The sequence below is a fragment of the Serratia sp. EWG9 genome, assembly GCF_019913725.1.
Classification (GTDB): Bacteria; Pseudomonadota; Gammaproteobacteria; order Enterobacterales; family Enterobacteriaceae; genus Serratia; species Serratia ureilytica.
Window position 1 is genome coordinate 171338 of record NZ_JADNRO010000008.1, and the last position, 55698, is coordinate 227035.

Below are 55698 nucleotides of genomic sequence, written 5' to 3' on the forward strand. Positions count from 1 at the left end.
GGCCGAGGCTTGGCTGCAGTGGGTGTTTCTGCCACGCATGTATGCGCTGTTGGACGCCGAAGCGCCGCTGCCGACGCGTTTTGCCATCACGCCTTACTTCGAGGAGGCGTTGAAGGAGCGTGAGCCGAGCAGTCTGCCGCTGTTGGTGCTGCTGCAGCAGTTGGATTTGATGTTGAATAAAGAGCCGTAATTCGCCGGCGGCGCGCAGATTTTTGCCGCCCGGCAGTGTAGAGTACTCGCGCGGATGCCGGGCAGGAGAGCCGACGGCGTCTTTCGGCTCGGTTAAACCGCGGCGGTTGACCGGGGGCTGCATTAGGATGATGAGGTGCTGCAATAATGGATTTATTAAGGTTTATCCTTCGTTTGCCTTTTACCCTGGTTAAGGGCGTTTGCCGCCTGTTGGGTGGGGTCTTGTCGCTGTTGGGGCGGTTGCTGAGACCGCTGGTCGGCAACCTCAGCTGGCGCGCGCCGGCCTGGTGGGCTGCGCTGCCGCGCGGTTTTCTGCGGCTGGAAAGCGGCGTGGATAAACATCCGAAAGCGATCGGTCTGGGCCTGCTGCTGCTGGCAGGCGCCGCGGGCGGCGCGTTTTACGGTTGGCACTGGTGGCAAAATCGGCCTCAGCCGATCGAACCGGCGCCGATGGTGGTTCAGGAGGTCAGCGCATCGCTGGCTAACCCCGCGCCGATAGATTACACCGCCGCCCGGCAAGCGCCACAAACGGTGAGTCTGGCCTTCAGCGGCTCGGTCGCGCCGATCGCCGCGGTGGGCAAAACCGTGAGCGCCGGCATCACCCTCAAACCGACGGCGGAAGGGCAGTGGGCGTGGAACAATGAATCGACGCTGGTGTTCACGCCGAAAAAGCCGCTGCCGATGGGCGCGAAATATGACGTGACCCTCGAGCCCGCTACCTTGCTGGCGCCGCAGGTCAAACTCGCCAAAACCCGCTATGCCTTCACCGTGCCTGCGTTCGGCTACCGTCTGGGGCAGGCCGAGTACTACCGCGATCCGCAGAATGCGCAGAAACGCAGCGCGATTTTCAATCTGCAGTTCAACGCGCCGGTCGACGTCGCCAGCTTTGAAAAACAGATTTCGCTGGGATTGAAAGAAGGCAGCGCCACCTCCGAGAAGAAGCTGAATTTCTCTCTGGTCTATGACGAGAAAAAACTGAACGCCTGGGTGCATTCCGAGCCGCTGCAGGCGCTGGATCAGGGCGGCGCGGTACATCTGACCGTCGGCAAGGGCGTTAAATCGACGGCGGCCGGCAACGCGGTCGAAGAGGCGAAAAGCAACTGGGTCAAGGTTCCTACCCTCTACAGCCTGGCGCTGAGCGACGCCAGCGCCCAGGTGGTGGACACCGACGGCGGCAAAGGGCAGCGTGCGCTGGTGGTTGGTTTCAGCGATGCGGTGAAGGATAAAGAGCTGGCGCGGGCCGCGAAAGCCTGGCTGCTGCCGCAGCACGATCCGAGCGATGCCGAGGCCGCCAATGATGCTGAAGACTTTTACCCATGGACGGTAGACAGCGTCGGCAAGAACGTGCTGGCGCAGGCGACGCCGCTGCCGTTGACGCTTAACGAGGCGGAAGAGGCCTATCAGCCGCAGTTCAGCTTCCGTTTTGACGCCCCGGCGCACCGCTTTATGCTGCTCGAGATCGATAACCAGCTGGTCTCCGCCGGCGGTTACAAAATGCCGAAGAAGGTTTATCGGGTGGTCGAAGTGCCGGAGTTCCCGAAATCGCTGCAGTTCATGTCGCAGGGCTCGCTGCTGTCGGTCAACGGCGACAAGCAGATCAGCGTGGCGGCGCGCAACGTGGCGGGCCTGCGGCTGGACATCAAGCGGGTGATCCCGAGTCAGCTGCAGCACATTGTTTCCTTCAAAAGCCGGGAATACTCGTCCACGGAATTCAACCGGCTCAACGATGAGTATTTCACCGAGCATTTCAAATACCAGACGGCGCTCAACAACGAGCGGCCGGGGGAAGTGAACTATCAGGGCATCGATCTTTCCCGCTATCTCTCCACCAACGCCAGTTCCCATCGCGGGGTGTTTCTGTTGACGCTGTCGGAATGGCAGCCGAATCGCAAACCGGCGGCGGAAGAGGCGGGCGCCGAGCAGGAGCAGGAACAGGACGAGAGCGCAGGGGAAGAACAGCCCGACGTCGGCGATTCGCGTTTTGTGGTGGTGACCGATCTGGGCATCGTCGCCAAGAGCTCGCAGGATAAGACGCGCGACGTCTTCGTGCAGTCGATCCAAAGCGGTGCGCCGGTCAGCGGCGCCAACGTATCTGTGGTGGCCAAAAACGGCGTGACGCTGCTCAGCCAAACCACCGGCGCCGACGGCCACGTGCGTTTCCCGGCGCTGGATGTGTACACCAACGAGCGCCAGCCGGTGATGTTCCTGGTGGAGAAAGAAGGGGATGTCTCCTTCCTGCCGACCGGCAGCTATAACGATCGCGGGCTGGATTTCTCGCGCTTCGACGTTGCCGGTGAACAAACGCCGACCGATCCGCGCACGCTCAGCAGCTACCTGTTCTCCGACCGCGGCGTGTATCGGCCGGGAGATACCTTCAATATCGGCCTGATCACTCGCGCCGCCGACTGGCGCGTTGGCCTCGCCGGCGTGCCGGTGCGCGCCGAAATTCGCGATCCGCGCGACAAGCTGATGTCCACCGTGCCACTGACGCTGGGCGCCAGCGGTTTCAACGAACTGAGCTATACCACCGATGAAAACTCGCCCACCGGCGAGTGGAACGTTTATCTGTATCTGATCGGCAAAAACAACGACACCTCCACGCTGCTCGGCCATACCGCAGTCAATGTGAAGGAGTTCGAGCCGGATCAACTGAAAGTGAAGCTGGCGTTGACGCCGGACCGCCAGCAAGGCTGGGTCAAACCGTCTGAGCTGAAGGCCAGCATCGATGTGCAGAACCTGTTCGGCACCCCGGCGCAAGATCGCCGTGTGACCACCAGGCTGACGCTGCGGCCAATGTATCCGAGCTTCGATCGCTTCCCGGATTATGCGTTCTACGAAAACCGACAAAACAGCGACGGGTTCGAAACCGAGCTGGAAGATCGCACCACCGATGAACACGGCGCGGCTGATATTCCGCTCGATCTGAAATCTTACGCCGACGCCACTTATCAGCTGCAGCTGTTGTCGGAGGCGTTCGTTGCCGGCGGCGGTCGCTCGGTGGCGGCTACCGCCCGTACGCTGGTTTCGCCTTACGATTACCTGATTGGGGTGAAGGCCGACGGCGATCTGGGCTACATCAATCGCGATGCGGAGCGGCATCTGAACGTGATCGCCATCGATCAGGCCTTGAAACAGATCGCCATGCCGAACCTGAAGCAGGTGCTGATCGAACAGAAATACATTTCGGTGCTGACCAAACAGGATTCGGGCGTTTACAAATATCAGTCGAAGATGAAGGAAGTGCAGCTCTCGGAACAGCCGCTGGCGCTGGGCGATCAGGGCGCGGATCTGCGGCTGGCGACCGATAAGCCGGGCGACTTCGTGCTGGTGATCGAAGATGCGCAGGGCAAGACGCTCAACCGCGTCGCCTACAGCGTGGCCGGCAACGCCAACCTGAGCCGTTCGCTGGATCGCAACGCCGAACTGAAGCTAAAACTCAACCAGGCGGAATATCAGCCCGGCGAAGAGATCGAGGTGGCGATCAACGCGCCTTATACCGGCAGTGGCTTGATCACCATCGAGAAGGACAAGGTTTACGCCTGGCAGTGGTTCCACACCGACACCACCAGCTCGGTGCAGACGATCCGCGTGCCGGCCGGCATGGAGGGCAACGGCTACATCAACGTGCAGTTCGTGCGCGACATCAACTCCAGCGAGATCTTCATGAGCCCGCTGAGCTATGGCGTGATGCCGTTCAAGATCAGTACCAGGGCGCGCCAAAACAGCCTTGAGGTGACGGCACCGGAGGTCATCAAACCGGGTGAAAACCTGACGATGACTGTCAAGACCGATGCGCCGCAGCAGGTGGCGCTGTTCGCCGTCGATGAGGGCATTTTGCAGGTGGCGCGTTATCGCCTGAAGGATCCGCTGGAGTTCTTCTTCAGCAAGCGCGAACTGAACGTGAGCAGCTCGCAGATCCTCGATCTGATCCTGCCGGAATTCAGCAAGCTGATGGCGCTGACCGCGGCGCCGGGCGGCGATGCGGGCGAAGGGCTGGATCTCAACCTCAACCCGTTCAAGCGCAAGCGCGATAAGCCGGTGGCCTATTGGTCCGGCATAACCGAAGTCAGCGGCGAGAAGCAGTTCGTCTACCCGGTGCCGGATTACTTCAACGGCAAGATCCGCGTCATGGCGATTTCGGTGACGCCGGAGAAAATCGGCAAGGCGCAAACCGCCGCTACGGTGCGCGACAGCTTCATCATGACGCCGAACGTGCCGGCGATGGTGGCGCCGGGCGATGAGTTCGACGTCAGCGTGGGCGTCAGCAACAACCTCGAAGGGCTGAACGGCCAGTCGGCAGCCATCAACGTCCTGCTGACGCCGCCGCCGCAATTGGAGGTGGTGGGCAACGCGACGCAAAGCCTGACGCTGGCGGAAAAACGCGAGGGCGTGATCGCCTTCCGTCTGCGCGCCAAAGCCGTTTTGGGCGATGCGCCGCTGGTGTTCGACGCCCGTTACGGCGACCAGGCCAGCCGTCGCACCGTCAGCACCTCGGTGCGGCCGGCGGCGCCGTACCGTACTCAATCGGTGATGGGGCGCATGAGCGGCGGCAGCCAGAACGTCGATGGCCTGCGCCAGATGTTCGACGCCTTCGCGCAGCGCCGGGCGGCGGTGTCGAATTCGCCGCTGGTGCTGACCAGCGGGTTGGCGCAATACCTGGCGGATTATCCGTATTACTGTTCCGAGCAGATCGTCAGCCGTTCCATTCCGCTGATGTTGCAGAGCCGCCATCCAGAGATGAAAGGCAGCCTGAGCCAGGCGGAAGTCAGCAAGCAGCTGAGCAACCTGCTGGGCGTGCTGCGCGCCCGTCAGAACGACAGCGGGGCGATCGGCGCCTGGCGTTCGTCGCCGGATGCCGATCCTTTCGTCACGCCTTATGTGGTGCAATATCTGCTCGAGGCCAAAGCGGCGGGTTACGCCCTGCCGGAAGGCATGCTGGACGAAGCCAACGGCGCGTTGCGTGAGCTGGCGGCCAGCGGATTCGACGATCTGTATCTGCTGCGCCTGCGCAGCTGGGCGGTTTACCTGCTGACGCTGCAGGGCGAAGTGACCACCAACTCGCTGGCGGCGGTGCAGGATACGCTGCAAAAACGCTATGGCGAGGGCTGGAAAACCGATCTGAGCGCACTCTATCTGGCCTCTTCCTATCGCCTGTTGAAGATGGACGACGAAGCCGCCGCGCTGTTGCAACCGAGCTGGCAGCAACTGAGCAAAGCCTATGACAGCGCCTGGTGGACGCAGAACTATTTCGATCCGCTGGTGCAGGATGCGACGCGGCTGTATTTGATTACCCGTCACTTCCCTGAGAAGGTGGCGTCGATTCCGCCGCAGGTGCTGGAGAATATGGTCAAGGCACTGAAGGAAGAGCGTTATACCACCTACTCCTCTGCAATGAGCATCCTGGCGCTGGAAAGCTATTCGGCCCAGGTGGCGGCGCAATCCGCCAATGCGGACGCGTTAGGCATCGTGCAGGTAGATAAAGCCGGCGGTGAGCCACAGCGCATCAGTGAGCTGCAGGGGCTGTTCGTTCAGGGGCAGTTCAACGCCGATGCCACCGCCGTGCGCTTCACCAACGGCGGCAGCGCGCCGGCCTGGTATGTGGTGACGCAGGCCGGTTACGATCTGAACGCGCCGCAAAAAGCGCTGTCGCGCGGGATTGAGATCGTCCGCGAGTACACCGACGAACAGGGCAAACCGGTGACGCAGGTGACGCTGGGGCAGAAGATCAACGTCCATCTGAAGGTGCGCGCCAACTCGAAAGAGGGGCAGAGCAACCTGGCGATTGTCGATCTGCTGCCGGGCGGGTTCGAAGTGGTGCAGCAGACGCCGCCGGAACCGGCCGATGCCGGTGAGGAGAGCGACGATCGCGGCGGCTGGCAGTCGCCGCTGGCCGCCACCGGCTCCACCTGGGCGCCGGATTACAGCGACATCCGTGAAGATCGGGTGATTATCTACGGCAGCGCCGGCACCGAGGTGCAGGAGTTCGTCTATCAGATCAAGGCCACCAATACCGGCAGCTTTATTATTCCACCGGCCTACGGCGAAGCCATGTATGACCGAGAAGTGCAGGCCATGTCGGCCGGCGGCGGCAAGCTGGTGGTGGTGCCGGCGGGCAACGACTAGGCCGTATCCGGCGCCAGGCCAGCGTCTGGCGCCGGAATGCTGAGAACGTATGAAGATCCTGACCGGGCGCGTGCTGCAAAACGGCTTGATGGCGGTGTTTTTACTGGCGCTGCTGTTGACCGCAATTCGGCTGTGGCCGCATCCGCCCCTGTGGCAGGGGCTGCCGCAGTCTTCCGTTTATTACGACAGGCACGGCGCGCTGCTGCGCATTACGCTGGCCAACGACGATCGCTACCGGCTGTGGACCCCGCTGGAGCAAGTGTCGCCGCTGGCGGTGCGCGGGTTGCTGCTGCACGAAGATCGTTGGTTCTACTATAACCCCGGCTTTAACCCTGTCAGCCTGATGCGCGGTTTCTGGCGCAGCTATGTCGCCGGCGGCAAAATGCAGGGCGGTTCGACCATCAGCATGCAGCTGGCGCGGATGCGCTGGCATCTCAATACCCGTACGCCGGGCGGCAAGGTGTTGCAGGTGCTGCGTGCGGTGCAGCTGGAACTGAGCTACTCCAAGCGCGATATCCTGGAAGCCTATTTGAATTACGCGCCCTACGGCCGCAATATTGAAAGCATCGGCGCCGCCAGCCTGATCTATTTCGCCAAGTCGCCGCGGGAGTTGACTCTGCCGGAGGCGCTGACGCTGGCGGTCTTGCCGCAGTCGCCCAGCTACCGTCTGGAGCCGAAAACCGGCGTGCTCGGCGCGGCGTTGACGCAGGCGCGCAATCGTCTGTTCCAGCGTTGGCAGCGGGTTTACCCCACCGACGCCAGCCAGCAAACGCTGTTCCGCCTGCCGTTGGCGCTGCGGCAGCCTGAACAAGTGCCTTATATCGCACCGCACTTTATCGAACAGCTGCGCCTGCAGACGCAGCAACTGGTGCAGCGCGATACCCGCGTAGACACGACGCTGGACGCCGGGCTGCAGCGGCTGGTCGAACGGCAGGTCAACGCTTTTATCGCCCGCAACCGCAGCCGCGGCATCCAAAACGCCGCGGTGCTGCTGGTGGACAGCCGCGATATGGGGGTGCGCGCGCTGGTGGGCTCGGCGGACTATTACAATCGGCCGATCCAGGGGCAGGTGAACGGCACCAACGCCAAACGTTCGCCGGGCTCGACGCTGAAGCCGTTCATCTACGCGCTGGGCATGGAGCAGGGCGTGTTGCATCCGATGACCATCCTGAAAGACGTGCCTTCGTCGTTCGGTGCCTATGCGCCGGAAAATTTCGACCGGCGTTTTCTCGGCCCGGTGACCGCCACCGACGCGCTGAATTTCAGCCGTAACATCCCGGCGGTATATGTCGCCTCGCAGCTGCGCCAGCCGACTTTTTATCAGTTCTTACGCCTGACCGGCGTCGCCAATATGGCCAATGAGAGCCACTACGGACTGTCGCTGGTGCTGGGCGGCGGCGAGGTGACGGCGCAGGAGCTGGCGAAGCTGTACGCGTTGCTGGCGAACCGCGGCGAGCTGCGGCCGCTGCGATTGCGGCTGAACGAGGGTGAACCGAGGCCGGTGCGGCTGTTGAGCGAGGAGGCCAGCTTCATCACGCTGGATATGCTGCGCCAGCACCGGCGGCCGGGCGATACGCTGGCGCAGCGTTCTTCGTCGCTGCCGGTGTACTGGAAGACTGGCACCTCATGGGGCTTTCGCGACGCCTGGAGCGTCGGGATTTTCGGCCCTTACGTGCTGGTGGTGTGGGAAGGCAACTTCGATGGGCGCGGCAACAATGCGTTGGTCGGTGCCGAGGCGGCCGCGCCGCTGTTTTTCAATATCATCGACAGCGTCAACGCCAGCTATCCCGCCCTGCGGGAACCGAAACATCCGTTCCCCAAGCGGCTGCGGCGGGTAGACATCTGTCTCGCCAGCGGCGATCTGCCGACGCCGTGGTGCCAGCAAAAGGGCAAGACCTGGTTCATTCCCGGCAAGTCGCCGATCAAGGTAGACAGCGTCTACCGGCCGGTGGTGCTGGATATTCATAGCGGCGAGGTTGTTTGCCCGCCGTATGACGCGGCGCAGACCCGCACCGAAATTTTTGAATTCTGGCCTTCCGATTTGGCCAACGTGTTCGCCCAGGCCGGGCTGCCGAAGCGGGCGCCGCCGGTCAATCGCTGCAAGGACAACGGCATCGCCGTCGGCGGCAACGCGCCGCGCATCACCTCGCCGTTGAAAAACACCACTTATACCCTGCGCCAGTCGCAACAGGGACGGGACAAAATCGCCTTCAATGCGGTGACGGACGCCGACAGCAAGACGGTGTACTGGTTCGTTGACGATATCTATCTCGGCAGCAGCGCCAGCAAAAAACCGATCGACTGGCGGCCGATCAATAACGGGCGCTACCGCATTCGGGCGGTGGACGATCGCGGCCGCGCCGATACGCGCCTGGTGACCATCGAATGGGTGAACTAGCGTTGCGTCCCATGCCTGTTATACTCGCGCCCGAAACGGCTATTGACCTGGGAATGCGATGTGATTGAGATTTTGTATCAGGATGAACACCTGGTGGCGGTGAACAAACCGTCGGGCTGGTTGGTGCACCGCAGTTGGCTGGACCGTCATGAAACTCGCTTTATGATGCAGACGGTGCGCGATCAGCTCGGGAAGCACGTCTTTACCGTGCACCGTCTCGATCGTCCGACGTCCGGCGTGCTGCTGATGGCGCTCTCCAGCGAGGTGGCGCGCCTGCTGTCGCAGCAGTTCGAGCAGCATCAGGTGCAGAAAACCTACCATGCGGTGGTGCGCGGTTACGTGCAGGAGGAGGCGACCCTCGACTACCCGCTGACGGCGGAGCTGGATAAAATCGCCGATAAACATGCCGATGCCGACAAGGGGCCGCAGCCGGCCGTGACGCACTACCGGCCGTTGGCGCAGGTAGAGATGCCGGTGGCCGTCGGCCGCTACGACAGCGCGCGTTACAGTCTGGTGGAACTGCAGCCGGAAACCGGCCGCAAACATCAGCTGCGGCGCCATATGGCGCACCTGCGCCACCCGATCATCGGCGACAGCAAGCACGGCGATCTGCGGCAGAATCGCGGGATGGCGCAGCATTTCGGTTGCCCGCGCCTGATGCTGCACGCCAGCCATCTGCAGCTGACGCACCCGGTGACCGGCGAGCCGCTGCAGGTAACGGCGCGCTGGGACGAGGCCTGGCAAGGGGTGATGGCGCAGTTCGGCTGGGCGGGGGTATTCCCTGAACTTGCCGGGGTTGAGTTTAGCGCGGCTAACGGTCAGGATAGCTGACAATTTTTAAAGGTAATGAAGGGAGTAGGAGCCATGGCTCAGGTTGGTATCTTCGTGGGAACGGTCTACGGCAATTCGCTGCTGGTGGCGGAAGAGGCGCAAAACATCCTCAGCGAGCAGGGCCATGAGGTCAAACTGTTTGAAGAGGGCACGCTGGAGGCCTGGCAGTTTTATCGTCAGCACTACGCGCTGGTGATCACCTCCACCACCGGGCAGGGCGATCTGCCGGACAGCATCGCGCCGCTGTTCCACGCTATCCGCGATCAGGTTGGCTATCAGCCGGAGCTGCGCTATGGGCTGATCGCCCTCGGCGACAGCAGCTATGACCACTTCTGCGGCGCCGGGCGCACGTTCGATGCGCTGCTGCAGGAACAGGGCGCCACCCGCGTTGGCGAAGTGCTGGAAATCGATGCGATGGAACAGCCGGAGCCGGAAGTGGCCGCCTGCCCGTGGGTCGAGCAGTGGGGCACGCTGCTGCAGTCATAACGTAAAAAGGCGCCGCAAAAGGGCGCCTTAACGATGATGCGGGTCAGCCGATCCGCATTATTTGCCGCGGGTGAGTTTTTCCAGATCGGCTTCGATCTCGGCAATCTTGTGCGACACCACGCCTTCGAGATGGCGCAGGTCGTCGAGGATTTTACGCTTCAGATCCACTTCCACCTGATCGCGCTGGCACAGCTGATCCAGCTCGTCGATCACGTAACGCAGGTTCGGGTTGATCTCGTGAATTTCCTTGTAGCCCTGGCCGGCGTTGTCCGCCACCACGGTTTTACGCTGGCGCGGATACTTGAACTTCACGCTCTTGGCGAAGAACTCGCCCTTGTCCTTGCGGAAATAGATCTTGAGGATGTCGTTGTTGGCCTCTTGACGCAGGCTATAGCGATCGACGTCTTCCGGTTGATTGATGCCCAAACTCTTCAAGTTATCGTACATACTGCGCCCTCTTTAGATGTGATCGTTATATTCCACGACTGCGATTATGGCGGAAAGCGAGATCTGCGACTGTGACTGCCAGCGAAACGCAGACAAAAAAATAGCGGGTGAATCACCCGCTATTTCAATTTAGTCGATAGTACGCAATAACTCATTAATGCCGACTTTACCGCGCGTTTTGGCGTCGACTTTCTTGACGATCACCGCGCAGTACAGGCTGTAAGAACCGTCTTTCGACGGCAGGTTGCCGGAAACCACCACCGAGCCCGCCGGCACGCGGCCGTAATGGATTTCGCCGGTCTCGCGGTCATAGATGCGGGTGCTCTGGCCGAGGTAGACGCCCATCGAAATCACCGAGCCTTCTTCCACGATCACGCCTTCCACCACTTCGGAACGCGCGCCGATGAAGCAGTTGTCTTCGATGATGGTCGGGTTGGCCTGCAGCGGCTCCAGCACACCGCCGATGCCGACGCCGCCGGACAGGTGAACGTTTTTGCCGATCTGCGCGCAAGAACCGACGGTGGCCCAGGTGTCGACCATGGTGCCTTCGTCGACGTAGGCGCCGATGTTAACGTAAGACGGCATCAGCACGGTGTTGCGAGCGATGAACGCGCCCTGGCGCACGGTGGCTGGCGGCACGACGCGGAAGCCTTCCTTCTGGAAGCGCGCTTCGTCGTAGTCGGCGAATTTCATCGGCACTTTGTCGTAGTAGCGGGTTTCCGCGCCGTCCATCACCTTGTTGTCGTTGATGCGGAAAGAGAGCAGCACGGCTTTCTTCAGCCACTGGTGGGTGACCCATTGACCGTCGATCTTCTCGGCGACGCGCAGGGCGCCGCTGTCCAGCAGGCCGATCACCTGGTTTACCGCTTCGCGCGTTACGGTGTCTACGTTCGCCGGGGTGATGTCCGCACGGCGTTCGAAGGCGCTTTCAATAACGTTCTGTAATTGCTGCATGCTGTTCTCTTTCCTGATGTTGTCGGTAAAAAGTTACTTGTATCACATTTTATCGTTTGGGGTGAGGGCCTCTGTCAACCGTTGCTCCAACTTTCTGCGCGTTTCTTGGTCGAGCGCGCGCCGCTCGCCGTCGGCCAGGATAAACAAATCCTCGACCCGCTCGCCGATGGTGGAAATGCGCGCGCCATGCAGCGACAGCCCCAGATCGGCGAACACTTCGCCCACCCGCGCCAGCAGGCCGGGTTGGTCGAGCGCGGTCAGCTCCAGGTAGCTGCGGCGATCGGTGTGGGTCGGCAGGAAGGTGACCTCGGTCGGCACGCTGAAGTGGCGCAGCTTGGAAGAGGGGCGGCGCACGCGCGGCGGCTGGTACTCACGCTGGGTGATGGCCTGCAGCAGCGCCTGGCGGATCGCCGCGTGGCGATCCTGCGCCAGCGGGCTGCCGTCCGGCTCCAGCACGATAAAGGTGTCCATCGCCATACCGTCGCGGTTGGTGAAGATCTGGGCGTCGTGCACGCTCAGGTTGCGGCGATCCATCTCCCCGGCAACGGCGGCGAACAGATAAGGACGATCCGGGCTCCAGATGAAGATCTCGGTGCCGCCGCGCGTCGCCTGGCGGCTGACCAGCACCAGCGGCTGGGTGGAATCGTGGGCCAGCAGATGGCGGGCGTGCCAGGCCAGCTGATTCGGCGAGTGGCGCAGGAAATAGTCGGCGCGGCAGCGGCTCCAGATGCGGTGCAGCGCCTCTTCGTCGATGTTGTCCATGCGCAGCAGCGCCAGCGCCTGCAGCCGGTGGTGGCGCACGCGTTCGCGCAGATCCGGGCTGTTTTGCATGCCGCGGCGCAGCTGTTTCTCGGTGGCGAAATACAGCTCGCGCAACAGGCTCTGCTTCCAGCTGTTCCACAGGGTTTCGTTGGTGGCGCAGATATCCGCCACCGTCAGGCATACCAGGTAGCGCAGACGAGTTTCGCTCTGCACTTCGCTGCTGAACTGCTGGATCACCGTCGGATCCTGGATATCGCGGCGCTGCGCGGTGACCGACATCAGCAGGTGGCAGCGCACCAGCCAGGCCACCAGTTGGGTTTCTCGCGAGTTGAGGCCGTGCAGCTCGGCGAACTCCACCACGTCCTCCGCGCCGAGGATCGAGTGATCGCCGCCGCGCCCTTTGGCGATATCGTGGAACAAGGCCGCCAGCAGCAGCAGTTCCGGGTGCGGCAGGCGCGGATACAGCTCCACGCACAGCGGATGGCGCGGCCGGGTTTGCGGATCGGCGAAGCTCTCCAGCTTCTGCAGCACCCGGATAGTGTGTTCGTCGACAGTATAGGCGTGGAACAGATCGAACTGCATCTGCCCGACGATCTTGCCCCACTGCGGCATATAGGCCCACAGCACGCTGTGACGGTGCATCGGCACCAGCGCGCGCGACACCGCGCCGGGATGGCGCAGGATGGCCATGAACAGATCGCGCGCTTCCGGGATGGTGCACAGCGGCTGTTTCAGGTGGCGGCGCGCGTGGCGCAGCTGGCGCACGGTGGTGGAGTAAATGCCTTTGATCTCGCGGTTGCGCACCATCAGGTAGAACATGCGCATGATGGCTTGCGGCTCGCGGATGAACAGCGTTTCGTCACGCAGATCGATCAGAGCGCCGCGCAGTTGGAAATCGTCGTTCAGCGGACGCGGTTTTTCGGTGGCGTCCAGCGCCAGGATGGCTTCGTCGAACAGCTGCAGCAGCATGTGGTTCAGCTCGCTGACGCGCCGCGTCATGCGGTAGAAGTCTTTCATCATGCGCTCGACCGGCTCGTTGCCTTCGCCTTCATAGCGCAGCAGCTGCGCGACGCTGAGCTGGCGATCGAACAGCAGACGGTTGTCGTAACGCGGCAGCACCAGGTGCAGCGCAAAGCGGATGCGCCACAGGAAGCTCTGGCATTCGTTCAGCTCGTTGCGTTCGGCCTGGGTGAGAAAGCCGAAGCCGACCATTTCGTCCAGCGAGGTGGCGCCGAAGTGGCGGCGCGCCACCCACAGCAGCGTGTGGATGTCACGCAGGCCGCCGGGGCTGCTTTTGATATCCGGCTCCAGGTTATAGCTGGTGCCGTGGTAGCGCTGATGACGTTCTTGCTGCTCGTTGATCTTGGCGTGGAAAAACTGCGGCGAAGGCCAAAAGCCGTCGCTGAAGATATGTTTTTGCATCTGCAGGAACAGCGCGACGTCGCCGCAGATCATGCGCGATTCGATCAGGTTGGTGGCCACGGTCAGATCCGCCAGCCCTTCCAGCAGACACTCTTCCAGGGTGCGCACGCTGTGGCCCACTTCCAGCTTGAGATCCCACAGCAGGGTGATGAATTCGCCGACCCGCTGCGACTGTTGCTCCGTCAGCCGGCGCTGGCTGAGCACCAGCACGTCGATATCCGACAGCGGGTGCAGCTCGCCGCGGCCGTAGCCGCCGACCGCCACCAGCGCGGTTTCCGGGATATCTTCAAAGCCGTAGAACGTCCACAGCCGGCGCAGCAGGCGATCGATGAAGTCGCTGCGCGCCGCCACCAGGCTTTCTGCGCTGGAGCCGGCGTCGAACGCCGCCGCCAGCCACAGCTGAAACTGTTCCAGCCGCTGTTTCAGCACCGGGCAGGTGAGCTCGTCGTCGCCGTAGGCGCTGGGGGAGGCGGGCGGCATCGGCACGGCCGGGGCCGCCTGTTGAAGAAGATTGTCAGACATAGTGCGCAGCCCATAAAAAAGGCCGGCATAAGCCGGCCTGGTGATATTCTGCACGCGGCGTTCGCCGCGGTGCTTACATCTCGTGCGTAATGATGTTGGGGATGGTGTCATCCTTGCGCAACGTCATTATCTCGCAGCCGTTATCAGTCACCACAATAGTATGCTCATACTGCGCCGACAAGCTGCGATCTTTGGTTTTTACCGTCCAGCCGTCTTTCATGGTGCGGATGCGGTAGTCGCCGGCGTTGACCATCGGTTCGATGGTGAAGGCCATGCCCGGCTGCAGCACCACGCCGCCGTCGTCCGCGTCATAGTGCAGCACCTGCGGCTCTTCGTGGAACACTTCGCCGATGCCGTGGCCGCAGTACTCGCGCACCACGGAGAACTTCTCGGCTTCGACGAATTGCTGGATAGCCTTGCCCAGGGTGCGCAGACGGATGCCCGGTTTGACCATCTTCAGCGCCAGATACAGGCTTTCCTGAGTAACGCGGCACAGGCGCTCGCCCAGAATGGTCGGTTTGCCGACGATGAACATCTTCGAGGTGTCGCCGTGGAAACCGTCTTTAATCACGGTCACGTCGATGTTGACGATGTCGCCGTCTTTCAGCGTTTTGTCGTCGCTCGGGATGCCGTGGCACACCACTTCGTTCACCGAAATGCACACGGATTTCGGGAAGCCGTGATAGCCGAGGCAGGCGGAAATGGCCTGCTGCTCGTTGGTGATGTACTCGTGACAGATACGGTCCAGCTCGCCGGTGGTCACGCCAGGTTTGACGTGCGGCTCGATGATCTCCAGCACTTCGGCGGCCAGGCGGCCGGCCACGCGCATTTTTTGGATGTCATCAGGTGTTTTAATTGAGATTGCCATGAAATTCGTCCGCAGGTGTCGTTATCGTCGACAATAAGAAGCAGTGACTTATGGTATCAGCCCGGCCGGGGCTGCCAAATTTCATTTCCTGACGCCCGGCGAAACGCAACAAAAGTTGGTGTCGGCGGCGGGTTTATGGTATAAAGCGCGCCGGCGATCCGTGTCTTGGTTCTTGTGACCTGGCGGGAATGAGCCGAAAATACTTTAACTGCACTCATTTTGTGTAAATAACACACACGTATCGGCACATCCGCCGGGGTGCCCTGAGGTGACTTGTCGCCGCCAGGGTCGGCGTTATGGGATACGTGGAGGCATAACCCCAATTAATCTATAGAGGTTTAATCATGGCAACTGTTTCCATGCGCGACATGCTCAAGGCTGGTGTTCACTTTGGTCACCAGACCCGTTACTGGAACCCGAAAATGAAGCCTTTCATCTTCGGCGCTCGTAACAAGGTTCACATCATCAACCTGGAGCAGACTGTACCAATGTTCAACGCCGCTCTGGCTGAACTGAGCAAGATCTCTTCCCGTAAAGGCAAGATCCTGTTCGTTGGTACCAAACGCGCAGCAAGCGAAGCGGTAAAAGACGCTGCGAACAGCTGTGACCAGTTCTTCGTGAACCACCGCTGGTTGGGTGGCATGCTGACTAACTGGAAAACCGTTCGTCAGTCCATCAAGCGTTTGAAAGATCTGGAAATCCAGTCTCAAGACGGCACCCTGGACAAGCTGACCAAGAAAGAAGCGCTGATGCGCACTCGTGAACTGGCCAAGCTGGAAAACTCCCTGGGCGGTATCAAAGATATGGGCGGTCTGCCAGACGCACTGTTCGTTATCGATGCCGATCACGAGCACATCGCGATCAAAGAAGCCAACAACCTGGGTATCCCGGTATTCTCTATCGTTGATACCAACTCCAACCCAGACGGCGTTGACTTCATCATCCCTGGTAACGACGACGCAATCCGTGCAGTAAACCTGTACCTGACTGCTGTTGCTGCCGCTGTGCGTGAAGGTCGTTCTCAAGATCTGGCCGTTCAGGCGGAAGAAGGCTTCGTAGAAGCTGAATAATAAGGCAAGCTCGTCACTGAGCCCTTATTAACCAGGTATTGACATATGTTGGTTAGGGGGGCCTGTAAAGGCCCCCTTTGCTTATCTGAATGAGAACTGTCTCCACGCGAGATAACCGAGGAAAAATAAATGGCTGATATTACCGCTGCCCTGGTAAAAGAACTGCGCGAGCGTACCGGCGCTGGCATGATGGATTGCAAGAAGGCGCTGGTTGAATCCAACGGCGACATCGAACTGGCAATCGAAAACATGCGTAAGTCCGGTGCGATCAAAGCCGCTAAAAAAGCAGGCAACGTAGCTGCTGACGGCGTGATCAAAACCAAGATCGAAGGCAACTACGGCATCATTCTGGAAGTTAACTGCCAGACTGACTTCGTTGCGAAAGACGCCGGTTTCCAGGCGTTCGCCGACAAAGTGCTGGATGCCGCTATGGCCGGCAAAATCACTGACGTTGACGTGCTGAAAGCACAGTTCGAAGAAGAGCGCGTAGCGCTGGTGGCAAAAATCGGCGAAAACATCAACATTCGTCGCGTTGCTTCCCTGGAAGGCGACGTGCTGGGCAGCTACCTGCACGGCGCGCGCATTGGCGTTCTGGTTGCGGCTAAAGGCGCTGACGAAGAGCTGGTTAAGCAAATCGCAATGCACATTGCGGCGAGCAAGCCAGAGTTCGTGAAGCCAGAAGACGTGTCTGCTGAAGTGGTAGAAAAAGAGTACCAGGTTCAGCTGGACATCGCCATGCAGTCCGGCAAGCCGAAAGAAATCGCAGAGAAAATGGTTGAAGGCCGCATGAAGAAATTCACCGGCGAAGTTTCTCTGACCGGTCAGCCTTTCGTTATGGATCCGAGCAAATCCGTTGCTCAGGTGCTGAAAGAGCACAACGCTGACGTGACCAACTTCATTCGCTTCGAAGTGGGCGAAGGCATCGAGAAAGTCGAAACCGACTTCGCTGCTGAAGTTGCCGCGATGAGCAAACAGTCTTAATGACTGTCGATGGAACCGCCGTCTGGCGGTTCCATACTATCCAGCCAGAATTACACCGGTGGCAGGCCCTGCAGCGTGATGCTCACCTCAGGCGCGTTTCATCGGCTGAAATCCCCACTACTAATACTGCTTCTTAGGACAGAACACCATGGCAACCAATGCAAAACCCGTATATCAGCGTATTCTGCTTAAACTGAGTGGCGAAGCCCTGCAAGGTGCAGAAGGTTTTGGTATCGACGCCAGCGTTTTGGATCGCATGGCTCAGGAAGTGAAAGAGCTGGTCGAACTGGGAATTCAGGTCGGTGTAGTTATTGGCGGCGGGAACTTGTTCCGCGGCGCGGGGCTGGCGCAAGCCGGCATGAACCGCGTAGTGGGCGACCACATGGGAATGCTGGCTACCGTGATGAACGGCCTGGCTATGCGTGATGCACTGCACCGTGCCTATGTGAACGCCCGCCTGATGTCAGCGATCCCGCTGAACGGCGTATGTGATAATTACAGCTGGGCAGAGGCTATCAGCCTGCTGCGCAACAACCGCGTGGTGATCTTCTCCGCCGGTACCGGCAACCCGTTCTTTACTACCGATTCCGCTGCCTGCCTGCGCGGCATCGAGATCGAAGCGGACGTGGTGCTGAAAGCCACCAAAGTGGATGGCGTATACTCCGCCGATCCGGTGAAAAACCCGGATGCGACGCTGTATGAACAATTAACCTATCAGGACGTGCTGGAGCGCGAGCTGAAAGTGATGGATCTGGCGGCGTTTACGCTGGCCCGCGATCACGGTCTGCCGATCCGCGTGTTCAACATGAACAAGCCTGGTGCGCTGCGCCGCGTGGTGATGGGTGAGAACGAAGGTACGCTGATCAGCAAATAAGGCTGTTCACACCTCTTTTTCGGAGCGCGTGACGCCAGGCGCCGCGCGCTCTTCGAGTACGATTACGGGCTATACTTGAGTATCGCCTGCCAAGTAACCAGCTTCCAAGGGTTTGCAACGTGACTAATGAAATCAGAAAAGATGCTGATTCACGCATGGAAAAAAGCGTAGAAGCATTCAAAAACCAAATCAGCAAGATCCGTACCGGCCGCGCTTCTCCAAGCATTCTGGACGGCATCATGGTGGAATACTACGGCGCCGCTACGCCGCTGCGTCAGCTGGCCAACGTGACCGTGGAAGACTCCCGCACGCTGAAAATCAACGTATTCGACCGCAGCCTGAGCCAGGCCGTTGAGAAAGCGATCATGAGCTCCGATCTGGGCCTCAACCCGTCTTCCGCCGGTTCTGACATTCGCGTTCCGCTGCCTCCGCTGACCGAAGAACGTCGTAAGGATCTGATCAAGATCGTGCGCGGCGAAGCCGAGCAGGGCCGCGTAGCGGTGCGTAACGTGCGTCGCGACGCCAACGACAAGGTCAAGGCGCTGCTGAAAGATAAAGAGATCAGCGAAGACGAAGAGCGTCGTTCACAAGACGAGATTCAGAAAATGACCGACGCTTACATCAAGCTGGTCGACGCCGCGCTGGCGGAGAAAGAAAAAGAGCTGATGGAATTCTAATCAGCATCGCGCAGAAAAAAAGCGTCGCCTGGGCGGCGCTTTGTTTTTTGTGGCGCAGATCCCGTTTCATCGTACTGAAAGATCATGGACAAGCGGTGTCCAAGGTTCCACACTGGAGCACCTCCGATCTCATCAGACAGTTATTCAGAGTGAACTCATGAAGCAACTGACCATTCTTGGCTCGACCGGCTCGGTAGGGACCAGCACCCTGGCCGTGGTCAGGGCGAATCTCGACCGTTTTGCGATCAAAGCGCTGGTGGCCGGCCGCAATGTTGCGGTCATGGCGCAGCAATGCATGGAATTTCGGCCCGCGTTTGCCGCGATGGCGGATGAAAGCGCCGCGCGCGAGCTGCGCGCTATCCTGGCGGAGAACGGTGTCGCTACCGAAGTGTTGGCTGGGGAACAAGCGGCCTGTGAATTGGCCGCTTTGGATGACGTCGATCAAGTGACGGCGGCCATCGTCGGCGCCGCGGGGCTGTTGCCGACGCTGGCGGCGATCCGCGCGGGCAAGCAGGTGCTGCTGGCCAACAAAGAGTCGCTGGTCACCTGCGGCCGTCTGTTTATGGACGCGGTGCGGCAAAGCCAGGCGCAACTGCTGCCGCTCGACAGCGAGCACAACGCGATTTTTCAGAGTTTGCCTGAGAACATTCAGCGTCAGTTGGGATACTCTTCACTGGACAGTCATGGTGTTTCGCGCATCGTGCTTACCGGTTCCGGCGGCCCGTTCCGCACCACGCCGTTGGAACAGTTCGCCGCGATGACGCCGGATCAAGCCTGCGCCCACCCGAACTGGTCGATGGGTCGCAAGATCTCGGTGGATTCCGCCACCATGATGAACAAAGGTCTGGAATACATTGAGGCCCGCTGGCTGTTTAACGCCTCGGCCGAGCAAATGGAAGTGATCCTGCACCCGCAGTCGGTGATTCACTCGATGGTGCGCTATGCCGACGGCAGCGTGCTGGCGCAGTTGGGGACGCCGGATATGCGCACGCCAATCGCTCACGCGATGGCGTATCCGCAGCGTGTGAATTCCGGTGTGGAAGCGCTGGACTTCTGCCGTATCGGTTCGCTGACCTTCGCCGAACCGGAGCGTGAGCGTTATCCTTGCCTGTATTTGGCGATCGAAGCGTTTGATGCCGGCCAGGCGGCCACCACCGCGCTGAACGCGGCCAACGAAATCGCCGTGGCGGCATTTTTGCAGCAGCAGATTCGCTTTACCGATATCGCGGCGGTCAATCGCCAGGTGGTGGAACGTCTCGCGCTGCAGGAACCGACGAGCATCGAAGCGGTCTTAGACATTGACCGTCAGGCGCGCGCCGCCGCTGAGGAGCGGGTTCGCGCGTTGTGCGGCCGATCACGGTGATTATCCGATTTTGCTCGTAATTCGCGTGCGCCGCAGCGGGGCCGTTTGTTCATGCCCCGCTGAGGTGGTATAGTCTGCGCCACCTGTCAGCGGTTATACCGTTGAATTATGGCCCGATTGGCGCCTTGTGCGTCAATGGCGGCCCGGCTGCGCCGGGTGTCGCAAGGGCAGGCTGAAAGCCGTGTCGGGCACACGGCTTTTTTTGCGCGTAAGGGCCTGATGTTCCGGAAAGGCAGTTATATTTCTATTGAGGAAATAAGTACGAGTTATGTCGTCCGCAAACCAACAAGAGGCTAATCCATCTTCCCCGGGGCCGCGCCATGTCGCCATTATCATGGACGGTAACGGACGCTGGGCCAAACGTCAGGGCAAGTTACGTGTCTTCGGTCATAAAGCAGGGGTGAAATCGGTTCGCCGCGCGGTCAGTTTTGCCGCCAGCCACCATTTAGATGCGCTCACGCTTTATGCCTTCAGCAGCGAAAACTGGAACCGTCCGGTGCAGGAAGTCTCTGCCCTGATGGAGCTTTTTGTCCGCGCTTTGGATAGTGAAGTAAAAAGCCTGCATAAACATAACGTCAGGCTGCGAGTGATCGGCGATATTAGCCGATTCAGCGCGCGTTTGCAGGAGCGGATCCGCCGCTCTGAAGCTCTGACGGAAAATAACGATGGCCTGACGCTCAATATCGCTGCCAACTACGGCGGCCGTTGGGATATCATTCAGGGAGTAAGGGAACTGGCCGAACAGGTACGGGTAGGCGAGTTGCACCCGGATCAGATCAGCGAGGAATTATTGAACGAGCGGGTTTGCATGAGCGACCTGGCGCCGGTGGATCTGGTTATCCGCACCGGTGGCGAGCATCGCATCAGTAATTTCCTGCTGTGGCAAATCGCCTATGCTGAACTTTACTTTACTGATGTGCTCTGGCCTGATTTCGATGAACTTGTCTTTGAAGGTGCGCTGAATGCATTTGCACAACGTGAGCGCCGCTTCGGGGGAACAACACCTAACGGCGCCGATGCGTCCTAGGGAGAACTTTTGCTGAAGTATCGCCTCATAACTGCTCTGATTTTAATCCCGATCGTTATCGCGGCGCTGTTCCTGTTGCCGCCGTTGGCCTTTGCTCTGGTAACGCTCGTCGTGTGCATGTTAGCTGCCTGGGAGTGGGGCCAACTGGCCGGTTTTACCTCCCGTTCGCAGCGCATCTGGTTGGCGATACTGTGCGGTTTTCTGCTTGCGCTGATGATGCTCAGCGTCCCCGCTTACCATCAATCCGTGCCGCAGATAAGCGGCTCGCTGTGGCTGTCGTTGGCCTGGTGGCTGGCGGCGTTGCTGTTGGTGCTGTTCTATCCCGGCTCGGCCGCTATCTGGCGCAATTCGCGCCCGCTGCGCCTGCTGTTTGGCCTGCTGACCATCGTGCCGTTTTTCTGGGGCATGCTGGCGCTGCGCCAGTTCGGCTACGAGCAAAACCCGTTTACCGGCGCCTGGTGGCTGCTGTACGTGATGTTGCTGGTGTGGGGCGCAGATTCCGGTGCCTACATGTTCGGCAAGCTGTTCGGCAAGCATAAGCTGGCGCCGAAGGTCTCACCGGGCAAAACGTGGGAAGGGTTGATCGGCGGGTTGCTGACGTCGGCGGTGATCTCGTGGCTGTTCGGCCGCTACGCGCCGCTGAACGTGGTGCCGACCACGCTGCTGGCCTGTTCGGTGATCGCCGCGCTGGCTTCGGTGCTGGGCGATTTGACCGAAAGCATGTTCAAACGCGAAGCGGGCATCAAGGACAGCGGGCATTTGATTCCCGGTCATGGCGGCATACTGGATCGTATCGACAGCCTGACCGCGGCGGTGCCGGTGTTTGCCTGCCTGATGCTGTTGGTGTTTTAATCCGTCGATGACGGAAAGTGAGGGATGATGGTCAGCGTGCTTTGGAACCTGGTGGCGTTTCTGATTGCGCTCGGTATCTTGATTACCGTGCATGAGTTCGGACACTTTTGGGTTGCCCGTCGTTGCGGCGTGCGCGTTGAACGCTTCTCCATCGGCTTCGGCCGGGCGCTGTGGCGCCGAACCGATCGCCAGGGCACCGAGTACGTTATCGCTCTGATCCCGCTTGGCGGCTACGTGAAGATGCTGGACGAGCGCGTGGAGTCGGTGGCGCCGGAGATGCGCCACCAGGCCTTCAACAATAAAACCGTCTGGCAGCGCGCGGCCATCATCAGCGCCGGCCCCATCGCCAACTTCCTGTTTGCTATCCTTGCCTACTGGCTGGTGTTCATCATCGGCGTGCCGAGTTTCCGTCCGGTGATCGGCGAAATCGCGCCGCAATCGATCGCCGCCAAGGCTGAAATTTCGTCTGGCATGGAACTAAAGTCGGTTGACGGCATCGAAACGCCTGATTGGGAGTCAGTTCGTCTGGCGCTGGTGGCGAAGATTGGCGATGCGCAAACCGAAGTCGGCGTAGCGCCGTTCGGCTCTTCGCAGGTGGTGACCAAAACCCTGGACTTGCGCCAGTGGAACTTTGAACCGGACAAGCAGGATCCCGTTGTCGCGCTGGGGATTATGCCGCGCGGCCCGCAGATCGAATCCGTGTTGGCGGAAGTGCAGCCGAACTCGGCGGCGCAAAAGGCGGGTTTACAAGCGGGGGACAGGATCGTTAAAGTCGATGGTCAGCCGTTGGGTCGTTGGCAGACGCTGGTGAAGCGTATCCACGATGGCCCGGGGCAACCGCTGGCTTTGGAGATTGAAAGAAACGGCGCCCCCTTGTCTTTGACGCTGATACCGGATACAAAGCCGGTGGGAAAAGACAAATCGGTGGGGTTTGCAGGCATCATTCCAAAGGTGCTGCCGCTGCCGGAAGAGTATAAGACGATTCGCCAGTATGGACCGTTCCCGGCGCTGTATCAGGCCGGCGACAAGACCTGGCAGCTGATGCGGCTGACGGTCAACATGCTGGGCAAATTAATAACCGGTGATGTAAAGCTGAACAACCTGAGTGGCCCGATCTCGATTGCACAGGGAGCTGGGGCGTCAGCCGGAGTCGGATTCGTGTATTATCTGATGTTCCTGGCGTTGATTAGCGTCAACCTGGGGATCATCAACCTGTTCCCATTACCGGTGTTAGATGGTGGGCATCTCCTCTTCCTGGCGATAGAAAAGCTGAAGGGTGGGCCGGTTTCCGAGCGAGTACAGGACTACAGCTACCGCATAGGTTCGATCGTGTTGGTGTTGTTGATGGGTCTTGCACTTTTCAATGATTTTTCCCGCCTTTAGGGGCGGGGATAGGTTAGGAAGAACGCATAACAACGATGGCGATGAAAAAGTTGCTCATAGCGTCGCTGCTGTTTGGCAGCGCCACCGTATACGGTGCAGACGGGTTCGTAGTGAAAGACATTCATTTCGAAGGCCTGCAGCGAGTTGCCGTCGGTGCGGCGTTACTCAACATGCCGGTTCGCGTCGGCGATACCGTCACTGACGATGACATCAGTAATACCATTCGTGCCTTGTTTGCCACCGGCAACTTCGAGGACGTGCGCGTACTGCGCGATGGTAATACCTTGATCGTGCAGGTGAAGGAACGTCCTACCATCGCCAGCATCACTTTCTCCGGCAACAAGTCGGTGAAGGATGACATGCTCAAGCAAAACCTGGAAGCCTCCGGCGTCCGGGTAGGCGAGGCGCTTGACCGCACCACGATTTCCAGCATTGAAAAAGGGCTGGAAGACTTCTACTACAGCGTCGGTAAATACAGCGCCTCGGTGAAAGCCGTAGTCACGCCGTTGCCGCGCAACCGTGTCGACCTGAAGCTGGTGTTCACGGAAGGGGTCTCCGCCAAGATTCAACAAATCAACATCGTCGGCAACCACGCCTTCACCAACGACGAACTGATCTCGCGCTTCCAGCTGCGTGACGAAGTGCCGTGGTGGAACCTGGTCGGCGATCGCAAATACCAGAAGCAAAAACTGGCGGGCGATCTCGAAACCCTGCGCAGCTTCTATCTGGATCGCGGCTATGCCCGCTTTAACATCGATTCTACCCAGGTGAGCCTGACGCCGGATAAAAAAGGCATCTACATCACCATCAACATCACCGAAGGCGATCAGTACAAGCTTTCGGATGTTGTCGTGAACGGCAACCTGGCCGGCCACTCGGCGGAAGTCGCTCAGATCACCAAAATCGAGCCGGGCGAGCTGTATAACGGCAGCAAAGTGACCAAAATGGAAGACAACATCAAAACGATGTTGGGCCGTTATGGTTACGCCTACCCGCGTGTCGGCACACAGCCGGAGATCAATGACGCGGATAAAACCGTCAAGCTGCACGTCAACGTTGACGCGGGCAACCGTTTCTACGTGCGCCGCATCAAGTTCGAAGGCAACGACACCAGCAAGGATTCCGTACTGCGTCGCGAAATGCGCCAGATGGAAGGCGCCTGGCTCGGCAACGAGCAGGTCGAGCAGGGCAAGGAGCGTCTGAACCGCCTGGGCTACTTCGAAACGGTCGATGTGGAAACCCAGCGCGTGCCGGGCACTGCCGATCAGGTCGACGTGACCTACAAGGTGAAAGAACGCAACACCGGTACCTTTAACTTCGGCGTCGGTTACGGCACCGAGAGCGGCGTCAGCTTCCAGGCCGGCGTGCAGCAGGATAACTGGTTGGGTACCGGCTACTCGGTCGGCATCAGCGGCACCAAGAACGATTACCAGACGTATACCGAATTCTCGGTCACCAACCCGTACTTCACCGTTGACGGTGTGAGCCTGGGCGGCCGCGTCTTCTACAACGACTTTAAAGCGGATAACGCGGACCTGTCCGACTACACCAACAAGAGTTACGGTGTTGACGGCACGCTGGGCTTCCCGATCAACGAAAACAACTCGTTGCGCACCGGCCTGGGCTATGTCCACAACGGCCTGTCGAACATGCAGCCGCAGATCGCCATGTGGCGTTACCTCGACTCGATGGGCGTGGATGCGAACAAGACCGACCGCGCCAGCTACTCGACGGACGACTTTACCCTGAACCTGGGCTGGACCTACAACAACCTGGACCGCGGCTACTTCCCGACTTCGGGTAACCGCACCACGTTGAACGGCAAGGTCACCATTCCGGGCTCGGACAACGAATACTACAAGGTGACGCTGGACAGCGTACAGTACGTGCCGATCAACGACGACCGCACCTGGGTGCTGTTGGGTCGCGGCCGTCTGGGTTACGCGGATGGGCTGGGCGGCAAGGAAATGCCGTTCTACGAGAACTTCTACGCCGGTGGTTCGAGCACCGTGCGTGGCTTCCAGTCCAACACCATTGGTCCGAAGGCGGTGTACTACAACTCCAATTCGTACCAGTGCCAGTTCAACGCCGGCAGCACCACCGATCGTCAGAGCATCTGTGGCTCGGATGACGCGGTGGGCGGTAACGCCATGGCGGTCGCCAGCCTGGAGCTGATCACCCCAACGCCGTTCATCAGCGACAAATACGCCAACTCTGTGCGCACGTCGCTGTTCATCGATGCGGGTACCGTGTGGGATACCAAGTGGAAGAATACCAACGAGACGCTGATGTACGGCGTGCCGGACTACAGCAAGGCCAGCAATATTCGTTCTTCCGCCGGTATCGCGCTGCAGTGGATGTCGCCATTGGGGCCATTGGTGTTCTCTTACGCCAACCCGATCAAGAAATACGAAGGCGACAAGTCCGAACAGTTCCAGTTTAACATCGGTAAGACCTGGTAACGGGTCTCGCCTCTGGGCATAACAGTTATTAAGAATCGCAATGGCCAGGCGCCCGCCGGCAGAGGGAGATGATTCTCATTGTTTGGTGGGATAAGTCTGGCAAATTGTGTACTTCAGTGTCATATGACACAAATGGGTGATGGTAAGGAGTTTATAGTGAAAAAGTGGTTGTGTGCCGCAGGCCTCGGTTTAGCAATGGCTGCTTCAGCTGGCGTTCAGGCAGCAGATAAGATCGCTGTCGTTAACGTCTCCAGCATTTTCCAACAGCTGCCGGCCCGCGAAGCGGTCGCTAAACAGCTGGAAAACGAGTTTAAAGGCCGTGCAAGCGAACTCCAGAACATGGAACGTAGCCTGCAGACCAAAATGCAACGTCTGCAGCGTGACGGCGCTACCATGAAAGCCAGCGACCGCAGCAAGTTGGAAAAAGACGTGATGGCGCAGCGCGAGCAGTTCTCTCAGAAAGCCCAGGCTTTCGAGCAGGACAACCGTCGTCGCCAGATGGAAGAGCGTAACAAGATCCTGAGCCGCATTCAGGACGCGGTGAAATCTGTCGCGAGCAAAGGCGGTTATGACGTGGTGATCGACGCCAACGCCGTTGCCTATGCAGACTCTTCCAAAGATATCACTGCTGACGTGCTGAAACAGGTTAAATAACACATGCTTTCAATTCGACTGGCTGATTTAGCGCAGCAGTTGGATGCACAATTGCACGGTGATGGCGATCTCGTCATCACCGGCATTGCTTCTATGCATTCGGCACAGCCTGGCCAAATCACGTTTTTGTCAAACAGCCGCTATCAAGAGCAGCTGTCTTCCTGCCAGGCAAGCGCCGTGGTGCTTACCGAAGCGGATTTACCACACTGCCGTGCTGCGGCGCTGGTGGTTAAGAACCCTTACCTGACCTATGCGCGCATGGCGCAGCTGATGGACACCACGCCGTCGCCGGCTCAGGATATCGCGCCAAGCGCGGTGATCTCGCCTGAAGCGCAGCTGGGGCAGAACGTCGCCATTGGGGCGAACGCGGTGATCGAGTCGGGTGCGGTGCTTGGCGATAACGTGGTTATCGGCCCGGGCTGCTTCATCGGCAAACACGCACGCATCGGCGCGGGAACGCGTCTGTGGGCGAACGTAACGATTTATCATGCGGTCGAAATCGGCCAGCGCTGCCTGATTCAGTCGGGCACCGTGATCGGCGCAGACGGTTTCGGCTATGCGAATGAGCGCGGCGAGTGGATCAAGATCCCTCAGTTGGGCACGGTGATTATCGGCGATCGCGTCGAAATCGGCGCTTGCACCACCATTGACCGCGGCGCTTTGGATAACACCCAAATCGGGAATGGTGTTATCATCGACAACCAATGCCAGATTGCACATAACGTCGTGATTGGCGACAATACCGCCGTCGCCGGCGGTGTGATCATGGCCGGCAGCCTGAAAATCGGCCGCTACTGCCAGATTGGCGGCGCCAGCGTGATCAACGGTCACATGGAAATTGCCGACAAGGTTGTTGTTACCGGAATGGGAATGGTTATGCGACCAATCACCGAACCTGGGGTATACTCTTCGGGCATTCCGTTGCAGCCTAACAAGGTTTGGCGTAAAACCGCTGCGTTGGTAATGAATATCGATGAGATCAGCAAGCGCTTGAAAGCTGTCGAACGTAAAGTCGGAAAAGACTAGTCATTGCCGCCCGCTCTCGCGGGTACAAAACGAAACGCGTTGGTCGTGAGACCAAAAGCGCAAAGAGATGTTAATTTGCGGCCTGCATGATGATCTCCTTTTGGGGTCAGCGCAGGCCGTGTTGTTGATGCCATCAGTTTTTAGAGACAGGAAGAGTATTTTGACTACTGACACTCATACTCTGGATATTGCAGAAATTTTGGATCTGCTTCCTCACCGTTACCCGTTCTTGCTGGTCGACCGCGTCCTCGAGTTTGAAGAGCACAAATATCTGCGTGCGGTGAAGAACGTATCGGTGAATGAACCGTTTTTCCAGGGCCACTTCCCTGGCAAACCGATTTTCCCAGGCGTATTGATCCTGGAAGCCATGGCGCAGGCCACCGGCATCCTGGCGTTTAAAAGCGTCGGCAAACTGGAACCGGGCGAGCTGTATTACTTCGCCGGTATCGATGAAGCTCGCTTCAAGCGCCCTGTGGTGCCAGGCGATCAGATGGTCATGGAAGTCACCTTCGAGAAAACTCGCCGCGGTCTGACTCGCTTCAAAGGCGTGGCGACCGTTGACGGTAAAATTGTCTGCGAAGCAACCATGATGTGTGCCCGCAGCCGGGAGGCTTAATCCGTGATTGACCAAACCGCCTTTATCCATCCTAGCGCGATAGTCGAAGAAGGCGCCGTGATTGGCGCCGGCGTGCATATCGGCCCTTTCTGCTACGTCGGCTCCCAGGTGGAAATCGGCGCCGGCACGGTGCTGAAATCCCACGTGGTGGTGAACGGCATTACCAAGATTGGCCGCGATAACCAGATTTATCAGTTCGCCTCTATCGGCGAAGTGAATCAGGATCTGAAATACGCGGGCGAGCCGACGTGTGTGGAAGTGGGCGATCGCAATCGCATCCGCGAAAGCGTCACCATCCACCGCGGCACCGCGCAGGGCACCGGCCTGACCAAAGTGGGCAACGATAACCTGCTGATGGTCAACGTGCACGTCGCCCATGACTGCGTGGTCGGCAATGCTTGCGTGCTGGCCAACAACGCCACGCTGGCGGGGCACGTGGAAATCGACGATCACGCCATCATCGGCGGCATGACGGCGATCCATCAGTTCTGCATTATCGGCGCGCATGTGATGGTAGGCGGTTGTTCCGGTGTCGCTCAGGACGTGCCTCCGTTCGTCATCGCTCAGGGCAACCACGCTACGCCGTTCGGCGTCAACGCGGTCGGCCTCAAGCGCCGCGGTTTTGACAAGGATGAAATGCAGGCGATCCGCAACGCCTACAAAATCCTGTATCGCAGCGAAAAAACGCTGGATGAAGCGAAAGCGGAAATCGAAGCCCTGGCCAAAGAGCAGCCGGTGGTGCAGCAGTACCTCGATTTCTTCACCCGTTCTACCCGTGGCATCATTCGCTGAGTTATGTCGAATCGTCCATTGACTATCGGATTGGTCGCCGGAGAAACCTCCGGTGACATTCTCGGCGCCGGTTTGATCCGTGCGCTCAAGGCGCAGATCCCCGACGCGCGTTTCGTTGGCGTCGCCGGCCCGCTGATGCAGGCCGAAGGGTGCGAGGCCTGGTACGAAATGGAAGAGCTGGCGGTAATGGGCGTGGTGGAAGTGCTCGAGCGCTTGCCACGCCTGTTGAAGATCCGCAAGGATCTCACCCGCCGCTTCGGTGAGCTGCGGCCGGACGTGTTTGTCGGCATCGACGCGCCGGACTTCAACATCACGCTGGAAGGCCGCCTCAAGCAGCGCGGCATTCGCACCATCCACTATGTCAGCCCTTCCGTGTGGGCCTGGCGACAAAAGCGCGTTTTCAAAATAGGCAAAGCCACCGATTTGGTGCTGGCCTTTCTCCCTTTCGAAAAAGCGTTTTACGATCGTTTCAACGTCCCCTGCCGGTTTATCGGTCACACCATGGCGGACGCCATGCCGCTGCAGCCCGATCGGTTGGCGGCGCGCGCTCAGCTTGGCATCGCTCCGCAGGCGCGCTGTTTGGCCTTGTTGCCGGGCAGCCGCGGCGCCGAAGTCGAGATGCTGAGCGCCGACTTCCTCAAAACCGCGCAGCTGCTGCGCACGCGTTATCCCGAGCTGGAAGTGGTGGTGCCGCTGGTCAACGCCAAACGGCGTGAGCAGTTTGAGCGCATCAAGGCCGAAGTGGCGCCGGATCTGACCGTACACCTGCTGAATGGGCAGGGGCGTGAAGCGATGATCGCCAGCGACGCGGCGCTGCTGGCATCCGGCACGGCGGCGCTGGAATGCATGCTGGCCAAGTGCCCGATGGTCGTGGGCTATCGCATGAAGCCGTTCACTTTCTGGTTGGCGCAGAAGCTGGTGAAAACGCCTTATGTCTCGCTGCCGAATCTGCTGGCGGGGCGGGAGATCGTCACCGAACTGCTGCAGCATGACTGCGTCCCGGACAAACTGGCTGCCGCCGTGATGCCGCTGCTGGAAGAGAGCCCGGAAACCGACGCGCTGAAACAGACTTTCCTTACCTTGCACCAAAGCATCCGTTGCGGTGCGGACGAACAGGCCGCTCAGGCTGTGTTGGAGCTGGCGAAAGCATGATTGAACCCTTTATCTATCCCGCTGCCACGCTGATTGCCGGTGTGGACGAAGTGGGCCGCGGCCCGTTGGTCGGCGCAGTGGTCACCGCCGCCGTGATCCTCGATCCGGCGCAGCCGATCGTCGGGCTGGCAGACTCCAAAAAGCTCAGTGAAAAACGCCGTCTGGCGCTGTATGACGAAATCGTCGCCAAAGCGCTCTCCTGGAGCCTGGGGCGCGCCGAACCGGCGGAAATCGACCAGCTGAACATTTTGCACGCCACCATGTTGGCGATGCAGCGCGCGGTGGCCGGGTTGCATATCGCGCCGGACATGGTTTTAATCGACGGTAACCGTTGCCCGAGCTTGCCGATGCGTTCGCAGGCGGTGGTGAAGGGCGACAGCCGCGTGGCGGAGATCAGCGCGGCGTCCATTCTGGCGAAGGTCACGCGCGATCGCGAAATGGCCGAGCTGGACAGCGAGTTCCCGGACTACGGTTTCGCGCAGCATAAAGGCTACCCGACCGCCTTCCACCTGGAGCGGCTGGCCGCGCTGGGCGCCACCGAGCATCATCGCCGCAGCTTCGCGCCGGTGAAAAGGGCGCTCGCGCTGTAGCCTGCGAGCCTGACCGGCTCGACGATAGCATTAACCCGGGCTCAGCACGCTGAGCCCCTTCAATCAGGTATCTGGAGATGGCCGAACCTCGTTTTATTCACCTGCGCGTCCATAGTGACTACTCCATGATTGATGGATTGGCCAAGACGGCGCCGCTGGTGAAAAGAGCCGCCGCGTTAGCCATGCCTGCTCTGGCAATCACCGATTTCACCAACCTGTGCGGGCTGGTGAAGTTCTACGGCAGCGCGCACGGCGCCGGGATCAAACCGATCATCGGCGCGGATTTCCATGTGCAAAGCGAAGTCTTGGGCGACGAACTCGCTCAACTGACGGTGCTGGCCAGCAACAACGAAGGCTACCAGAACCTGACGCTGCTGATTTCCCGCGCCTATCAGCGCGGCTACGGCGCCGCCGGCCCGATCATCGATCGCGACTGGCTGATTGAACATCGCGAAGGGCTGATCCTGCTTTCCGGCGCGCGTCAGGGCGACGTCGGCAAGTTCCTGCTGCGCGGCAACCAGGCGCAGGTGGATCAGTGTCTGGATTTCTACCAGCAATATTTCCCGGACTGCTACTACCTGGAGTTGATCCGCACCGGCCGCCCGGACGAAGAGAACTATCTGCATGCGGCGGTGGCGCTGGCCACCGAGCGCGGTTTGCCGGTGGTGGCCACCAACGACGTGCGTTTCCTGGTGGAAGATGACTTCGACGCTCATGAGATCCGCGTCGCCATCCACGACGGCTTTACGCTGGACGATCCCAAGCGGCCGCGCAACTACAGCCCGCAACAATACATGCGCAGCGAAGACGAGATGTGCGAGCTGTTCGCCGACATCCCGGAAGCGCTGCTGAACAGCGTCGAAATCGCCAAACGCTGTAACGTCACCATTCGCCTCGGCGAGTACTTCCTGCCGCAGTTCCCGACCGGCGATATGAGCACCGAGGATTTCCTGGTACTCAAATCGAAAGAGGGGCTGGAAGAGCGCCTCGAGTTCCTGTTCCCCGATCCTGAAGTGCGCGCGCAGCGCCGCCCGGAATACGACGAGCGTCTGGACGTCGAGCTGAAAGTGATCAACCAGATGGGGTTCCCCGGCTACTTCCTGATCGTGATGGAATTTATCCAGTGGTCGAAGGACAACAACGTGCCGGTGGGCCCAGGGCGAGGCTCCGGCGCCGGTTCGCTGGTGGCCTATGCGTTGAAAATCACCGACCTCGATCCGCTGGAATTCGACCTGCTGTTCGAACGCTTCCTGAACCCGGAACGTGTCTCGATGCCCGACTTCGACGTCGACTTCTGCATGGAGAAACGTGACCAGGTAATCGAGCACGTGGCGGAGATGTACGGCCGCGAAGCGGTATCGCAGATCATCACCTTCGGCACCATGGCGGCGAAAGCGGTTATCCGCGACGTAGGCCGCGTGTTGGGGCACCCGTACGGGTTCGTCGATCGCATCTCCAAACTGGTGCCGCCGGATCCGGGCATGACGCTGGAGAAAGCCTTCGCCGCCGAACCGCAGCTGCCGGAGATTTACGAGGCCGACGAAGAGGTCAAGGCGCTGATCGACATGGCGCGCAAGCTGGAAGGGGTGACGCGCAACGCCGGTAAACACGCCGGTGGCGTGGTGATCGCGCCGACCAAGATCACCGACTTCGCGCCGCTGTACTGCGATGCCGAAGGGAACCACCCGGTGACCCAGTTCGACAAGAACGACGTGGAATACGCCGGGCTGGTGAAGTTCGACTTCCTCGGTCTGCGCACCCTGACCATCATCGACTGGGCGCTGGAGATGATCAACGCCCGGCGCGCCAAGACCGGGCTGGAACCGATCGACATCGCCGCCATCCCGCTCGATGACAAGAAAAGCTTCGACATGCTGCAGCGTTCGGAAACCACGGCGGTGTTCCAGCTTGAATCGCGCGGCATGAAAGATTTGATCAAACGTCTGAAGCCCGACTGCTTCGAAGACATGATCGCACTGGTGGCGCTGTTCCGTCCGGGGCCGCTGCAGTCGGGCATGGTGGATAACTTCATCGACCGCAAACACGGCCGCGAAGAGATCTCCTACCCGGACATTCAGTGGCAGCATGAGTCGCTCAAGCCGGTGCTGGAGCCGACCTACGGCATCATCCTGTATCAGGAACAGGTGATGCAGATTGCCCAGGTGCTGGCCGGCTATACGCTGGGCGGCGCGGACATGCTGCGCCGTGCGATGGGTAAAAAGAACCCGGTCGAAATGGCCAAGCAGCGCGGCGGCTTTGAAGACGGCGCTAAAGCGCGCGGCATCGACGGCGAACTGTCGGTGAAAATCTTCGACCTGGTGGAGAAATTCGCCGGTTATGGCTTCAACAAATCGCACTCCGCCGCCTACGCGCTGGTGTCGTACCAGACGCTGTGGCTGAAGGCGCACTATCCGGCCGAGTTTATGGCGGCGGTGATGACCGCCGATATGGACAACACCGACAAAGTGGTGGGGCTGGTGGACGAATGCTGGCGCATGGGGCTGAAGATCCTGCCGCCGGACATCAACAGCGGCCTGTATCACTTCCACGTCAACGACGACGGCGAGATCGTTTACGGCATCGGCGCCATCAAGGGCGTGGGGGAAGGGCCGATCGAAGCCATTATCGAAGCGCGCAACAGCGGCGAGCAAGGTTATTTCAAAGACCTGTTCGATCTCTGCGCGCGCTCCGACATCAAGAAACTGAACCGCCGCATTCTGGAAAAACTGATCATGTCCGGGGCGTTCGATCGCCTTGGGCCACATCGCGCCGCGCTGATGAATTCGCTCGGCGACGCGTTGAAAGCGGCGGATCAGCATGCGAAAGCCGAAGCTATCGGCCAGGTGGACATGTTTGGCGTGCTGGCGGAAGCGCCGGAGCAGGTGGAGCAATCCTACGCCAACATCGCGCCCTGGCCGGAGCAGGTGGTGTTGGACGGTGAACGGGAAACGCTGGGGCTGTACCTGACCGGCCACCCGATCACCCAATACCTCAAGGAGATCGAACGTTACGCCGGTGGCCAGCGTTTGAAAGACATGCACCCGACGGATCGGGGCAAAATGACTACCGCCGTCGGGTTGGTGGTCGCCGCGCGGGTGATGGTGACCAAGCGCGGCAACCGCATCGGCATCTGTACGCTGGATGACCGTTCGGGCCGTCTGGAAGTGATGCTATTCACCGAAGCGTTAGAAAAATACCAGCATTTGTTGGAAAAAGACCGTATCCTTATCGCCAGTGGACAGGTCAGCTTTGATGACTTTAGCGGCGGGCTTAAAATGATGGCCCGCGAGGTAATGGACATCAGTGAAGCCCGGGAAAAATACGCTCGCGGGCTTGCTATCTCGCTGACTGACAGGCAAATTGATGACCAGCTTTTGAACCGTCTCCGTCAGTCGTTGGAACCCCATCGCTCGGGGACGATTCCAGTGCATCTCTACTATCAACGGGAAGATGCGCGAGCCAAGCTGCGTTTTGGCGCAACCTGGCGCGTGACGCCCACCGACCGCTTGTTGATAGACTTGCGGACGTTGGTAGGCAATGAGCAGGTGGACTTGGAATTTGACTAAAATAGGAATGCTATGAGTCTGAATTTTCTTGATTTTGAACAGCCGATTGCAGAGCTGGAAGCGAAAATTGACTCGCTGACTGCAGTCAGCCGTCAAGACGAAAAATTAGATATTAATCTGGACGAAGAGGTTCAGCGCCTGCGTGAAAAGAGCGTTGAGCTGACGCGCAAGATTTTTGCCGATCTTGGGGCCTGGCAGATTGCCCAATTGGCACGCCACCCGCGCCGTCCTTATACCCTGGATTATATCAAACACATCTTTACCGACTTCGAAGAGTTGGCGGGCGATCGCGCTTACGCCGACGACAAAGCGATCGTCGGGGGGATTGCGCGCCTGGATGGCCGCCCGGTGATGATCATCGGGCACCAGAAAGGCCGTGAGACCAAAGAGAAGATCCGCCGTAACTTCGGCATGCCGGCGCCGGAAGGCTACCGCAAGGCGCTGCGCCTGATGGAAATGGCCGCCCGCTTCAAAATGCCGATCATCACCTTTATCGATACCCCGGGCGCTTATCCGGGCGTGGGCGCGGAAGAACGCGGCCAGTCGGAAGCCATCGCGCGCAACCTGCGTGAGATGTCGCGCCTGAACGTACCGGTCATCTGCACCGTCATCGGTGAAGGCGGCTCAGGCGGCGCGCTGGCGATCGGCGTGGGCGACAAGGTGAACATGCTGCAGTACAGCACCTACTCGGTGATTTCGCCGGAAGGCTGCGCCTCCATCCTGTGGAAGAGCGCCGACAAGGCGCCGCTGGCCGCGGAAGCGATGGGCATCACCGCGCCGCGTCTGAAAGAGCTGAAGCTGATCGACTCGGTGATCCCGGAGCCGCTGGGTTCCGCGCACCGCGACGTGCCGGCGATGGCCGCCGCGCTGAAAGCGCAGCTGCTGGCCGATCTGAAAGATCTGGATGGCCTGAACGACGAAGAGTTGCTCAACCGCCGTTACCAGCGTCTGATGAACTACGGCTACTGCTGAGTTGCGATCTTCACGGTAATAAACCGCCTTCGGGCGGTTTTTTTTGGCTACACACCGCCGGATTTTCGTGGTGTTATAGAGACTTGGCCGTTAACTGACAGGAGCTGCCGATGAATATCATCGCCATCATGGGCCCGACGGGCGTCTACTACAAAGATGAGCCGATCCGCGAGCTCCACGCGGCGCTGGGTGCGATGGGATTCCAGCTGGTATACCCCAAAAACAGCGGTGACCTGCTGAAGCTGATCGAAGCTAATGCCCGCATCTGCGGCGTGATCTTCGACTGGGACGATTACAGCCTGGAGCTGTGCAGCGAGATCAACGAGCTGAACGAATACCTGCCGCTGTACGCCTTTATCAATACCCACTCCACCTTCGACGTCAGCCTGCATGAAATGCGCATGGTGCTCTATTTCTTCGAGTATGGCCTGAATGCGGCAGACGATATCGCGCAGCGCATCCAGCAATACACGGCGGAATACATCGACACCATTACGCCGCCGCTGACCAAGGCGCTGTTCAACTACGTGCGCGAAGGAAAGTACACCTTTTGCACGCCGGGCCACATGGCCGGCACCGCGTTCCAGAAAAGCCCGGTGGGCTGCCTGTTCTATGACTTCTTCGGCGCCAATACCCTGAAGGCCGACATCTCGATTTCGGTCACCGAGCTCGGGTCGCTGCTGGATCACACCGGCCCGCATTTGGAGGCCGAAGAGTACATCGCGCGCACCTTCAATGCCGAGCAGAGCTATCTGGTCACCAACGGCACCTCCACCGCCAACAAAATTGTCGGCATGTATTCAGCGCCGACGGGCAGCACGGTGCTGATCGACCGCAATTGCCACAAATCGCTGTGCCACCTGTTGATGATGAGCGATATCGTGCCGATCTATCTGCGCCCGCTGCGCAACGCCTACGGCATCCTCGGCGGCATTCCGCAGCGCGAGTTTACCCGCGCCAGCATCGCCGCCCGGGTGCAGGAGACCCCGAACGCCACCTGGCCGGTGCATGCGGTGATCACCAATTCCACCTATGACGGCCTGCTGTACAACACCGACTACATCAAGCAGACGCTGGAGGTGCCGTCGATCCACTTCGACTCCGCCTGGGTGCCTTACACCAACTTCCACCCGATTTACGACGGCAAGAGCGGCATGAGCGGCGATCGGGTGCCCGGCAAGGTTTTCTACGAAACTCAATCCACCCACAAGCTGCTGGCGGCCTTCTCGCAGGCCTCGATGATTCATATCAAGGGCGACTACGACGAGAGCACCTTCAACGAAGCCTACATGATGCACACCACCACTTCGCCGCACTACGGCATCGTGGCGTCGATGGAGACCGCCGCCGCCATGCTGCGCGGCAATCCGGGGCGCCGCTTGATCAACCGTTCGGTGGAGCGCGCGCTGCATTTTCGCCGTGAAGTGCAGCGGCTGCGCGAGGAAAGCGACAGCTGGTTCTTCGATATCTGGCAGCCGGAAGAGATCGATGAAGCGCAGTGCTGGCCGCTGGATCCGGACGATAACTGGCACGGTTTCGGCCAGACCGATCGCGATCATATGTATCTCGATCCGATAAAGGTGACGATCCTGACGCCGGGCATGAATGAACTGGGGGCGCTGGAGGAAGAGGGGATCCCGGCGGCGCTGGTGGCGAAGTACCTCGACGAGCGCGGCATCGTGGTGGAGAAGACCGGGCCGTACAACCTGCTGTTCCTGTTCAGCATCGGCATCGATAAAACCAAGGCGATGAGCCTGCTGCGCGGCCTGACCGACTTCAAGCGCGCCTACGATCTCAACCTGCGGGTGAAGAACATGCTGCCGGATCTGTACGCCGAGGATCCGGATTTCTATCGCCATATGCGCATCCAGGATCTGGCCGCCGGTATTCATCGCCTGATCTGCCAACACGATCTGCCGCGCCTGATGCAGCGGGCGTTTGACGTGCTGCCGGAAATGAAGCTGACGCCGCACCAGATGTTCCAGGAGCAGGTGCGCGGCAATGTGGAAACCTGCGAGCTGGATCAGTTGGTGGGCAAGGTGGCGGCCAATATGATACTGCCTTATCCGCCGGGCGTGCCGCTGGTGATGCCGGGGGAAATGATCACCGAAGAGAGCCGGGCGGTGCTCGATTTCCTGCTGATGCTGTGCTCGATCGGCGAGCGCTATCCCGGTTTTGAAACCGATATCCACGGCGCCAAGCTGACGGAAGACGGACGCTATCTGGTGAAGGTGCTGAAAGCCCCGCAGCCATAAGGCCATAATGCGCCCGGCGGTTTGGAAAGATGCGCCGGGCTTCCTCATTGACGGCCTCATCGCCGCCGGATACCGTGCACCATCAGAATGAACAGGAGAGGGTTTCTATGCTGGCATTACGTCAGGTGCATCACATCGCGATCATTGGGGCGGACTACGCCGCCAGTAAACATTTCTATTGCGACATTCTCGGCTTTACCCTGCTGAGTGAAGTTTACCGCGAGGAACGTGACTCCTGGAAAGCGGATCTGGCGCTCAACGGGCAATACACCCTCGAGCTGTTTTCTTTCCCTTCGCCGCCGGCCCGCGTCAGCCGCCCGGAGGCTTGCGGCCTGCGCCATCTGGCGTTCAGCGTTGACGATATCGAGCAGGCTATCGCCCATCTGCAGGCGGCCGGCGTCGCCTGCGAACCGGTACGCGTCGATCCTTATACTCAATCTCGTTTTACCTTTTTCAGCGATCCCGATGGTTTACCGTTAGAATTATACGAGAGTTAACGGCTTAATCGCCTCCCGGCGGCCACAGCCGGGGGCGATTATGCTATGATCGCGCCCTTGCCCCACATGCCTACAGAGTTATTTCCGCCATGCAAGAGCCTGCTTTTCGCGTCGGGGAGTGGCTGGTTACCCCTGCCGACAACACCATCAGCCGTAACGGCCGCCAGAAAACGCTGGAACCGCGCCTGATCGACATGCTGTGCTATTTCGCCCGGCACCCCGATGTGGTGTTGAGCCGCGACGAGCTGATCGATAGCGTTTGGAAGCGCAATATCGTCACTAATCACGTGGTGACCCAATGCATTTCAGAACTGCGCAAATACCTGAAAGACGGCGACAGCGACAGTCCGGAATACATTATCACCGTGCCTAAGCGCGGGTATAAGTTGGCGGCTTCGGTGATCTGGTGTGAAGACGGGGAGTCGCAGCCCGCCCCTGCGCCGGCGCCGCAGATTGCGGTGATCATGCATGAGCCGGAAGACGGCAGCGATGATGAAGACGATACGCCGTACGTGCCGCCGAGCCGGACCCGAACGCCGGTTGCCGCGCCCGGCGAAAAGCAGCCGCGCTTCTATCGCCGCTCGACGTTCTGGGTGTGGCTGGCGTTTCTGGCGGCGCTCAGCGTCTGCGTGGCGTTTGTCGGCATCGCCACGCTGTCGCAGCGCGTGCCGGTATCGACCATGCCGGTGCTGCTCAATCCGCGCGATATCGATATCCGCATCCAGGGCGGCGAGAGCTGCAGCAACTGGATGCCGCAGCTCTCCTATGTGGTGGGCGTCAGCGAGCTGATCACCGATTCGCTCAACACCTACTCGACCTTCCTGGTGCACGACCAAACCAATTACAACTATTCCGGCCCCAGCAACTCGGGCAAGTCGCTGTATATCGAGTTCGTCAATCAGCGCCACTACCGCGCCCAGCAGTGTTTTCTGTCCGTGCGGCTGGTGGATAACGCCGACAGCTCAATCATGTTGGACAAGCGTTACTTCATTACCGCCGATAACCAGCTGAAGATCCAAAGCGACTTCCTCTCCAGCCTGTCCGCCGCGCTGAAACAGCCCTGGCCGCCGCAGCTGGAACAGCGTCTGGCGCAGCTGCTGCCGGACAACGGGCCGCTGCTGCAGCGCTTCTACCAGGCGCATCAATTGTTGATCCATGGCGACGCCGATTCGTTGACTCGCGCCAGCGCGCAGTTGAGCGAGCTGATTAAAAGCGCGCCGAATTTCCACTACCTGCTGGCGGAAAAAGCGCTGGTGGATGTGCTGCGCAACTCTTATCAACCGTTCGACAGCCAGGGGCTGGCGCAATTGCGCGCCGATATCAGCCATCTGGCGACGATCCCCGAATTGAAAAATACGCCGATCGTGCAGCAAGTTCTGGCGGTTGATGCGCTGGCGCAGGGACGTATTGACGATGCGCACCGGGCGATCGAGCTGGGGATTGAGTTGCAAATGTCGTGGCTGAATTATGTGCTGCTGGGCAAAGTGTATGAAATGCAGGGGCAGAATCATTTGGCGGCGGATTCTTATATTACCGCGTTCAACCTGCGCCCCGGTGAAGATACCTTGCATTGGATCACCAATGGCGTATTCCAGACGTCATTGACCAACGTGGTGCCTTATTTAAATAACTATCAGCGCCAATAATTCACCAGAACCACGCCGCCATTATTCTCAGGGAATTCCGGCGGCGTTATTTATTGGTGAAGACATGTTGCGCCATTGTGTTATTTTGCTGCGCAATATCGTTCCTTTTCTGCCGTTTGTTATTCGTGATTAACCTGGTTATTATCCTGTTTTTTAACGATGTTTATCTTTTCTTTAGCTTACCTTTTTATCTTGATGTGTTAATCAAAAACCTCAGATTATCATTTGTATGATCATGAGCGTAATCTCACTTTATCTTTAGGACTTTATTTCTGCCGATGGTTAGCATCCTGACTATCAAGCCGGCTCATTAAAATCTTTTATTTATGGGTGTGGCTTATAAGAAACGTAAATCAGGAGAAACTGACCATGGCTTCACCCAAGAAAATAGGGCTTATTGCCTGCACCGGCGTAGTCGCCGGTAATATGATGGGGAGCGGGATTGCCTTATTGCCCGCCAACCTGGCGAGTCTCGGATCCATCGCCATTTGGGGATGGGTGATCTCGATTATCGGGGCGATGTCGCTGGCCTACGTGTACGCCCGCCTCGCGACCAAAAACCCGCAGCAGGGCGGCCCTATCGCCTACGCCGGTGAAATTTCCCCGGCGTTCGGCTTCCAGACCGGCGTGCTTTATTACCATGCCAACTGGATCGGCAACCTGGCCATCGGCATTACCGCCGTTTCTTATCTCTCCACCTTCTTCCCGGCGTTGAACAACCCGGTGCCTGCCGGCATCGCCTGTATCGCCATCGTGTGGATCTTCACCTTCGTCAACATGCTGGGCGGGACCTGGGTCAGCCGCTTGACCACCCTGGGCCTGGTGCTGGTGCTGATCCCGGTGATCGTAACCGCTACCCTCGGCTGGCACTGGTTTGACGCCGCCACCTACCAGGCTAACTGGAATACCTCCGGCACCACCGACAGCCATGCGGTCATCAAAAGTATTCTGCTGTGCCTGTGGGCGTTCATCGGCGTGGAATCCGCGGCGGTCAGCACCGGCATGGTGAAAAACCCGAAACGCACCGTGCCGCTGGCGACCATGCTTGGCACCGGTTTGGCGGGCATCATCTACATCGCCGCCACCCAGGTGATCAGCGGCATGTTCCCGGCGTCTGAAATGGCCGCCAGCGGTGCGCCGTTCGCCATCAGCGCCTCGGCGATTATGGGCAACTGGGCGGCACCGATGGTTTCCGCCTTCACCGCCTTTGCCTGCCTGACCTCGCTCGGGTCATGGATGATGCTGGTCGGCCAGGCCGGGGTGCGCGCCGCCAACGACGGCAACTTCCCGAAAGTGTACGGCGAGCTGGATAAAAACGGCATTCCGAAAAAAGGCCTGCTGCTCGCGAGCTGCAAAATGACCGCGCTGATGGTGCTGATCACCCTGATGAGCTCCGCCGGCGGCAAGGCTTCCGATCTGTTCGGCGAGCTGACCGGCATCGCGGTGCTGCTGACCATGCTGCCTTACTTCTACTCCTGCGTAGACCTGATTCGCTTCGAAGGGGTCAACGTGCGCAACCTGCTGAGCCTGATCGCTTCGGTGTGCGGCTGCGGCTTCTGCTTTATCGCGCTGATGGGCGCCAACTCTTTCGAACTGTCCGGCACCTTTATCATCAGCCTGATTATCCTGATGTTCTACGCCCGGAAAATGAATACCCGCCAGGCTGCCAATGCAGCGGCGGTCGATGAAAACACCACGGCCAAAGCGCACTGATTCGCGTCCGCTGACCGACTGAATTTACCCAGCCCCTTTCTTTCCGACCTGTCAGCCGCGACGGGAAGGGGCTTGCTTTGCCAGGAGAAATGCATATGAACGTTATCGCCATCATGAATCACATGGGTGTCTACTTCAAAGAAGAGCCTATCCGTGAACTGCATCAGGCGCTGGAAAGTCTGGATTTCCGCATCGTTTACCCTAACGATCGCGAAGACCTGCTGAAACTGATCGAGAACAACGCCCGTCTGTGCGGGGTGATCTTCGACTGGGACAAATACAATCTGGAGCTGTGCGAAGAGATCAGCCAGCTGAACGAATACATGCCGCTGTACGCATTCGCCAACACCTATTCCACGTTGGACGTCAGCCTGAACGATCTGCGCATGCAGGTGCGCTTCTTCGAGTATGCGCTCGGCGCGGCAACCGACATCGCCGCCAAGATCAAACAGAACACCGACGAGTATATCGACACCATCCTGCCGCCGTTGACCAAGGCGCTGTTCAAATACGTGCGCGAAGGCAAATACACCTTCTGTACGCCGGGCCACATGGGCGGCACCGCGTTCCAGAAAAGCCCGGTGGGCAGCCTGTTCTACGATTTCTTCGGCTCGAACACCATGAAGTCGGATATTTCGATTTCGGTGTCCGAGCTTGGGTCGCTGCTGGATCACTCCGGCCCGCACAAAGAGGCGGAAGAGTACATTTCCCGCGTGTTCAACGCCGAACGCAGCTACATGGTGACCAACGGCACCTCCACCGCCAACAAGATCGTCGGCATGTATTCGGCGCCGGCGGGCAGCACGGTGCTGATTGACCGTAACTGCCACAAGTCGCTGACTCACCTGATGATGATGAGCGACATCACGCCGATCTACTTCCGCCCGACCCGCAATGCCTACGGCATCCTCGGCGGCATTCCGCAGAGCGAGTTCCAGCGCGCCACCATCGCCAAACGCGTGAAGGAGACCCCGAACGCCACCTGGCCGGTGCATGCGGTGATCACCAACTCCACCTATGACGGCCTGCTGTACAACACCGACTTTATCAAGAACACTCTGGACGTGAAGTCGATCCATTTCGACTCCGCCTGGGTGCCTTACACCAACTTCCATCCGATCTATAAAGGCAAGTGCGGCATGAGCGGCGGCCGCGTAGAGGGCAAGGTGATCTATGAAACCCAGTCCACCCACAAACTGTTGGCGGCCTTCTCGCAGGCTTCGATGATTCATGTGAAGGGCGATATCAACGAAGAAACCTTCAACGAAGCCTACATGATGCACACCACCACTTCGCCGCACTACGGCATCGTGGCGTCGACCGAAACCGCCGCGGCGATGATGAAAGGTAACGCCGGCAAGCGCCTGATCAACGGCTCTATCGAGCGCGCGATCAAGTTCCGCAAAGAGATCAAACGCCTGAAAGTCGAGTCCGACGGCTGGTTCTTCGACGTCTGGCAGCCGGAGCATATCGATGAGCCGGAATGCTGGCCGCTGCGCTCCGACAGCGCCTGGCACGGTTTCAAGAACATCGACAACGAACACATGTATCTGGACCCGATCAAGGTCACTATCCTGACCCCGGGGATGAGCAAGGAAGGCGAGATGCAGCCGTTCGGCATCCCGGCCAGCATCGTGGCGAAATACCTCGACGAGCGCGGCATCATCGTCGAGAAAACCGGGCCTTACAACCTGCTGTTCCTGTTCAGCATCGGCATCGATAAAACCAAGGCGCTCAGCCTGCTGCGCGCGATGACCGACTTCAAACGCTCGTTCGATCTGAACCTGCGGGTGAAAAACATGCTGCCTTCGCTGTATCAGGAAGCGCCTGATTTCTATGAAAACATGCGCATTCAGGATCTGGCGCAGAACATTCACCGCCTGGTGGAGCAACACAACCTGCCGGACCTGATGTACCGCGCGTTCGAAGTGCTGCCAACCATGGTGATGAATCCGTACCAGGCGTTCCAGAAAGAGCTGCACGGCGAAGTGGAAGAGGTCTATCTGGAAGAGATGGTCGGTAAGGTCAACGCCAACATGATCCTCCCATACCCGCCGGGCGTGCCGCTGGTGATGCCGGGCGAGATGCTGACCGAAGAGAGCCGGCCGGTGCTGGAATTCCTGCAGATGCTGTGCGAAATCGGCGCGCATTATCCGGGCTTTGAAACCGACATTCACGGCGCCTATCGTCAGGCGGACGGACGTTATCGGGTGAAAGTGCTGAAGGCGAAATAACCGCAGCCAATAAGAGGGGAGGCGCTCGCGCTTCCCCTTTGTCGTTCACCGACTGATGGGAGACCACCATGAAAACACCCTCACAGCCGCGCGCAATCTACTATGTCGTAGCGATACAAATTTGGGAATATTTCAGCTTTTACGGCATGCGTGCGTTATTGATCCTCTATCTGACCCACCAACTCGGCTATACCGACAGCCACGCCATCGATCTCTACAGCGCTTACGCTTCGTTAGTTTACGTCACTCCTATTCTTGGCGGCTGGCTCGCCGACCGCCTGCTGGGCAACCGCGTCGCGGTGATCGCCGGCGCGGCGCTGATGACCCTGGGACATATCGTGCTTGGCCTGAGCGCGGTCTCCGCCCAGTCGCTCTATCTGGCGCTGGCGATCATCATCTGCGGCTACGGCCTGTTCAAATCCAATATCAGCTGCCTGCTGGGCGAGCTGTATCCGGCGCAGGACTCGCGCCGCGAAGGGGGCTTCTCACTGCTGTACGCCGCCGGCAACGTCGGATCTATTCTGGCGCCGATCGCCTGCGGGTTGGCGGCCGAGCGCTATGGCTGGCACGTCGGCTTTGCGTTGGCTGGGATAGGCATGTTCGCCGGTCTGGTGATTTTTCTGCTGGGCGGACGCCATTTCCGCCACACACGCGGCGTGAATGCACCGCTGATGCGCGCCAGGAGCCTGGGCCTGCCGCACTGGGGATGGCTGCTGGCGGCGTTGCTGGCGTCGCCGCTGTTCTTCACGCTGCTGTTTGAACGCGGCTGGGCCGGCTATTTGCTCGGGTTGGTGTGCGTGGCGGCGGTGGCGCTGGTGGCGCGCATTATGCTGCGTGCGGACGCCGGCCAGCGCCGGGGGCTGTGGCAGATCATCGTACTGATGCTGCTGGGCACGCTGTTCTGGGCTTTTGCCCAGCAGGGCGGCAGCTCCATCAGCCTGTTTATCGATCATTTCGTTGACCGGCGCTGGTTCGGCTGGACGGTGCCGACCGCGCTGTTCCAGTCGGTTAACGCCTGCGCGGTGATGCTGGGCGGCGTGGCGCTGGCCTGGCTGGCGAGCGGCGATGGCGATCGCACGCTGCGCATCTGGTGCAAGTTCGCCTTCGGTCTGCTGTTGATCGGCGTCGGCTTTACGCTGATGGCGCTCAATACGCGGCTGCACGGGCCGGGATCGATGGGGCTGATGATCGCCGGTTTGGCGGTGATGGGCTTTGCCGAACTGTTTATCGATCCGGTGGCGATGGCGCAGATCACCCGGCTGAATATCCCCGGCGCCACCGGCGTGTTGACCGGCATCTATATGTTGGCGACCGGTTCGATCGCCAACTATCTGGCGGGCATTATCGCCAATCAGACCGCCGAGGATCACATCGAAGGGGCGGCGATGCAGGCGTATGGCCGCATTTTCGCCCAGATCGGCTGGGGAGCGGCCGGATGTGCGCTGGCGGTGATCGCGGTGCTGGGCGGCTGGTGGCTGCTGACGCGACGCCAGGCCCGGACGGTTAATGCTTGATTGATGGCGGTAGGCGGGGTTAACGTGCAGCTATGTAGAAGTGACAAAGCCTACCGATGGATACTGATCAATTAACGACGCAGGTGGCGGACCAGCTGGGCGCGCAGCAGCGGCTGCTGGTGGCGTTTAGCGGCGGCCTGGATTCCAGCGTGCTGCTGCATCTGCTGGCGGCGTTGCGCCGCCAACGTCCGGCGCTGCAGCTGCGCGCGTTGCACGTGCATCATGGCCTGAGCGCCTTTGCCGACCGTTGGGTTGAGCATTGCCGCAGCCGGTGCGCCGAGTGGCGGATCCCGCTGACGGTGATGCACGTGCAGGTGGATGCCCGCCAGGGCGGCATCGAAGCGGCGGCGCGTGCGGCGCGCTATGCCGCTTTCAGCACAGCATTGGCGGAGGGCGAAGCGCTGCTCACCGCCCAACACCTTGACGATCAAAGCGAAACCTTCCTGTTGGCGCTCAAGCGCGGCAGCGGGCCGGCGGGGTTGTCGGCGATGGCGGCGCGCGCCACGCTGGGCGAGCACCTGCTGTTGCGGCCGCTGCTGGGCTGCTCGCGTCAAACGCTGGAAAATTACGCACAACGCCACGGCTTGGCCTGGATAGACGACGACAGCAATCAGGACACGCGCTTCGATCGCAATTTCCTGCGGTTGCAGGTGTTGCCGCAGCTCAATCAACGTTGGCCGCACTTCGCCTCGGCGGTGGCGCGCAGCGCCAGCCTGTGCGCCGAACAGGAACAATTGTTGGACGAGCTGCTGGCGGAACCGCTGCAAAGCCTGTTGGCGGCGGATCGCTCATTGGCGATCGACGGTTTGACGGCCTGTTCGCCGGTGCGGCGCTTCGCTCTGTTGCGGCGCTGGATCGCATTGTTCAACGTTACCATGCCGGCGCGTGAGCAGTTGCAGCGTCTGTGGGAGGAGGTGGCGCTCAGCCGGGAAGATGCCGAACCGCAGCTGCAGCTCGGCGCCTATCAGATCCGCCGTTTCCGAGGCCGATTGCACCTGTTGCCGCCGCTGGCGGCGCTGCGCGATGTGCATCTGCCCTGGCAGCCTGACGAGACGCTGACGTTGCCGGACGGGCTGGGGCAGTTGGTTGCCGGTGAGGGCGATCTGGCGCTGCGCGCGCCGCTGCCATCGCAGCAGATTAGCATTCGTTTCGGCGGTGTACAGGGCGCGGTGCGCATCGTGGGGCGCGCCCATTCGCGGCCGATAAAAAAACTGTGGCAGGAGCTGGGTATTCCTCCCTGGCAGCGTGAACGCATCCCGTTGATTTATTATGATGAGCAGCTGATCGCCGCGCTGGGCGTATTCGTCTGTGAGGCGGGGCAGGTGCCGGAAGGCGAATGCCCGTGGCGGCTGCGCTGGGAAAAAAATCATAATCGTGAGGAGCAATGATGAAGTTTGTGGAAATCGCGCTGTTGGCCGCCGGCCTGTTCAGCCTGCCGGCGTTGGCGGCGGGGGATGCGGCCGCCGGTCAGGCCAAAGCCGCCGCGTGCGCGGCCTGCCACGGCGCGCAGGGCAAGGTGACGGTGCCGATGTACCCGAATCTGGCCGGGCAGAACGCCATGTACCTGCAGCACGCGTTGCAGGCGTATAAGAAAGGGGAGCGCAACGGCGGCCAGGCCGAGGTGATGAAAGCCTATGTGTCGGGATTGTCGGATGACGATATCGCCGATCTGGCGGCTTATTACGCCAGCCTGAAGCCCTAAATGACGAGGGCAGCCGTTGGGCTGCCCTGTTGGGATGGGGTTACCGCTGCTCAGTCCGACAGACTGACGACCACGGTACCGATTTCCGGATGACTGAAACTGCTGATATGGTCCAGACGCAGGTCGCGCTGCTGGCCGTTCTGTTCGATGGTCAGATACTCAACGCGTTTCTTTTGCAGCAGGTCGATCGCCTTGGCCTCGATCACTTCTCCGTCGCGTAACTCCAGCTTCAGAATAAGTTTATGCTGACAGGCGAGTTCCAGGTTGTCGTAGTCATCGCAATTGATGGGTTGGTACTCATCATTCATCAACATAGTCGCTCACCAATAAGTTAGCGGCGGCAAAGGCCGCCTGTTCCCTAACGGAGGACGGTAGCGCGTGGTTCGCTGCGACATCGTCCAATGCCTTTAACGCACAAGCCAGCGCATCAGGCACGTAGCCAAGATCTCCACTGCCAATCTCGGCGTAAGTACGGCGTACTAACTCACAGTATTGTTGCACAGTTTCCTCCCTTAAGAACCTCTGCATCATCAAGACTACTATCGCGATGAGGCGCAGGCTCTCGGAGTTTTATCCTATCCTAGACGACTATAGCACAGCTGTTATGGAGTTATCAGCACCCCGGCACGCCTTTCGCACTGCCGCAGCCTGGCCGCGCTGGCGGGGTTTGGCCCTGATCAAGTACACTGTCGCCGGATAATAATGAGGTCACCCATGGCGCTGAAAGCAACCATTTATAAAGCCGCGGTCAATATTGCTGATATGGATCGTCACTTCTACCACGACGCCACGCTGACGCTGGCGCAACACCCGTCCGAAAATGAGCAGCGCATGATGCTGCGCCTGTTGGCCTGGATCTGTCACGCCGACGAGCGGCTGGTGTTCACCAAAGGGCTGAGCGCCGACGACGAGCCGGAGATCTGGCAGCGCAACGACCACAACGGGCTGGAAATGTGGATCGAGATGGGATTGCCCGACGAGAAACGCATCCGCAAGGCCTGCAACCAGTCGCCGCGCGTGGTCTTGTACGCTTACGGCGAGCGCGCCGCGCACGTTTGGTGGCAGGCGATGCAGGGAAAAGTGGCCGGCTACAAGAACCTGAGCGTGCGCTTCCTCGATGACGAACAGCTGGCGCGCCTGACGGCGCTGGCCAGCCGCACCATGACGCTGCAGGCAACGCTGCAGGAGGGAACTATTTGGCTGTCTGATGCTCAGAATAGTCTGGAAATCCAGTTTGCCGAGTGGCAGCAGGCACAGGTGTGACCGGTGCTGGAACTGTCAAGAAACGTAGCCATACCGGATAATGAGCTGGAATTGACGGCGATCCGCGCGCAGGGCGCGGGTGGCCAGCACGTGAACAAAACCTCAACGGCGATCCATTTGCGCTTTGACATCCGGGCATCCAGCCTGCCAGAGTATTATAAGGAAAGGCTGCTGGCGCTGAATCATCATCTCATTACCGCTGATGGCGTAGTGATTATCAAGGCGCAAGAGTATCGCAGTCAGGAATTGAATCGCGAAGCGGCGTTGGCCAGATTGGTCGCGCTGATTCAGCAGGCGATGGTGGTGGAAAAAATGCGCAAGGCGACCAAGCCGACCAAAGGGGCAAAATTGCGCCGTTTGGAAGGCAAGGCGCGTAAGGGCGCCACCAAGGCGCTGCGTGGCAAGGTTCGCACTTAGGAATACATGAACACAGTAGGAGAATAACTGTGAAGAAAATTACGGTAGCCCTGTTCTTGGCGGCAGGCGCACTCTCGTTGTTGGGATGCAACAATCATTATCAACCGAAGGAACAACCGCTGCAGGCGATGCCGCAGAGTTATCAAGGGCTGTTGCCTTGCGCCGATTGCGGCGGGCTGGATACGGCGCTGTTCCTGGATGAGGACGGCACCTTTGTGCTGCAGGAAACTTATCGCGGCACCAAAGACGGCGATCAGACCTTCGCCGACTACGGCAAATGGGCGCGCACCGCGGATAAGCTGGTGCTGACTGACAGCACCGGGGAAAAACGCTACTTCCGCCCGGTGGGCAAGAGTCTTGAGATGCTGGATCGCAGCGGCGCGCCGATCGCCTCCAAGCTGAATTATCGTCTGGAGCCGGTCGAGAAGCCATTGCCTAAAACGCCGATGGTGATGAAAGGCAGCTACACCTATATGGCCGACGCGGCGGTGTTCAAAGATTGCGCCACCGGCATCACGTTCCCGGTGGATAACAACATCGCGCTGGAGCAAGGTTACGCCAAAGCCAATAAGAATGCCGGTGAGCCGGTGTTTCTGACTTTCAACGCGCACTTCAGCGTGCAGCCGTCGATGGAAGAGGGGCAGATAGAGAAGGCGGTGGTGCCGGACGGTAAAATCGCGTTCGACCGCAGTAAAAGCTGCAGCAACAACTAACTTCCCCTGTCCCCATGGACATAAAAAAACCCGCCTAGGCGGGTTTTTTATTCGCTGACGCTCGGTGTTTAGCGTTTGATCTGGCCCAGCAGGAAATCAACGATTTCACCGGTTTTGATCATGTGCTTCTCGCCGACGCGGCGGTTTTTGTACTCGATCTCTTCGTTGTCGAGGTTACGGTCGCCGATAACGATAGAGTGCGGCACGCCGATCAGCTCCATATCCGCGAACATCACGCCCGGGCGCTCTTTGCGGTCATCGAGGATCACGTCGATGCCGTGGGAGCGCAGGGTGTTGTACAGCTCTTCGGCCAGCGCCTGCACGCGGAACGACTTGTGCATGTTCATCGGCAGAATAGCGACCTGGAACGGCGCGATGGCGTCTGGCCAGATAATGCCGCGTTCGTCGTGGTTCTGCTCGATGGCGGCGGCCACGACGCGCGTCACCCCGATGCCGTAGCAACCCATGGTCAGCACCTGGTTGCGGCCGTCTTCACCCTGTACGGTCGCTTTCATCGCTTCCGAATACTTGGTGCCGAGCTGGAAGATATGGCCCACTTCGATGCCGCGTTTGATCAGCAGCGTGCCCTGACCGTCCGGGCTGGCGTCGCCTTCCACCACGTTACGGATGTCGGCCACCTGCGGCAGCGGCAGATCCCGCTCCCAGTTGATGCCGAAGTAGTGTTTGCCGTCGACGTTGGCGCCGGCGCCAAAGTCGCTCATCGCCGCCACGCTGCGGTCGGCAACCACCGGCATCTGCAGCTTGACCGGGCCGAGGGAACCCGGGCCGGCGCCGACGATGGCGCGGATCTCTTCTTCAGTGGCGAAGGTCAGCGGCGCGGCAACCTGCGCCAGCTTCTCGGCCTTGATTTCGTTCAGCTCGTGATCGCCGCGCACCAGCAGGGCGACCAGTTTATGGCCGCTCTCTTCGGTGGCGCGCACCATCAGCGTCTTCACGGTTTTTTCCACCGGCAGCTGGAATTGCTCCACCAGCTCGGCGATGGTTTTGGCGTTTGGCGTATCCACCAGGCGCAGCTCTTCGCTGGCCGCCGCGCGCGGCGCTGCCGGAGCGACCGCTTCCGCCAGCTCGATGTTGGCGGCGAAGTCGGAACCGGTGGAGAACACGATATCGTCTTCACCGCTGTCTGCCAGCACCTGGAATTCGTGCGACGCACTGCCGCCGATCGAGCCGGTATCGGCCTGCACCGGGCGGAAATCCAGGCCCATGCGGCTGAAGATTTTGCTGTACGCTTCGTACATCGCGTCGTAAGTCTCCTGCAGAGACTCCTGCGAGGTATGGAAGGAGTAGGCATCCTTCATCAGGAACTCACGGGAACGCATCACGCCGAAACGTGGGCGCACTTCATCACGGAACTTGGTCTGGATCTGGAAGAAGTTCAGCGGCAGCTGCTTGTACGAGCTGATCTCGTTGCGGATCAGATCGGTGATCACTTCTTCATGCGTCGGGCCCAGCACGAAAGGACGGTCGCCGCGGTCGACGAAGCGCAGCAGCTCGGGGCCGTATTGCTCCCAACGGCCGCTTTCCTGCCACAGGTCGGCAGGCTGAACCACCGGCATGGACACTTCGATCGCGTTAGCATTGTTCATTTCTTCGCGAACGATGTTTTCAACCTTTTTCAGAACGCGCAGGCCGGTCGGCAGCCAGGTGTAAAGACCGGAGGCCAGCTTGCGGATCATCCCGGCGCGCAGCATCAGCTGGTGGCTGATCACTTCGGCGTCGGCAGGTGTCTCCTTCAGAGTGGAGAGCAGATATTGGCTAGTACGCATGGTGTTTTGGTTCCGTTAGAACTGCAAATTGCATCGGGCTGCCAGAGTGGCGGCCAAAAAGTGATTTAGTTTACCAGCGCGAGCGGGTCGCCAAAAGAGAGGCGGCGGAATTTTAACGCGGGTCGAGCGACAGCACTTCGGTGTGGCCGTCCACGACGCGCCAGCGCACGTTGAAATCCAGCAGCCAGACGGCGTAATCCCGTTCGACGTCCTCTCCTTTACGATAGGCGGGACGGGGGTCCTGTGCCAGCACCTGGCTGATAAAACGCCTTAATTGCGGGTAGCGCGCCTGATGTTGCTGCAGCTGCTGTTCCGCCTGCGGCGCGAAACGCACCGGCATATCGCCGGCGGGCGCGGCCTGGGCAAAGCCTGCGCGGGCCTGCGGTTGGCTCTCGGCGAACGGCAGATAAGGCTTGATGTCCACCACCGGGGTGCCGTCGACCAGATCGAGGCTGCCCAGTTCCAGCGCCACTTCCCCGTTTTTCACCCGTACGCCTTTGAGCTCAATGAGCGACATGCCGAGCGGGTTGGGACGGAAGGTGGAGCGGGTGGCGAACACGCCCATGCGGGCATTGCCGCCTAAACGCGGTGGGCGTACCGTCGGGCGCCAGCCGCCTTCCATGGTTTGATGGAAAATGAACATCACCCACAGATGGCTGAAATCGCTGAGACCGCGAACCGCTTCTGCCTGGTTGTAGGGCGGCAGCAGCAGCAGTTCGCCGCCACCGTCTTCGACCAGCCCCGGTTGGCGGGGCACGGCGAATTTCTCTTTATAAGGCGAGCGGATCACGCCGATCTGCTCAAAAACGAATTCGGTCATTTAGACGAGACGTTAAGCGCCGAGCCCTGGCAAACGGCCTGCTGGTAACAACCGGCGACGCCGCTGACAATCTGGCAGTCGTGCAGCAGCACGGCGTTGGCCTTCATGTAAGACGCACGGATTTGCATGCGTTTACGGGCGGTAGCCAGATTCGGTGGGGAGTCTTGTACGGTGGTTTGGCACGATTCGCCGGACACTTCACCCAGATCGCGGAATGGTTTACCCACGAGTTCTTCTGCACTTTTATACAGTTTTACCGGAGCGGGGCGGGCGGCCGGCGTGGTCTTGGCCGGGGCGGTCGTGGTCGGCTTGCTGGTGCTGTTTGTTGAGGATGGCGCGATACGTTGCGATGAACATCCGGCCAGCGCGAGCGCTAACAAACAGAGAGGTAAAACACGCATTGAGATTCCTCTGCCTTAATGAAAGTGGCGCTATTGAAGCAATCTATGGCGGAAATAACAAGACGGGCCTTGGCCCGTCTTGCAATTATAGGAATAAAATTGGTGAATAAGCGCTTACCAGCCTTTCACGGCACCGCCGTTGAAGATTTTGTTGGCGGCGGCGTCAACTTCGTCAGACTGGTAGGCCTGGACGAATTTCTTCACGTTTTCCGCGTCTTTATTATCTTCGCGCGCAACCAGCAGGTTGACGTAAGGCGAGTCTTTATCTTCCACAAACAGACCGTCTTTCGCCGGCGTCAGGCCGATCTGGCTGGCATAGGTGGTGTTGATCACCGCCAGCGCGATCTGCTGATCGTCCAGAGAGCGCGGCAGCTGAGGGGCTTCCAGCTCAACCAGCTTCAGGTTTTTCGGGTTCTCGGTCACGTCCAGTACGGTCGGCAGCAGGCCAACGCCGTCTTTCAGTTTAATCAGACCGACTTTCTGCAGCAGCAGCAGCGAACGGCCCAGGTTGGTCGGATCGTTCGGCAGTGCGATCTGAGAACCCTCTTTCAGTTCGTCCAGCGATTTGATTTTCTTGGAGTAACCGGCGATCGGGTAAACAAAGGTGTTGCCGACCGGCACCAGCTTGTAGCCGCGATCTTTGATCTGCTGATCCAGATAAGGTTTGTGCTGGAAGGCGTTCAGGTCGATATCGCCTTTGCTCAGCGCTTCGTTAGGCAGCACGTAGTCGTTGAAGGTGACTAGCTCAACGTCCAGACCGTATTTCTCTTTCGCCACTTTCTGCGCCACTTCGGCCACTTGCTGTTCAGCGCCGACGATCACGCCGACCTTGATGTGGTTTGGATTCTTTTCATCCTGGCCGCAGCCCGCCAGAGCCAGAGTGCCGATCAGTGCGCCAATTGTCGCGATGGATTTAAATGTTAACGACATATCCCTTCCTCATTAGACTCGCATTAATATGCTGTGAAACTATTTATGGGTAACGGCTTTGACGATGCGATCGCCGCAGAATTGGATCAGATAAACCAAAACTACCAGTAATACTAATACGGTATTCATAACTGTGGCGTTATAACCGATATAACCGTATTGGTAACCGATTTGGCCCAGGCCGCCGGCGCCGACCGCGCCGCCCATGGCGGAGTAGCCCACCAGGGTGATCAGGGTGATGGTCGCGGCGTTGACCAGGCCAGGCAGGGCTTCCGGCAGCAACACTTTCTTGATGATCTGCATCGGCGTGGCGCCCATGGCGCGCGCCGCTTCCACCAGACCGGACGGGATCTCCAGCAGGGCGTTTTCCACCATGCGCGCGATGAACGGCGCGGCGCCAACGGTCAGCGGCACGATCGCCGCTTGCAGACCGATCGAGGTGCCGACGATCATGCGGGTAAACGGAATCATCCAAACCAACAGGATAATGAACGGGATGGAACGGAAGATGTTCACCAGCCCGGACAGGATCTTATACAGCGAATTGTTGGCGATGATCTGCCCCGGGCGGGTGACATACAGCAGCACGCCTACCGGCAGGCCGAGCACGAAACCGAAAAAGCCGGAGACAAAGGTCATCATGACGGTTTCCCACACGCCACGCGCCATCAACCACATCATTGCCTCAGACATAACCCAGAACCTCTACTTTTACCTGATTTTCTTGCAGGAACTTAATCGTTGCCAGCGCGTCTTCGTCGCTGCCGTGCAGCTCCGCCAGCATCACGCCGAATTTCACGCCGCCGGCATAATCCATCTGGGCGCTGATAATGTTGTTGTTCACGTTGAAGCGGCGAGCGGCTTCAGACAGCAGCGGCGCATCGACCGACTGACCGGTGAACTCCAGGCGCAGCAGCGGCTGACGGTCTCCCTGACGCTCCGGCGACAGGCGCGCGGCGTAGTCGTCCGGGATATCCAGATGCAGCGTGGACTGAATGAACTGTTGGGCCAGCGGCGTTTTCGGGTGCGAGAACACTTCGCTGACGCTGTCTTTTTCGATCAGCTGCCCCTGGCTGATGACCGCGACCTGGTCGCAGATGCGTTTCACCACGTCCATTTCATGGGTGATGAGCAGAATGGTCAGGCCCAGACGGCGGTTGATGTCTTTCAGCAGTTCCAGGATGGAACGGGTGGTGGCCGGATCCAGCGCGCTGGTGGCCTCGTCGCAAAGCAGCACTTTAGGGTTGCTGGCCAGCGCGCGCGCGATCGCCACACGCTGTTTCTGGCCGCCGGACAGGTTGGCCGGGTAGGCGTCGTGCTTGTCCGCCAGGCCGACCAGTTCCAGCAGTTCGGTCACGCGCTTTTTGATCTCGGCGCGCGGCGTATTGTCCAGCTCCAGCGGCAACGCCACGTTGCCGAACACCGTACGGGAAGAGAGCAGGTTAAAGTGCTGGAAGATCATGCCGATTTGGCGACGGGCGCGCGTCAGTTCGCTTTCCGACAGAGACGTCAGATCCTGGCCATCGACCAGCACCTGGCCGGAGGTGGGGCGCTCAAGCATGTTGGCGCAGCGGATCAGCGTGCTTTTACCGGCGCCGGAGGAACCGATGACGCCATAGATTTGCCCGGCAGGAACGTGAAGGGTCACGTCAGAGAGCGCGGTAATGGTGCGCGAACCCTGCTGGAACACTTTAGTGATGTTAGAAAGTTTAATCATATTCTTCTTATTTTAGCGTGGTTGCCCGTGGCTAGATAAAAGTAAACCTCGGCGTGGAACCAAGGTATGCCTCAGATGTTAAGGCGTCTAGACGTCTAAGTCAACGGCCAACGACGTTCTCCGGCGTTCTCAGCGTGGGGTAAAACATGCGATACTGTCAGCGTATACAGGCCCTCAGGAGCAAAGCGGTGACACAAAGCGTTCCAGCAATTTTTCTCGATCGTGACGGCACGATTAATGTTGACCATGGCTATGTCCATGAAATCGACAACTTCCACTTTATTGACGGCGTGATCGACGCCTGTCGCGAGCTCAAAAAGATGGGCTTCGCGCTGGTGATGGTGACCAACCAGTCCGGCATTGCGCGCGGCAAGTTCAGCGAAGACCAGTTTATGTACCTGACCGAGTGGATGGACTGGTCGCTGGCCGATCGCGACGTCGACTTCGACGGCATCTATTTCTGCCCGCATCATCCGGAGGCGGCAGTAGAAGAGTATCGCCAGGTGTGCGACTGCCGTAAGCCGCAGCCGGGCATGTTGCTGCAAGCGCAGCAGGAATTGAACATCGATATGGCCGCTTCTTATATGGTGGGCGATAAACCGGAAGACATGCAGGCGGCGATCGCGGCCGGCGTCGGCACCAAGGTGCTGGTGCGTACCGGCAAGCCGGTGACGGAGCAGGGCGAAAAGCTGGCCGATTGGGTGCTAAACAGCCTGGCGGACCTGCCGGCAGCCATCAAAAAGCGGGTTTAATAGGCGTTACGAATGAATAGTGAGCGGTCAGATAAAAAATGCATATTAACGCTTGTCATTCTGAACCGGCTCCCTATAATGCGCCTCCATCGACACGGAACATGTGAACAACTTCACAGAGTATCCGGGGGTCGCAGAGAAAAAATCCTGAAAATTAGGGTTGACTCTGAAAGAGGAAGGCGTAATATACGCCACCTCGAGTTAGCAAGCGAAAGCGCCTAACTCACTGCTCTTTAACAATTTATCAGACAATCTGTGTGGGCACTCCACAAGACGAT

The 55698-nt window shown here is 59.5% G+C and carries 46 protein-coding genes (1 of these 46 running past the window's edge); 34 read left to right on the forward strand and 12 right to left on the reverse strand.

Features of this window, described 5'->3' with window-relative positions; all coding sequences use genetic code 11:
• From ITX55_RS18175 to ITX55_RS18195, 5 genes are all read left to right on the forward strand, one after another.
• Positions 1-190, forward strand: the 3' portion of a protein-coding gene (locus tag ITX55_RS18175; RefSeq protein WP_033644943.1) for a YqcC family protein. The gene continues 137 nt to the left of window position 1, outside the view; the window shows 190 of its 327 coding nt (coding positions 138-327); the start codon falls outside the window, past its left edge; its stop codon occupies positions 188-190.
• Positions 191-336: 146 nt separating this feature from the next.
• A complete protein-coding gene (locus tag ITX55_RS18180) occupies positions 337-6312 on the forward strand; it encodes an alpha-2-macroglobulin (RefSeq protein WP_223085274.1) in 5976 nt (1991 codons plus the stop codon).
• Positions 6313-6361: 49 nt separating this feature from the next.
• Positions 6362-8710, forward strand: a complete 2349-nt coding sequence (gene pbpC / locus ITX55_RS18185) for a penicillin-binding protein 1C (protein ID WP_047026599.1) — start codon at positions 6362-6364, stop codon at positions 8708-8710.
• A 60-nt stretch (positions 8711-8770) separates the two neighbouring features.
• Positions 8771-9541: a tRNA pseudouridine(65) synthase TruC gene (truC, locus tag ITX55_RS18190; RefSeq protein WP_042785783.1), complete on the forward strand. Its 771-nt coding sequence runs from the start codon at positions 8771-8773 to the stop codon at positions 9539-9541.
• 33 nt (positions 9542-9574) lie between these two features.
• Positions 9575-10027, forward strand: a complete 453-nt coding sequence (locus ITX55_RS18195; RefSeq protein ID WP_033644870.1) for a flavodoxin — start codon at positions 9575-9577, stop codon at positions 10025-10027.
• A 57-nt stretch (positions 10028-10084) separates the two neighbouring features.
• On the opposite strand, the gene ITX55_RS18200 is transcribed toward ITX55_RS18195, so the two are convergent.
• The 4 genes from ITX55_RS18200 to map all read right to left on the reverse strand — a co-directional run bounded on the left by ITX55_RS18200 (position 10085) and on the right by map (position 15002).
• Positions 10085-10474 (reverse strand): DUF3461 family protein, encoded by a 390-nt coding sequence (locus ITX55_RS18200; RefSeq protein ID WP_004931929.1) that lies wholly within the window; start codon positions 10472-10474, stop codon positions 10085-10087.
• A 129-nt stretch (positions 10475-10603) separates the two neighbouring features.
• Positions 10604-11428: a 2,3,4,5-tetrahydropyridine-2,6-dicarboxylate N-succinyltransferase gene (gene dapD / locus ITX55_RS18205; RefSeq protein ID WP_004931932.1), complete on the reverse strand. Its 825-nt coding sequence runs from the start codon at positions 11426-11428 to the stop codon at positions 10604-10606.
• A 42-nt stretch (positions 11429-11470) separates the two neighbouring features.
• Positions 11471-14134, reverse strand: a complete 2664-nt coding sequence (glnD, locus tag ITX55_RS18210) for a bifunctional uridylyltransferase/uridylyl-removing protein GlnD (RefSeq protein ID WP_042785782.1) — start codon at positions 14132-14134, stop codon at positions 11471-11473.
• 73 nt (positions 14135-14207) lie between these two features.
• Positions 14208-15002: a type I methionyl aminopeptidase gene (gene map / locus ITX55_RS18215; protein ID WP_028127527.1), complete on the reverse strand. Its 795-nt coding sequence runs from the start codon at positions 15000-15002 to the stop codon at positions 14208-14210.
• 344 nt (positions 15003-15346) lie between these two features.
• On the opposite strand from map, the gene rpsB reads away from it, so the two are divergent.
• The 25 genes from rpsB to ITX55_RS18340 all read left to right on the forward strand — a co-directional run bounded on the left by rpsB (position 15347) and on the right by ITX55_RS18340 (position 46620).
• Positions 15347-16072: a 30S ribosomal protein S2 gene (gene rpsB, locus ITX55_RS18220; protein ID WP_016929891.1), complete on the forward strand. Its 726-nt coding sequence runs from the start codon at positions 15347-15349 to the stop codon at positions 16070-16072.
• Positions 16073-16201: 129 nt separating this feature from the next.
• Complete coding sequence (gene tsf / locus ITX55_RS18225; RefSeq protein WP_033644872.1) at positions 16202-17053, forward strand: translation elongation factor Ts; 852 nt, start codon at positions 16202-16204, stop codon at positions 17051-17053.
• Between the two features lie 148 nt (positions 17054-17201).
• On the forward strand, positions 17202-17927 hold the full coding sequence (gene pyrH, locus ITX55_RS18230) for a UMP kinase (RefSeq protein ID WP_004931940.1): 726 nt from the start codon (positions 17202-17204) through the stop codon (positions 17925-17927).
• Between the two features lie 119 nt (positions 17928-18046).
• Positions 18047-18604: a ribosome recycling factor gene (frr, locus tag ITX55_RS18235; RefSeq protein WP_025160240.1), complete on the forward strand. Its 558-nt coding sequence runs from the start codon at positions 18047-18049 to the stop codon at positions 18602-18604.
• A 157-nt stretch (positions 18605-18761) separates the two neighbouring features.
• Positions 18762-19967, forward strand: coding sequence for a 1-deoxy-D-xylulose-5-phosphate reductoisomerase (gene ispC, locus ITX55_RS18240; protein ID WP_046687715.1), 1206 nt, complete (start codon positions 18762-18764; stop codon positions 19965-19967).
• Positions 19968-20235: 268 nt separating this feature from the next.
• Positions 20236-20994, forward strand: coding sequence for a (2E,6E)-farnesyl-diphosphate-specific ditrans,polycis-undecaprenyl-diphosphate synthase (ispU, locus tag ITX55_RS18245; RefSeq protein ID WP_033644874.1), 759 nt, complete (start codon positions 20236-20238; stop codon positions 20992-20994).
• A gap of 9 nt (positions 20995-21003) precedes the next feature.
• The gene (gene cdsA / locus ITX55_RS18250) at positions 21004-21846 is read left to right on the forward strand and encodes a phosphatidate cytidylyltransferase (RefSeq protein WP_033644875.1); all 843 of its coding nucleotides are present in this window, start codon (positions 21004-21006) and stop codon (positions 21844-21846) included.
• 27 nt (positions 21847-21873) lie between these two features.
• Entirely contained in the window at positions 21874-23229 is a 1356-nt protein-coding gene (gene rseP / locus ITX55_RS18255) for a sigma E protease regulator RseP (RefSeq protein ID WP_025304033.1), read from the forward strand.
• A 35-nt stretch (positions 23230-23264) separates the two neighbouring features.
• Entirely contained in the window at positions 23265-25691 is a 2427-nt protein-coding gene (bamA, locus tag ITX55_RS18260) for an outer membrane protein assembly factor BamA (RefSeq protein ID WP_072627074.1), read from the forward strand.
• A 156-nt stretch (positions 25692-25847) separates the two neighbouring features.
• A complete protein-coding gene (gene skp / locus ITX55_RS18265; protein WP_004931958.1) occupies positions 25848-26345 on the forward strand; it encodes a molecular chaperone Skp in 498 nt (165 codons plus the stop codon).
• A gap of 3 nt (positions 26346-26348) precedes the next feature.
• Positions 26349-27371 (forward strand): UDP-3-O-(3-hydroxymyristoyl)glucosamine N-acyltransferase, encoded by a 1023-nt coding sequence (gene lpxD, locus ITX55_RS18270; RefSeq protein WP_025304030.1) that lies wholly within the window; start codon positions 26349-26351, stop codon positions 27369-27371.
• 160 nt (positions 27372-27531) lie between these two features.
• Entirely contained in the window at positions 27532-27987 is a 456-nt protein-coding gene (fabZ, locus tag ITX55_RS18275; RefSeq protein ID WP_004931962.1) for a 3-hydroxyacyl-ACP dehydratase FabZ, read from the forward strand.
• Between the two features lie 3 nt (positions 27988-27990).
• Entirely contained in the window at positions 27991-28779 is a 789-nt protein-coding gene (gene lpxA / locus ITX55_RS18280; protein ID WP_223085276.1) for an acyl-ACP--UDP-N-acetylglucosamine O-acyltransferase, read from the forward strand.
• A 3-nt stretch (positions 28780-28782) separates the two neighbouring features.
• On the forward strand, positions 28783-29931 hold the full coding sequence (gene lpxB, locus ITX55_RS18285; RefSeq protein WP_004931967.1) for a lipid-A-disaccharide synthase: 1149 nt from the start codon (positions 28783-28785) through the stop codon (positions 29929-29931).
• Entirely contained in the window at positions 29928-30521 is a 594-nt protein-coding gene (gene rnhB / locus ITX55_RS18290) for a ribonuclease HII (protein ID WP_019455763.1), read from the forward strand. Before lpxB ends, rnhB begins: the two co-directional genes overlap by 4 nt.
• A gap of 77 nt (positions 30522-30598) precedes the next feature.
• The gene (dnaE, locus tag ITX55_RS18295) at positions 30599-34087 is read left to right on the forward strand and encodes a DNA polymerase III subunit alpha (protein ID WP_033652500.1); all 3489 of its coding nucleotides are present in this window, start codon (positions 30599-30601) and stop codon (positions 34085-34087) included.
• 12 nt (positions 34088-34099) lie between these two features.
• A complete protein-coding gene (gene accA, locus ITX55_RS18300) occupies positions 34100-35059 on the forward strand; it encodes an acetyl-CoA carboxylase carboxyl transferase subunit alpha (RefSeq protein WP_004931972.1) in 960 nt (319 codons plus the stop codon).
• Between the two features lie 110 nt (positions 35060-35169).
• Positions 35170-37314, forward strand: a complete 2145-nt coding sequence (locus ITX55_RS18305; RefSeq protein WP_147838285.1) for a lysine decarboxylase LdcC — start codon at positions 35170-35172, stop codon at positions 37312-37314.
• 107 nt (positions 37315-37421) lie between these two features.
• On the forward strand, positions 37422-37811 hold the full coding sequence (locus tag ITX55_RS18310; protein WP_042785261.1) for a VOC family protein: 390 nt from the start codon (positions 37422-37424) through the stop codon (positions 37809-37811).
• Between the two features lie 89 nt (positions 37812-37900).
• Positions 37901-39457: a lysine decarboxylation/transport transcriptional activator CadC gene (cadC, locus tag ITX55_RS18315; protein WP_089192189.1), complete on the forward strand. Its 1557-nt coding sequence runs from the start codon at positions 37901-37903 to the stop codon at positions 39455-39457.
• A gap of 369 nt (positions 39458-39826) precedes the next feature.
• A complete protein-coding gene (cadB, locus tag ITX55_RS18320; protein ID WP_033644886.1) occupies positions 39827-41170 on the forward strand; it encodes a cadaverine/lysine antiporter in 1344 nt (447 codons plus the stop codon).
• 95 nt (positions 41171-41265) lie between these two features.
• Positions 41266-43404 carry a lysine decarboxylase CadA gene (gene cadA, locus ITX55_RS18325; protein WP_108681828.1) on the forward strand — a complete coding sequence of 713 codons (2139 nt, stop codon included), beginning with the start codon at positions 41266-41268 and terminating at the stop codon, positions 43402-43404.
• A 68-nt stretch (positions 43405-43472) separates the two neighbouring features.
• Positions 43473-44918 (forward strand): dipeptide permease DtpD, encoded by a 1446-nt coding sequence (dtpD, locus tag ITX55_RS18330; RefSeq protein WP_060660317.1) that lies wholly within the window; start codon positions 43473-43475, stop codon positions 44916-44918.
• 56 nt (positions 44919-44974) lie between these two features.
• Positions 44975-46306 carry a tRNA lysidine(34) synthetase TilS gene (gene tilS / locus ITX55_RS18335; RefSeq protein WP_223085277.1) on the forward strand — a complete coding sequence of 444 codons (1332 nt, stop codon included), beginning with the start codon at positions 44975-44977 and terminating at the stop codon, positions 46304-46306.
• Positions 46306-46620, forward strand: a complete 315-nt coding sequence (locus ITX55_RS18340; RefSeq protein WP_025304017.1) for a c-type cytochrome — start codon at positions 46306-46308, stop codon at positions 46618-46620. The genes tilS and ITX55_RS18340 overlap by 1 nt, the downstream gene beginning before the upstream one ends.
• 50 nt (positions 46621-46670) lie before the next feature.
• Here ITX55_RS18340 and rof read toward each other — a convergent pair whose 3' ends face one another.
• Positions 46671-46934 carry a Rho-binding antiterminator gene (gene rof / locus ITX55_RS18345; RefSeq protein WP_004931991.1) on the reverse strand — a complete coding sequence of 88 codons (264 nt, stop codon included), beginning with the start codon at positions 46932-46934 and terminating at the stop codon, positions 46671-46673.
• Complete coding sequence (locus tag ITX55_RS18350) at positions 46921-47121, reverse strand: YaeP family protein (protein WP_033652508.1); 201 nt, start codon at positions 47119-47121, stop codon at positions 46921-46923. The genes rof and ITX55_RS18350 overlap by 14 nt, the downstream gene beginning before the upstream one ends.
• A gap of 213 nt (positions 47122-47334) precedes the next feature.
• Here ITX55_RS18350 and ITX55_RS18355 point away from each other — a divergent pair, with 213 nt between their 5' ends.
• From ITX55_RS18355 to nlpE, 3 genes are read left to right on the forward strand one after another with little or no spacing between them, the layout of a single operon-like run.
• Positions 47335-47883, forward strand: a complete 549-nt coding sequence (locus ITX55_RS18355) for a YaeQ family protein (RefSeq protein WP_033644891.1) — start codon at positions 47335-47337, stop codon at positions 47881-47883.
• Between the two features lie 3 nt (positions 47884-47886).
• A complete protein-coding gene (arfB, locus tag ITX55_RS18360) occupies positions 47887-48300 on the forward strand; it encodes an alternative ribosome rescue aminoacyl-tRNA hydrolase ArfB (RefSeq protein ID WP_033644893.1) in 414 nt (137 codons plus the stop codon).
• A gap of 29 nt (positions 48301-48329) precedes the next feature.
• Complete coding sequence (gene nlpE, locus ITX55_RS18365) at positions 48330-49013, forward strand: envelope stress response activation lipoprotein NlpE (RefSeq protein WP_033644894.1); 684 nt, start codon at positions 48330-48332, stop codon at positions 49011-49013.
• 68 nt (positions 49014-49081) lie between these two features.
• Here the strand turns inward: nlpE and proS are convergent, their stop codons facing one another.
• From proS to metN, 6 genes are all read right to left on the reverse strand, one after another.
• Positions 49082-50800, reverse strand: a complete 1719-nt coding sequence (gene proS, locus ITX55_RS18370; RefSeq protein ID WP_108681825.1) for a proline--tRNA ligase — start codon at positions 50798-50800, stop codon at positions 49082-49084.
• A 112-nt stretch (positions 50801-50912) separates the two neighbouring features.
• The gene (tsaA, locus tag ITX55_RS18375) at positions 50913-51620 is read right to left on the reverse strand and encodes a tRNA (N6-threonylcarbamoyladenosine(37)-N6)-methyltransferase TrmO (protein WP_033644898.1); all 708 of its coding nucleotides are present in this window, start codon (positions 51618-51620) and stop codon (positions 50913-50915) included.
• Positions 51617-52021: an Rcs stress response system protein RcsF gene (gene rcsF / locus ITX55_RS18380; RefSeq protein ID WP_025304011.1), complete on the reverse strand. Its 405-nt coding sequence runs from the start codon at positions 52019-52021 to the stop codon at positions 51617-51619. The genes tsaA and rcsF overlap by 4 nt, the downstream gene beginning before the upstream one ends.
• A 114-nt stretch (positions 52022-52135) precedes the next feature.
• Positions 52136-52951: a MetQ/NlpA family lipoprotein gene (locus ITX55_RS18385; RefSeq protein WP_033644900.1), complete on the reverse strand. Its 816-nt coding sequence runs from the start codon at positions 52949-52951 to the stop codon at positions 52136-52138.
• 39 nt (positions 52952-52990) lie between these two features.
• Complete coding sequence (locus ITX55_RS18390; RefSeq protein ID WP_004932010.1) at positions 52991-53644, reverse strand: methionine ABC transporter permease MetI; 654 nt, start codon at positions 53642-53644, stop codon at positions 52991-52993.
• Positions 53637-54668 carry a methionine ABC transporter ATP-binding protein MetN gene (metN, locus tag ITX55_RS18395; RefSeq protein ID WP_004932012.1) on the reverse strand — a complete coding sequence of 344 codons (1032 nt, stop codon included), beginning with the start codon at positions 54666-54668 and terminating at the stop codon, positions 53637-53639. Before metN ends, ITX55_RS18390 begins: the two co-directional genes overlap by 8 nt.
• 188 nt (positions 54669-54856) lie before the next feature.
• Between metN and gmhB the strand changes: the two genes are divergently transcribed.
• Positions 54857-55420, forward strand: a complete 564-nt coding sequence (gmhB, locus tag ITX55_RS18400) for a D-glycero-beta-D-manno-heptose 1,7-bisphosphate 7-phosphatase (protein ID WP_025304009.1) — start codon at positions 54857-54859, stop codon at positions 55418-55420.
• Positions 55421-55698: the final 278 nt, after the last annotated feature.

What these genes read in the sequence shown, in the direction of transcription:
- ITX55_RS18180 (WP_223085274.1), top strand. Translation starts at nt 337, where the DNA reads ATGGATTTATTAAGGTTTATCCTTCGTTTGCCTTTTACCCTGGTTAAG.
- pbpC (WP_047026599.1), top strand. Translation starts at nt 6,362, where the DNA reads ATGAAGATCCTGACCGGGCGCGTGCTGCAAAACGGCTTGATGGCGGTG.
- ITX55_RS18195 (WP_033644870.1), top strand. Translation starts at nt 9,575, where the DNA reads ATGGCTCAGGTTGGTATCTTCGTGGGAACGGTCTACGGCAATTCGCTG.
- ITX55_RS18200 (WP_004931929.1), bottom strand. Translation starts at nt 10,474, where the DNA reads ATGTACGATAACTTGAAGAGTTTGGGCATCAATCAACCGGAAGACGTC.
- dapD (WP_004931932.1), bottom strand. Translation starts at nt 11,428, where the DNA reads ATGCAGCAATTACAGAACGTTATTGAAAGCGCCTTCGAACGCCGTGCG.
- glnD (WP_042785782.1), bottom strand. Translation starts at nt 14,134, where the DNA reads ATGTCTGACAATCTTCTTCAACAGGCGGCCCCGGCCGTGCCGATGCCG.
- map (WP_028127527.1), bottom strand. Translation starts at nt 15,002, where the DNA reads ATGGCAATCTCAATTAAAACACCTGATGACATCCAAAAAATGCGCGTG.
- rpsB (WP_016929891.1), top strand. Translation starts at nt 15,347, where the DNA reads ATGGCAACTGTTTCCATGCGCGACATGCTCAAGGCTGGTGTTCACTTT.
- tsf (WP_033644872.1), top strand. Translation starts at nt 16,202, where the DNA reads ATGGCTGATATTACCGCTGCCCTGGTAAAAGAACTGCGCGAGCGTACC.
- pyrH (WP_004931940.1), top strand. Translation starts at nt 17,202, where the DNA reads ATGGCAACCAATGCAAAACCCGTATATCAGCGTATTCTGCTTAAACTG.
- ispC (WP_046687715.1), top strand. Translation starts at nt 18,762, where the DNA reads ATGAAGCAACTGACCATTCTTGGCTCGACCGGCTCGGTAGGGACCAGC.
- ispU (WP_033644874.1), top strand. Translation starts at nt 20,236, where the DNA reads ATGTCGTCCGCAAACCAACAAGAGGCTAATCCATCTTCCCCGGGGCCG.
- rseP (WP_025304033.1), top strand. Translation starts at nt 21,874, where the DNA reads ATGGTCAGCGTGCTTTGGAACCTGGTGGCGTTTCTGATTGCGCTCGGT.
- bamA (WP_072627074.1), top strand. Translation starts at nt 23,265, where the DNA reads ATGGCGATGAAAAAGTTGCTCATAGCGTCGCTGCTGTTTGGCAGCGCC.
- lpxD (WP_025304030.1), top strand. Translation starts at nt 26,349, where the DNA reads ATGCTTTCAATTCGACTGGCTGATTTAGCGCAGCAGTTGGATGCACAA.
- lpxB (WP_004931967.1), top strand. Translation starts at nt 28,783, where the DNA reads ATGTCGAATCGTCCATTGACTATCGGATTGGTCGCCGGAGAAACCTCC.
- rnhB (WP_019455763.1), top strand. Translation starts at nt 29,928, where the DNA reads ATGATTGAACCCTTTATCTATCCCGCTGCCACGCTGATTGCCGGTGTG.
- dnaE (WP_033652500.1), top strand. Translation starts at nt 30,599, where the DNA reads ATGGCCGAACCTCGTTTTATTCACCTGCGCGTCCATAGTGACTACTCC.
- accA (WP_004931972.1), top strand. Translation starts at nt 34,100, where the DNA reads ATGAGTCTGAATTTTCTTGATTTTGAACAGCCGATTGCAGAGCTGGAA.
- ITX55_RS18305 (WP_147838285.1), top strand. Translation starts at nt 35,170, where the DNA reads ATGAATATCATCGCCATCATGGGCCCGACGGGCGTCTACTACAAAGAT.
- ITX55_RS18310 (WP_042785261.1), top strand. Translation starts at nt 37,422, where the DNA reads ATGCTGGCATTACGTCAGGTGCATCACATCGCGATCATTGGGGCGGAC.
- cadC (WP_089192189.1), top strand. Translation starts at nt 37,901, where the DNA reads ATGCAAGAGCCTGCTTTTCGCGTCGGGGAGTGGCTGGTTACCCCTGCC.
- cadB (WP_033644886.1), top strand. Translation starts at nt 39,827, where the DNA reads ATGGCTTCACCCAAGAAAATAGGGCTTATTGCCTGCACCGGCGTAGTC.
- cadA (WP_108681828.1), top strand. Translation starts at nt 41,266, where the DNA reads ATGAACGTTATCGCCATCATGAATCACATGGGTGTCTACTTCAAAGAA.
- dtpD (WP_060660317.1), top strand. Translation starts at nt 43,473, where the DNA reads ATGAAAACACCCTCACAGCCGCGCGCAATCTACTATGTCGTAGCGATA.
- tilS (WP_223085277.1), top strand. Translation starts at nt 44,975, where the DNA reads ATGGATACTGATCAATTAACGACGCAGGTGGCGGACCAGCTGGGCGCG.
- ITX55_RS18340 (WP_025304017.1), top strand. Translation starts at nt 46,306, where the DNA reads ATGAAGTTTGTGGAAATCGCGCTGTTGGCCGCCGGCCTGTTCAGCCTG.
- rof (WP_004931991.1), bottom strand. Translation starts at nt 46,934, where the DNA reads ATGTTGATGAATGATGAGTACCAACCCATCAATTGCGATGACTACGAC.
- ITX55_RS18355 (WP_033644891.1), top strand. Translation starts at nt 47,335, where the DNA reads ATGGCGCTGAAAGCAACCATTTATAAAGCCGCGGTCAATATTGCTGAT.
- proS (WP_108681825.1), bottom strand. Translation starts at nt 50,800, where the DNA reads ATGCGTACTAGCCAATATCTGCTCTCCACTCTGAAGGAGACACCTGCC.
- tsaA (WP_033644898.1), bottom strand. Translation starts at nt 51,620, where the DNA reads ATGACCGAATTCGTTTTTGAGCAGATCGGCGTGATCCGCTCGCCTTAT.
- rcsF (WP_025304011.1), bottom strand. Translation starts at nt 52,021, where the DNA reads ATGCGTGTTTTACCTCTCTGTTTGTTAGCGCTCGCGCTGGCCGGATGT.
- ITX55_RS18385 (WP_033644900.1), bottom strand. Translation starts at nt 52,951, where the DNA reads ATGTCGTTAACATTTAAATCCATCGCGACAATTGGCGCACTGATCGGC.
- ITX55_RS18390 (WP_004932010.1), bottom strand. Translation starts at nt 53,644, where the DNA reads ATGTCTGAGGCAATGATGTGGTTGATGGCGCGTGGCGTGTGGGAAACC.
- metN (WP_004932012.1), bottom strand. Translation starts at nt 54,668, where the DNA reads ATGATTAAACTTTCTAACATCACTAAAGTGTTCCAGCAGGGTTCGCGC.